This is a genomic window from Sphaerochaeta pleomorpha str. Grapes (genome assembly GCF_000236685.1).
GTDB classification, from domain to species: Bacteria; Spirochaetota; Spirochaetia; order Sphaerochaetales; family Sphaerochaetaceae; genus Sphaerochaeta; species Sphaerochaeta pleomorpha.
On the sequence record NC_016633.1, the window covers coordinates 1324626 to 1380662 of the forward strand.

Genomic DNA, 56037 nt, shown 5'->3' on the forward strand with positions numbered 1-56037 from the left:
TCAACCAGTTGCTTGTCGAAATGGATGGTTTCGACTCAAGGACAGGGGTCATTATCCTCGCGGCAACAAACAGGCCTGAAATACTTGACCCGGCTTTGCTTCGCCCCGGCCGTTTTGACCGTCAGGTTCTCATTGATAAACCGGATCTTGAAGGAAGGTTTGCCATTTTGAAAATCCACACGAAAAACATCAAGCTCGACAAGGATGTCAACCTGAAGAAGATCGCCCAGTCTGCAGCTGGTCTCGCCGGAGCCGACTTGGCCAACATAGCCAATGAGGCAGCCCTGCTTGCTGTCAGGCAAAAAAGAACAGCTGTCAAGCATGTTGATTTCGAGGAAGCAATTGAAAAATCAGTGGCAGGGCTAGAAAGAAAAAGCAGGATTCTCAACGTCAAGGAACGCGAACGGGTTGCCTTCCATGAAACAGGACATGCCCTGACAGCCTACCTGACCAAGGGAGCGGAACCAGTCAGCAAGATTTCCATCATCCCCCGTGGCCTGGGAGCTTTGGGCTATACCCTGCAATATCCCACCGAGGACAGGTTTCTGCTTTCCCAGAGTGAACTTCTGGGCAATATTGACACCCTGCTCGGGGGACGTGCCGCAGAAGAAGTGATGTTCAAGGAAATCTCGACCGGGGCCGGCAATGATATCAGCCGGGCAAGCGATCTCGTACGAAGAATGATCTGTGAGTTTGGCATGAGCGACCGATACAGAAACATCACCCTTCCGATGACCCAAAGCGGTATCGCAGGGGTTTCGGGATCCCGGGAATATTCGGAAAAAGCCCAGGAATACATCGATACCGAAACAGCAAGGATTGTGAACGAACAGTATGAAAAAGTCAGGTTGAACCTGGAAAAAAACAGAAAAGCCTTGGAAACCATAGCCAATAGATTGCTCGAGAATGAAGTAATCGACGGAACAGAGTTCCAAGCCCTTGCAAAAAGTGAAGTCATTGTCTAATCTGAACCAGTATGATCAAGAAGAAGATTGAAGACAAAGAATTACTGGACCATCTAGCCTCCTTGCCCGAAGATGTCAGGGAGGTGTTTCTTATGCAAAACGGTCAAATCCGCCTGACTGCGTTGCAAGCGACACAGATGCTTTGCCAGATGAAAGCCAACCATGAACTGGGTGTCCTCGAAACCTATGTACTGGGACAGGCATATCTCGCTGCGGGACTGCTGAGTGCCACTGTCAAAGGGAATGACCGTGTTCAGCTGAATATTGAGTGCGGAGGCCCCATCAAAGGGGTGCATGTAGAGGCCTGGGCCTGTGGTGCAGTGAGGGGTTATCTCAAGCAGGTACCCATTCCCATCACGAAGCCTATGGAGGATTTTAATCTCAATGAACTGTATGGGCCAGGCTTTCTGTCGATTTCAAAACTGATAGAAAAGAATAAAAGCCCATTTACCGGCCAGGTAATGATGCAGTACGGGGATCTTGCAAAAGATTTGGCACTGTATTACCTGCAATCAGAACAAACCCCCTCCCTGTTCTTCCTGTCGATTCAGTTTGACAAAACCGGTTCAGTGATTGGGGCAGGGGCCTTATTCTTACAGGCGATGCCCGGCTGTGATGAAAATTTACTTGATGTTCTTCAGGAAAAAGCTACTGCATTACCGAGTATAGGGAGTTTCCTTTCCAAGGGAGGCAGCATCCAGGAGTATGTCCAGAAAGAATTTTCTGATTTTTCCGTAGACCATCTGGCCCATCAGGGCCTTGGCTTCTCGTGTCCCTGCAACAGGGAAAACTTTGCTAACTATCTTGAAAGCCTCAGTAAAAAAGAGCAGCAGGATATCCTCACGAATGGACCGTTACCACTGCAGCTTGTATGTTTCAACTGCAATACAACCTATGAATTTGATAAAGATGAACTAGAACACTTGTTTTCTTAGCAAGTGGGGAGAAAGAATGATTTTTTTTGCAACATCAGCCCTATACATGAATGACATTGTCGAGCAAGAAGCCCTCAATGCAGGAGGGACTGATATCCGTACCGTTTCCGGGGGAGTAGAATTTGCCACAGACCTTGCAGGAGCCTACCGCTTCTGCCTTTGGTCCCGAACCTCGACCCGGCTTCTGCTCGGATTATTTGAAGATGAGGATATCCGTTCAGCCGATGAGCTCTATGAAGCTTCTGTTTTAATCCCCTGGGAAAACTGGATTACCCCAGAGCAAACCTTTGCTGTTTCCGAAACAGTCAAGAACTGCTCCTATCTGAGAAACTCTCATTTTGGAGCCATCAGGCTTAAAGATGCAATCGTTGACAGGATCCGGGAAAAATTTGACGACCAGAGACCCCAGGTAGATAAAGAAAACTGCGATGTAATGTTCCATCTGCATGTCGACGGGGACCATGTCAGCTGGTATGTCGATTTCTCAGGAAAAGGTCTCTACAAGAGGGGTTACCGTCTGGAACAGACCGATGCCGTCCTAAGTGAATACCTTGCTGCCTCGGTTCTTTTCAGGAGCGATTGGCGCAAGGCCATGGAAAGGGAAGAACAGGTCCCTGTCCTCCTCGACCCCTTCTGCGGAGCCGGGACCCTTGCCATCGAAGCTGCCTTGTGGGCAACCGACCAGGCCCCAGGTCTTGTCACAGCCCGCAGGTTTGCCTTCTTCGACCTGCCCATCCACGATCCCGATCTTTGGGAAGACCTTGTTGACGAAACCCTTGCAAAGGGCGTATTGGGACGACAGAAAAATGTAAAGATCCATGCTTGGGATATCGATCCAAGGGCAATCGAGATGGCAAAGGACAATGCAAAGACTGCCCAGGTTGACCAGTTTATCGATTTCCAGGTAAAGGATTTTACCAAGATTACAAAAGAAGATGTACCGGAGGGTATTGGCTATGTCGTGACCGATCCCCCCTATGGAGTACGGATGGCTTCTGAGGAACGCCCCCTTGAGATGCTCTACAGGGTAATCGGTCGTCAGTTCAATTCCCTCTTTGGAGGCTGGCATATTGCCATTCTGTGCGGACAGCAAGAACTTCTAAGCTTCGTCGATATGAAACCAGACCGGACCAATACCGTAAATAACGGGGGGATTCCCTGCCAGATCGCTCATTACTATGTATTTAGCGACGATGAACGACAGGCTATGATCGACAGGGCAATTCAGAAAAAAGCCGAACGGCTGGCCCAACCTTTGAGCGACGGCGCCCAGATGGCCTATAACCGCCTCAAGAAGAACCTCGACCGCATTGTCCCCATCATGGAAAAACAAGGGGTTACTTGTTATCGTATCTATGATGCCGATATGCCTGAATACAGTGCGGCTATCGACTTGTACGAGAACAAGTACATCAGCCTGCAGGAATATGCTGCTCCTTCCACCATTGATGTAGATGATGCCTTAAAAAGGCTCAACGAACTCATTGACGCTACCGAGCGGGCTACCGGCATCGAACGGGACATGATCTTCGTAAAGCAGAGAACACAGCAGCGAGGGGACAACCAGTACGAGAAACTCGGACAGGGAAGCAAGTTCTATCTGGTGAACGAGAACGGGTCACGGTACATGGTAAACTTCACCGATTACCTCGACACAGGGCTCTTTCTCGATCACAGACCTATCAGGGCCGAAATTGCCTCTATGGCAGAAGGCAAGCGGTTTTTGAACCTGTTCTGCTATACTGGTTCGGCTACCGTACAGGCAGCAAAGGGAAATGCATTGAGCACGGTCAGCGTAGATGCCTCGGCTACCTACCTTGACTGGGCAGTGAAGAACATGGAACTCAATGGGTACACCCAGATGAACCATTTCTTCTATAAAAGTGACTGTATCCAGTACCTCTACGATACCTATGACCGGTTCGATTTGATTTTCTGCGACCCCCCCACGTTCTCAAACAGCAAGGGAAGGGATAGTTTCGATGTAGACCGTGACCAAGTGAAGCTTATCAAGGCCTGCATGATGCACCTTGACCCGAAAGGCACTTTGATCTTCAGTTGCAACTATCGGAAATTCAAATTGGATGAGTCCTTGCTCGAGGAATATGATATCGAGAATATCACCCCGAGAACCATCGGTGAGGATTTTGAACGTGACCAAAAGATCCATTACTGCTTCCTCATCAAATTCAGGTCGATGGCCAAGAAAGCCCCTGTAAAGACAGGAAGGAAGTTGGTTCTGAAAAAGAGCGAGCAGAAATAAGCAATCATTACAGAAAACATGGGAGCAGGGCAAAACCCCGCTCCCTGTTTTTATACCCCTGTTATTGCTTTCTTTATCGCTTTTCTGCTCTGAACCGCAACCGCACATAGTCGATTATCCAGTCTTGGCCGTCGAACAGTTGTTCTTTCAAAGCCTCTTCCGCTTCCCCTCGTATTTGTTCCTGCATTTCCTCTGAAAGCGTTGCAAAAGGAGCGGTAACAAACATGTCAATCCAGTTTCTCAGCCCTTTTGTCCCTTCCATTTTGGTAGGTCTATCAAATAAAGAGGCATAGGTCACGAGCAGACCTGCTTGTTCAAGTAGTGCCGAATACTCCCCAATCGAAGGAAAATAATGGGGATGGACATATAAAAGGCCACGTTTTGCAAAGGCATTTGCCAATGCAGAATGCACAGCCTGGGCACATCCAAGCCCTCCCATCTCTGCAACCAGGATCCCCCCTTTCTTAAGGGCACGGGCAATATTTCCCAGTAACACAGGTTGTTTGCTTTTCTCAATCCAATGAAAGACCGCATTGGAAAAGGCTGCATCGAATTCTTCTGTGAAATTCAGCTCCAAGGCATCCAGGTTGCGGATATCCAAATGGGGAAACTGGCTCTTCGCCTTCGCTACCATGTCATTCGATCCATCAATTCCGGTAACCAAAGCCCCTGCAAGGGAGAGAGCATCGGTAAGGACGGCACTCCCACATCCAATGTCGATAATCTTTTTGCCACGTACCGGGCCAAGAAGAGTTACAAGGTCTTTTCCATACCCGTACACAAAACTGCATTGCTCTTGATAGCTATTGGGGTTCCATTGTTTATTCATGGGGATACTGTATCATCACTGCAAACAATTGTTCCAGCTGTAAAGAGTGTGGTACAGTACTCAAATGGGAACCTATACAATGAAACAGCAATCAGTAACGATATTGTGTCCTTTCTGCAACAAGGAACAGGAAACCAACTTGTACCCTATCATTGATCTGGCTGCAAAACCAACCTTGAAACTGGGAATCCTCACAGGCTCCCTGTTTTCGGCAACCTGTGAATCCTGCCAGGGCCAATTCGAAGTAATGCATGAGGCACTTATACTCAATGGCGAGGCTTTCTATGCCTTTTTGCTTGCCCCGGATTACCAGGGAGCCGAGCTGGACAGAGGTGAAGCATCCCTTGGTGAATTATCAGGGTATCAGCTTCGGCTGGTTTCCACACTTGACACCTTGAAAGAAAAAATCTTGCTGTTTGACAGTGGCCTTGATGACAGGGCAATCGAATTATGTAAACTTTACTTGCTCATGCAGATGCAGGACAAGGATGTCGATATGCTATTTGCAGAGCACCAGGTCTCGCAGGGAAAGCTGATGTTCTCCGTCTTTGACCAGCAAGGGGTACTGCAAGAAAGCATAGAATGCGAGGATGCACTCTATAGCCAGCTTTATGCAAAAGCCCAGTCCTTTTCCCTGGAAGAGCAGGTATTCACCCGCATTGATGTAAACTGGGCCTATGGGAAGATTGCAAACGCCTAGAAACAACGCTGCCCTAAAACCCGTTTACAGGTATCGCAACGATAACAGATTTCATTATCCATAACTAAGCCTTCCCTGAACTGTTTGATATTCTCAAGGGTGGTATTAGCAATGTTATGCAATGCCTCATCGGTCAAGAAAGCCTGATGACTGGTAACCAGGACATTCGGCATCGAAATGAGCAGCATCAAGGTATCATCCTCAAGAATGGTGTTGCTCCGGTCTTCATAGAACAACTCCCCTTCTTCCTCATACACATCCAAGGCAGCTGCTCCGACTTTCTTGTTCCTGATCCCTTCCAGAAGCGCTTCACTGTCAACAAGCCCCCCACGGGAGGTATTGATAATGACTACCCCGTCTTTCATGGTTTCAAGGGCAGCCTTGTCTATAAGATGGTTTGACTCCGGGGTAAGGGGGCAATGGAGACTGATGATATCGGAACGTTTGCAAAGATCCTCAAACGAGCAGTACTCCCCATCGAAATCTGGGTGCGGAAACGGGTCGTAGGCAAGTATGTTCATCTTGAAACCTTTGCAAATATCGCTGAAAACCCTGCCAATCTTCCCGGTTCCGACAATGCCTATTGTCTTGTTGAACAAATCGAATCCGACCAAACCATTGAGACTGAAATTGAACTCACGGGTTCTGACATAGGAATGATGGGTGTGTCTCACCGAACTTAAAAGCAAGGCCATGGCATGTTCTGCAACGGCATAGGGAGAATAGGCAGGGACCCGTACCACATGGACTTTCCCAAAGGCGGCCTTAAAATCTACATTGTTGTAGCCTGCACAGCGCATCGCTATCAGAGGGACTCCATTCTCTGATAAGGCGTTTATAACTGTTTCATCCAGATGATCATTAACAAAGGCACAGACTGCATCGAAGCCTTTTGCAAGGGGAGCCGTATTCTCGTTGAGTTTCGATTCAAAATAATGGATATCAACGTCATAATCCTGTTTAAGCCTATCAAACCAGAATTTGTCGTAACTCTTCGTATCAAAAAAAGCCAATCTCGTCATCTTTGTTTTCCCTGTTTACTATTTCTGCCCTTTTCCAAGCATCAGTGTATAATCTTTGATTGGCCGACAAATACGGCCATTTGATCCTCTGAACCTTCCCTCAGCCGAGTAAAAACATCTTCTATCGGCTCGGGAAGGGGAAAGGTTAGGAAATATACATACATAGCCATGTTTTCCATTTCGTCCTTGACCCCTTGCTCGGCTGCCTCTTTCAGTGTAGAGGGTTTCTCAAAGTGTTCCATTGCCCTGTCAGATGGAGGGGTAAGTGCAAGCTGGGCATATAATTCCTTGAGTTTTTCAATATAAAATCCTTGAAGAGCCAGCAGATCTGAGTATATTTTCTGTTCACCGAATTTTTCGATGATGAAGGCACATTTTGCCTGGGCAAGGTATTCATCCTCTATAGCATACTGCAACATATCGGCAATCGTTATATGGGAATCAATAAGAGCCCCTTTTGCACCATAGCCTTCAGGGGAAAGGATCCTCTGCGCATAGGCAAGCGGCTGGGTTCCTCCAAACACTGGGGTAGCAGAACTCGCAAACACCAGGATCAGAAAGAAGGCAACAAGGAGGTGACATGGATAATATAATGCATGATACATCTTTGGCATACTTGGCACTCCTTTTTCCGAATCGTAGAATATGCCTATAGGATACACCATGATTCCACAGAAAAACAGGAAGCAACCTAGCTAGAGACTAAGAAACCGGAGAAGGAATCCCCGGTTTCTGCTATCCAATGCTTTAACGTATAACTTCTTCAAGGACATCGATCAGCAACTGATAATCACCATCGATGGCAGCGATGTCTGCTTCGAGCAAACGATCGGGGTCAACCATAGACCAATCAAGATCATACCCCGCATTCAAGACCAGCTGATAGAAGAAGAGCCTTGCAGCCCTTCCGTTTCCATCACGGAACGGATGCAGGGCTTCGACTTCACCCATATAGAATGCCAGGTCATTGATGAAATCTTCCCGTTCGAGATCTTTCAGGTACCGGTCTTTCCTCAGTCGGGAAAAGATATCTTCCGATGCCGATTCAATGAATTCAGGATTGCTGAAAACAGTGCGCTTTGCTGCCGTCATCGTACGGATTTGACCACTGGACGGATACAAGTCTCCAAACAGTCTTGCATGGATCGATTTCAAATATTCGAAATCAAATGTGTTTTTCGGATCCTCAGTGAGAATCTCCGCACTCCGAACATTGGCAAACAAGGCTTCGATTTTTCTCAGCTTTGTCCTTTCCTTGATTGAAAAGAAATTTACCAGACATGAAGTATGGGGATAAAAACCCCCTTCATTGGCAGGAGGGATATAGTTGGTATTAAGACCATTGCTATCGATTAATTCCTGAATGTATTCATCAGGAGTAAGATCCCCTTCCAAAATCCTCGTGATTGCACTTTCATCAATATCAGAGAAAACGAATCCTTCCGCTTCATGATTGAACCTGATATAGTCGATGCATGCTTGCATTCGGCCTGATTTCATAAAAAAGCTAACCATCCTTTTGCCTTGCAAGGGCTCATACTCAATGCTGCACTGCCATTGGCTTTGTGCTGATTCCCAATTACCACAGACTCGGGATACACATATCCGTGGTGCGGACAAGAAAGTTCCGCTGTTACCTGTACATATCCCTATGATAGCCATACCCAACTTATCAGGTCAAGGCAATAGCTTTGAAAAAGAGCCCAGATTATACCTGGGCCCCCAAAATCGAAATACATTTTCAAGTTAGAACGAGAACCCCATGAACAAAGCCCCGTTGATTATCTGTGGATTGGTCGTATCGTTGAGAACCCACAAATAACTTCCGCTGAGGCCAAGGGAGAACCAGCTGTTAAGCTTATAGCTGAGGGACATCTTTGCAAATGCCCCATACATATATTTCTGGGAAATCAAATTGTCAGACAAGGAATAGAAGAGGAATCCTCCACCACCCAAGGCAACGTCAACTTTTCCAAGGGCAATGTCAAGTTTTGGCATAACCGATATCGAACCAACCTGGGTCAACGTATTGAAGGTTGTCGAGAAGTCACTGAAAATATTCTTCAGGAACGTAGACCAGCTACCATTAAGGAACGGGTCATAGGAAACTACCATCTCAGCCCCAATACCAAAGCTCTTATTCAAGGTTATCAAATTGTTGAAATCCAAGCCCAGACTTATGACAGGTACATATTGCCCATAAGAACCGATACTATCGCGAGAGTACAAGGCACCTCCCCCGAGCGTGATAGTAGTGCTATACCTATTCTCTTTCATTTCCACAGGAGCAGCTTCTGCAACAACAGCAGTAGCGGCAACAGCCGGCTGAACCTCTGCGGCCTGCACCTCAGAGACAGGTTCCTCAATGACAGGAGCTATTTCTTCAACGACTGCAGGTGCTTGTTCAATAACAGGGACCTCTTCTGCAACAGGGGTGACGACCTCAGCGACAGCTGCAACCTCAACAACAGGTGTCTCAGGCACTTCTTCCAAAATTGGTTCAGAGGAAGACATCGAGCTGGCACTGAAATTCACTCCATCGTATGACTGCTGAAGATACAAAGTATGTGCTACCGACCCATCAACACCTTTGAGGGTAAAGCTTGTAACCGAGGAATCTACGACTATCCAGGCGGAAGCTTCTTCACCATCGACCTGATAGCGGAAGGTGGTAACCATCGGATCTTCGACCATCCATTCCCACGTAACTACAACAGGCATAGCAAATAATGTCGCAGGAATCAATACCACTGCTAACAACATGGCAATAAGTTTTCTGTTCATAAAACAACTCCTAATATTCAATTCTTGGACCACAAGAAACGAAAATTCGTCGGTTCAATGATACACTTACCAAGAAATAATAACAAGCAAAACATCGCTATACAACAAACAACCAGCCGCTTTATAGCCAAAATCCTTGCCCCATTGCACTATTTTCAGTATGCTCAGACCATGAATACGATACGAAATCTCGCTGTTTTCTGCGGAAGCAGCTTAGGACACAACCCAGCATACGGACAACAGGCTAAGAAATTGGCAGAATGCCTCTTTGCCAACAAGATCAGCTTGGTCTATGGTGGCGGCAGTAGGGGCCTCATGGGCGTGGTAGCCGAAACCCTGCATGATTTAGGGGGAAATGTAACCGGAGTGTTGCCAGAAGCCCTGAACAAAAGCAAAGTCCGTGCAAGGCCAGTCGAAACCACCGTGCATATCGTACCTACCATGCATGACAGGAAAGCGATGATGTACAACCTCTCCGATGCATTCGTGGCGTTGCCCGGGGGCATAGGCACCTTAGAAGAGATTTTTGAGATTTTCACCTGGCTTCAGCTAGGATACCATACGAAACCGGTAGCCTTGCTGAATATCAATGGATACTATGACCAGTTGATCACCTTCCTTCACCAGAGCAGCGACGAGGGATTCATCCATGCAGACCATCTCAAGGCACTTATCATCGAAAGCGAACCTGAACAACTGATACTGCGCCTGCAGGATTTTTCCCCTGTGCTCAGTGATAAACTCTCCTGAGCTTAATCAGGCCTCTATCCAGTGGCAAAGAATTGCTTTGCGTTGTATGCTATCCCCATGACAAAAAGGCAATATCAATTCAACGAGTTGTTCTATATCGTAACAGGTTCCTTTCTCACCGCAGTAGGAATAGCCCTCTTTTCTACCCCCGCAAGGATTGCCGGCGGGGGGGTAAGTGGCATAGCAACAATACTCTACCATACCAACGGTTTCGATACCGGTTTATCTATCCTTGTCCTGTCAGTACCCCTCTTTATTATCGGGGTCGCCATATTTGGCAAGCAGTTTGGGATTAAATCACTTTCAGGAACACTCTTGCTTTCGCTGTTCACCTCATTGTTGAACCGTATCTTCGGCTATGGCGGGGTTCTGGACTATTCCAATGTCCTTTCGGTATTGCTCTCTGCGATTTTCGGGGGAGTTGTCATTGGCGTGGGTTGCGGGCTTGTCCTCAAAAGTGGGGCAAACACGGGAGGGACTGATATAGTGGCCCAGATACTTGCCAGGTTCACCCCGCTTTCGATGGGCTCTTCCCTGTTCTTGGTTGACACAGTAATCATTGCTGCAAGCGGATTTGTATTCGGTCTTGAAAGCGCACTCTATGCCACTATCAACCTCTACATTACCGGAGCGGTTATCGATAATGTAGTGCTTTCCTTTGGAACCAGGTCTTCCAAAACCGTTTTCATAATCAGCGAAAAACGAGAAATCATACAGAAAGCTATTTTGGAGCAACTTGGCCATGGAGGAACAATTCTTTCAGGAAGCGGGATGTTTACCGGCTGCGACCGGCCGGTAATCATGACGGTGGTGTCCAACCATAAACTAGGCCAGCTTACCAACATCGTGCACCAAGCCGATAGCAGGGCCTTTATGGTCATCCAAGAGGCCTATCAGGTCCTCGGTGAAGGGTTCTCACCCATCGAGGAGGCTGCCTGGGCTGGCCTTTCGGATGTTACGCAACAGCAAGACAAGAAAAAGAAATAATTACTTCGTCCAGAGTTTTTCAGGATAGTATCCTGCTTCGGTTTTCTTGGAAAGTTCGGAGCGGACCAACTGTCGGTCTTCGCTATACGTCATGCCAAACCACTTTTCCTGGGTGGTATAGAATTTGATCTTGCCTTCGTTGTTCGTTACGATGCGGCTTGCACCGTTGGGAAGGAAACATTCGGTCTTCTCTGTCGTGATGTTATCCTTGATGAACTCTTCCCAGTAGGAGGAGAAGCTGTCAAAGGCAGTGGGGGAAAACCCAAAGAAATTCATGGAAACCCATTCTTTTCCGGTAAGTTCGACATCTTGGTCATCAATATGGCTTATTACCTTCTTTCCTACAAACTCAATCTTGGTATTTTCGCGCATGCTCTTGAGATAGCCATCCTCAACCGTACAGATTGCCCGGGAGACAGAACCGCTCAAGCTCATCGTATGGTCGAGTACATAGCCTACCATTGCATGCTCCCTACTTCCCTCTTCCAGGGAACCAAGGTGCTTTGAAAGGATTGCAAACGCTTCCCTGCCATAATAATCGTCTGCATTGATTACAGCAAAAGGCTCCTTTACCCTATCTTTCGCACAGAGAACCGCATGGATGGTCCCCCACGGTTTCTTGCGGTTTGCAGATAGTCTTTTCTGTTCTTCGGTCAAAAGGGTATCCATGCCCTGGAATACATAGTCGGCATCCATGTTTCGTGCAATACGATCAAACAATCGTTCGCGGAAATCTTTTTCGATATCTTTACGGATAATGAAAACAACCTTTCCAAAACCGCTTTTCATTGCATCATAGACTCCAAAGTCAAGAAGGGTTTCCCCATGGACTCCGACAGAGTCGATTTGTTTGACCCCGCCATAACGACTACCCATCCCAGCTGCCAAAACTACCAATGTAGGTTTCATATAACTCGTTCCCCCTTGCCTTTTTTACAGACAGGTAAGTCTACAACGGCCGTATAGGGGAAGTCAAATAGCATCATCGGCTGACAGATAAGAAAATACATGGAATAATTACCTGTGTTAGGCTATTATAGGCGGGAGGAGACTACGGTGAACAATCTGGAATGGTATTCAAAAATAAAGGAATTCTGCCTTCTTTCACAAACATGCGAACTCTGTCCGTATTTCTGCTTGCAAGAAAACCATGTACAAGGAAATAAAACTGCCCATTGTTTCAAGGACAGGGAAAGCCTGGAAGCATTGAGCGAATGGCTGGCACAGCCCTGCAACGAAACAGAGAGTGTGCAAGGGCAAGAATGCGATAACAACCAGTGGCTCAAAGATCTAATCAACAAACAATTTGAAGAAGATGAGACCGATGAGGACTTTTTCTTGGAAGAGATGCTGCATTAATGGGCCTCTATACTTAGCTGAATGGAAGCTGAGTACCACCCGTTGGCATAATCATCCAGGGAAAAATTGGGAATGTCTGCAATGATTTCCCCGGTTTCATAGGTTATCTCATCATTGGCGGCATAGATTCCCCTGACACCGATTTCCTTATCCATCGAGGTATCGCCAGCGATACTCACTGCACCACTTACACTGGAGGTGACCCTTACCAAAAAAGGAAGGACAGTTTTTTTGCCACCGTTGAAACCCCTTGCATTGTCCAGAAAAAAAGCAAACCGATCACCCATCCCGTCTTCTCCCGGTTTTATATACATGTGGAATAAAGCCATGTTATTGTTCGACAGAAGGGTGTAGGTCCCGACGACCAACTGGGTATTCCGGCTCTCTGCAAGGTTGAAATTCAGGGCATCAGGATTCTGGACTACGGTAAAACTCTCCGAGACGGGGACCACTCCCTGCACATTGATGTCTGTAACCGTAAGCGTACGGGCTCCCAGTACAGAAAACGATAGATATAGTATAATGAGGGTTAAAACCATTTTTCTCTGAACTCTCATGTATTTCTCCTATGGATGCAGAGCTTATAGCATACACCCAGAGTGTAATAATCGGGAAAACAAGTGTCAAGAGTTTCTTCTTTATATTACTATCCTTATAACACAAAACACCTAAAGCTATTTCAAATTATTATATAAAAAGAATTAACCCATTTTTATCAGATGACATAGGAAGCGCATTCTTTTTCACTTGACACGAGCTATCGCTTAGCCGTACCATTAAGCGATTTTGGGCCCGTAGCTCAGCTGGATAGAGCGTCTCCCTCCGGAGGAGAAGGCCGCGCGTTCGAATCGCACCGGGCTCAACCAAGCAAGGAATCCTTTGACAGGTTCCTTGCTTTTTTTTTGCTCATACAATGGCTTGCAAGCGAATATCGCGGCTACTCGAACCAATGCGCAAGGAAAAACTCCCGTTCCCCCTGACGAATTTCCACGCGTTGCTATCATAGTGACAGAAAGCATCTGCAGGGAGGAAAAGCTTCACCTCAGCAGAAGCTCCTGCACCAAGGAATACCTTTTCGAACTGCTTCAGTTCCTGCCGGGGTCGAAACACAGCAGGAAGCTCCTCATGGATATAGACCTGTACGGTTTCCTTTCCATCCACCTTACCCGTATTTGTAATAGTAAACGAAAGGGAAACAGAACCGTCCTGGTGTTTCTCCAGCTGTAGATTAGCATAGGAGAATGTACTGTAGGACAATCCATGACCGAACGGAAAAGCCACTTCGATTCCTTCGGTATCGAACAACCGATACCCAACCATGAGGTTTTCACGATACTCCATATCCCAAACAAAGCGCTTGTTTGGATTTCCCTGCCCTCCCTGGATCCTTCTGATACGAACCGAATCAAAATCATGCGGATAATTGGAAACCGAACGGTAATTTGAAAAATCCTTTGCCATGCTAAAGGGAAGCTTGCCACAGGGATTGCAGCGCCCAAACAGGATATCAGCAAGGGCCGGTGCAGTACTGGAACCAAGATAAAAGGCATACAAAACCGATTTTGCACAGGTAATCCACGAAGTAGTCTCCAGATCACCACCGCCATGGAGGATGACGATAAGGTTAGCATTCACGGAAGCGATACGATGCATCTCATCCGCTTCACCCGAGGGGAGTTGCCACCGCCTGTCATAGGATTCGCTTTCATAGAAGTGGTCGAATCCAGTGGAGAATATGATTGCGTCGCAGTTTTTCACCTTTTCCCGGTACGCTTTCTTCCTCCACCATCGTGCAGGCAACAGGACAACCTCCACGCCCTCTTTGAGCATTTGATCGGCAAGATTATCAGGTTGCTGTTGCAGCTGAACCATGGAGGATCCTCCTCCTGCAGGGATTTGAAAGGCATTGCGACCTCCGACGCAGACAACAAGGCCCTTTTTTTTCTGCAAGGGAAGCAAAGATCCTGTATTTTTAAGCAGGACAACCGATTCACTTGCAAGATGCTTTGCCAGGGCAAAATGCTCTGCTGTCCCCACATTATCCCCAGGGACTACCGGCTGTCGATTGAAAAGCCCAGCTTTTTCATAGGAGGTAAAAATATGGAGCAGTTTTGCATCGATATCGGCCATTGAGACCTTACCTGCAGCAATTTCCTTTTTCAGTTTTTTTGGGTCGAACCATTTCGGGCCTGGCATTTCCAGATCGACACCGTTGCAGGCAGCCCCGACTGTCGAATACAGGGAATTCCAGTCAGAGATTACCATTCCGTCATAGCCCCATTCATGGCGAAGGATTTCCCCAAGGAGGTAGGGATGCTCACTGCAATAGGTTCCGTTCACAGGGTTATAACTGGTCATCAAACCCAAGACACCTGCTTCAACGGCTTTCTTGAAAGGGGGAAGATAGATTTCCCTGAGCGTCCTTTCATCTACGACTGAATTGCATTTATGCCTGTCATATTCGCTGTTGTTGCAGGCAAAATGCTTTACGGTTGCAATGACCCCCTGGGACTGGACACCTTGGATATAGCTGGAGGCAACCTCACCTGTAAGGTAGGGGTCTTCCCCGCAATATTCAAAATTTCTCCCGCAGGTAGGTAATCGCGCGATATTTACACCAGGACCCAGGAGGACCCCTATTCCCAAAGATTTGCACTCTTGGGCAAGTACTTTTCCAACTTCTCTCAGCAAAGCCCTATCAAAAGAGGCAGCCATTGCAATGGTCGCAGGAAAATCTGTCACGTTCGTTTTCCACCCTCTCAGGGCCATGGTTGCATCGCTTGTCCAGACAGGTTTCACCCCAAGCCGCGGAATTCCACGGATACAGAACTCATCAACGCCGCTTATCAGGTTCAGTTTTTCATCCTCAGTCATTTCTGCAAGGATTCTCTGGGGCAACGGTACAGAAGGTCCAGGTTTCAATACAAGGGACATAGGTTCTGTATCGGTAGGGATATCCCGGGGAGAAAGCATGGCAATCATCTTTTTCTGAACCAGTTTCTGTAAAATTCTGTCAAACCAATGCATGCCAGGCTCCTTCAGGATTGTCTTTATATTATATCACGGGAACACTTGCCTCTCCATGGAAAAAATCGTTACTCTAGTACTATGAGCATACGAGTTCTTTTCCTTGGTGAAATTGTCGGGAAACCTGGCATCGCAACCGTTAAAAGTGCGCTGAGAAAATTGCGCGAAGACAAAAAGATTGACCTGGTCATTGCAAATGGCGAAGGAGCCACCGGAGGTTTTGGCCTCGGGCGCGCCCATTCCATGCAGCTTTTCAAGCTGGGCATTGACATCCTTACCGGCGGGGAAAAGATCTATTATAAAAAAGACATGGTGGAATTCATTGCCAAGAATCCCAATATACTGAGGCCAGCCAACTACCCCCAGCAAAATCCGGGACGGGGCGTAAAATACCTCACGGTGAATGAACAGAAAGTCTGTGTCATCAATCTTTTGGGGAACGCAGACTTTCCGAGAACCCATCTCGGCAACTCCTTCGCCCTGGCCCAGATGCTGGTGGACAAGGCAAGGGAAGACAACCAGATTGTCCTGATTCAATACCATGCCTCCACTACAGCAGAAAAAAGCACCATGGGCTATATGCTCGACGGCAAAGCCTCAGCGGTCATCGGTACCCATACGAAGATTTTGAGCGGGGATGCCAGGATACTCAAACACCATACGGCCTTTATTACCGATAACGGCCGGTGTGGCAGCCAGACGAGTGTCGGGGGATTTTCCAGCAGCACGGAGATTAACAAGTTCATCACCCAGATCCCTGTCCGTTCAAACGAATGCTGGGATGATTTGGAACTTGTAGGGGTTCTCGTTGACGTCGAGAACGATGGAAAGGCCACAGCCATCGAAACAGTCAGGGTTCAGGTGGAATCACCGGCACAACAAGAGGAAAACGAACATGTATGAAACGGTAACCGTTACCAAAGTCATCAATAAAGAAACCATTCAGGTTGCTTGTGCAAGCAGCGCCTGCAATGGTTGCAAGGGAGAGACCTTCTGCAACAAGAAAGGAAAGGATTTTGAGGCTAACAACAGAAAAGCCTTAGCCCTGGAACCGGGAATGCAGGTTGAACTGTTCCTCAAACCTTCCAGAACTATCGCGGGAACCCTGATTACCCTGATATTCCCCCTGATGTTGTTCCCCATCGGCTATTATATCGCTTCGGCATTGAGCAACTCAGAAATAGTGGGAATGTTTTCAGGATTGGCCGGGATAGGAATCGGTTTTCTCGCTGCCTGGGCATACTTCAGGGCAAAAAGACACCAGTACCTCCCCCAAGTCGACCATATCGTAGAGGAAGACGGAGAACAATAAGCCTTTTTACCAGGACAAATGTATGATTGCCCAATAGTGAAATGAAGTGGTATACTCAAATCTATGGTTAACCGAAGCATTCTTGGCATGGTTCTTGCGCTCCTTTTTCTAGTTTCCTGCTCAGCCGAGCAAGGAACTACAGCGTACGGGCAAATTGATGCAAAAGCGGATATCCAGCTCTCCAATGCAACATACATCCTGGGAAGGGCTAAAGAGTCCCCCATTACCATACAGGCGGCCTCCATTTCGATTTACCTGAAAACGGACCAGGCCTTGCTTGAGGGTATCACCTTCGAGCAAAAAGACAGCCAGGGGTCGGTGGACTTGACCGGTTCGGCCCAACGGGCAACTGTGAATACTAAAACCTATGATGCCCAGCTCCAGGGAGATATCAAGATCAGTAAAGTCGGGGAAGATTTTTCCATCGAGGCAGAGAACCTGGTATGGGAAAATGAAAGCCAGATTCTTAAAAGCGACATAGATTCTGCTGTTTTTATTTCCTTCGACAAAGGGAATTCCCTCTCAGGTAACGGTTTTACAGGAAACCTCAAGGAAGGGACCTACGAGTTCTCCTCCATAGAAGAAGGAGTTCTCAGGCAATGAAAAAATTCACCTTCCTGCTGACGATGTTAGTTCTCTCTGCCCTCCCGCTTTTCTGCGAGGATATCTCATTTTCCGGCGGGTATACCCGTATGAACATGCAAGAGGGAAAAGAGGTTATAACCCTGGGTAACAAGGCTTTGGTTACCGTAGGTTCCCTCACCCTCAAAGCCGACTCCATAGAGCTTTCAGGTGACAATTTCAAGTACGTCAATTGTACGGGCTCTGTTTCCGTAGAGGACCCAGAACGGGGGTTTTCCCTTGTTTCCAAGAACCTCTACTACGACCGCACAAAAAAATTAATCATTGTGAACAGCTGGGTCGAACTGCAAGATACCACCAACGAAGTTTCGGCCTCCGGGGCATGGCTTGAATTCGACATGGAAAACGGAACGATACGCATGCAGATCCATGTCAGGCTTTTCAACAATACCGATGATGGCCCTATGGTCTGTAAGGCAGAAACCGTAGAGTTCGACAGGTCCGGACAGACTCTGAGGCTTTTAGGCGATGCAACCATCGAATGGAAAGAAGATACCTACCAGGCCCAGGTAATCAGCGTTGACTTGGAAACCAAAGAAATCAAGATGGATGGTTCCATCAGGGGAACGGTCCATGGCTGATACGTATAAAAGCATCCTTGAAATTCAGCACCTTGCAAAATCCTATGGGAAAAAAGAGGTTGTCAAAGATATTTCCTTCTCCATGGAGGCTGGACAGATCATCGGTCTGCTCGGACCCAACGGGGCGGGAAAAACAACAACGTTCTTTATGATCGTCGGGTTTTTGAAATCCAAGAGGGGTAAGATTCTCCTTAACGGAGAGGATGTAACCGACCTGCCTATGTTCCTCCGTTCACAAAAGGGGCTTTCCTATCTCCCCCAGGAACCTTCCATCTTCAGAAAGCTCTCGGTAGAGGAAAACATCCGCCTTGTCGTGGAAACCCGTAAGGACCTTACCAAAGCCGAACAGGATCTACGCATTGAACAGCTGCTTGATGAGTTTGGAATCGAAGGTCTGAGAAAACAGAAAGGCTATACGCTCAGCGGCGGGGAAAGACGGAGAACAGAGATTGCCAGAGCCTTGGGCTGCAACCCCCGCTTCCTGCTTCTGGACGAACCGTTTGCCGGGATTGACCCGAAAGCTGTCTATGAAATAAAGCTGTTGATCAAAGCTCTGGCTGACAAGGGCATCGGAATCCTCCTCACCGACCATAATGTACGTGACACCCTTTCCATTACCTCCTGTGCACATATTATCAATGACGGTGCCATCCTCGTTTCCGGGGGAAGGCAGGAGCTCCTTGCAAACAAGATAGCCAGGGATATATATTTTGGTGAAGATTTTGGAGATGATTTCTGATGAATATATCCAACTCCCTATCCCTTGCCCAGAAACAACAGCTGAAACTCAGTCCCCAGCTTTTACAATCCTTTGAGTTGATGGCCCTTCCCTTGGCCGAACTCCAAGCACGGATTAAGGCGGAGATTGAGGCAAACCCAGCCCTTGAGCTTCCTGGCATGGGTGAAATTTCCTATGAGAACTATGCAGAGAATGCAAGGGTACGCGAGCAAAAAGGCCAGGACGATACCTATTCCGATTCCTCCAGTTATGGAAGCGATGAGGGGGGAAGTTATGATTTTGAAGCTTCGGATAGGCAACAGAAATTCATGGAAAATGCTCTCAGTACAGAAGAAACACTACAAGAACATCTTTTGAGCCAACTCGGATGTGAACAGTTGACTGACCAGGAATATGAGGTAGGGCTTGTCTTCATTACCAATTTCGATGCCAACGGTTTTTTCACACAGGATCCACAATCCCTACTGAAAACCGAACAATTGCCCTATAGTGAAAAAGTCTTGGATGTAATCCAGCGCTTCGAGCCTTTAGGGGTCGGGGCCAGAAACTGGAGGGAATCGTTGATCCTTCAGGCAAAAGCAAAGAAAATCACTGGAAACGACCTTGCAATCCTAACCAGCCTGGTCAACGACAAATTGGAACTGATGAGGGCAAACAAACAACAATTGGTTGCCAAACAACTGGGGATTGAGCTAGAGGAACTGGAGAGCATCTATTCGTTTCTCAAGACGTTGACGCCCTACCCGGGGCAGTCCTTCGCCAACGGACCCGAGGCTTTTGTCATTCCGGACCTCTCCATTCATCAGGTTGAAGGGAATCTGGTGATGAAAATGAATAACTCATCCCTTCCAGACCTTACCATCAATGCCGAATTCGAATCATTGGCCCAAGATCTTGGAAACAGCAGGGAAGCCAAGGAAACCCAATCGTATATCCAACACCATATCAAAAGTGCCAACGATTTGATTTTCCAAGTCCGTATCAGAAACCAGACGCTCTACAGGGTCGGGGAAATCCTGATGGATTACCAACGGGAATTCTTTTACAATGGACCGCAATATCTGAGGCCTTTGACCCAGAAAACAGTTGCTGACATCCTGGGAGTCCACGAGACTACCATCAGCCGGATATCCACGGCAAAATATATCGATACCGACTGGGGTATCATCGCCGTGAAAAAGCTATTCAGCAATGCAGTAGGCGATGAGGGTGAAGAGATTTCCAAAAATGCCGCAAAGGAAACTATCAGGCAGATTATCCAGGAGCACCAGGGCACGAAGGCCCTTTCAGACCAGAAAATCTCTGACCTGCTCAAGGAACGGGGAATATCAGTTGCAAGGCGAACCGTTGCCAAATACCGGAATGAGTTGAACATCGACCCTTCGTTTATCCGGGGGACAAACTAGAAAGAACTACTGGCAATGAACGTTTTTGATGGGTCTTTGAGCTGACTACACACTATTCACTATTAATGAAGAAGGGGTGCTTTCGCACCCCCGTTCTCATATTACAAATACAAATCAATGTTCTTTAATCTTCCCTTTCTCCTTTCGGGCAGTGGCTTCGATCTTATCCGCGATCAACTCGATTCCTTCAAACAATTCATAGCAATCGTAGCTGACCATCTTGATTGTCCCCCATGAAAAATGGAGCTTCGCATCCAAATGATACCCTTGGCCCAAAGGTTCCCTGGTGATTACAATATCCAAATCATGCAGATAATCCTCCGCGAAATGCAGTTTTTCCAATTTCTTGTCTAAAAATGCACGGGTCTCGTCACTAGGGTTGTAACGGATGCCTCTGACTGTCAAATTCATAAGCCCTCCTTTGACTATGGTCATATATAAAAGATAAGGCGTGAAACAGGATACGTCAATGGCCATTTGCATTTCGAAAGAGGGTTGCCGAACGACAGTAACAATTGTATAGTAAATCGTAAGATTCGGTATACTTTTTGAAGAGGAGCCAGTGATGTCAGATTTTACCGTCCTTGACCTTTTAGACTTGGACCTAAAGGAACACAACCACCTCAGCCTGAGCTGTATCGGGGGCAGGGCCGGACTTTCCAGAAAGATTACGACCAGTAAAATAAGCCGTCCCGGATTACCTCTCAGCGGGTTCTTTGATGAATTCAGTAATAATAGCATCCAGGTGTTCGGCCGTGGAGAACAGGTATATATATCCAAACTGGAACGCGAGAAAAACCTTTCAAGTCTGGAGAAACTCTTCAGCTATGACATTCCCTGCTGCGTATTCTGTGATGACGGAACCCCCAGTGACAGCCTGCTTGCCCTTGCCGAACAATCAGGGACTGCGGTTTTATCAACACCTTTGATTTCTTCCGATTTCTCAAGGAGGCTCTACCAGACCCTCGATGAGGTTTTTGCGCCGACGCAGACAATCCATGGCGTTTTGGTCGAAGTCTATGGAATCGGGGTACTCATCACCGGGGAAAGCGGAGTCGGGAAAAGTGAGACAGCCCTGGAATTGATTGAACGCGGACACCGGCTGATCAGTGACGATACCGTACGATTGAGAAATATCAGCGACAACTATCTTATCGGCATGGGTGAAAACCCGTTGCTTGCCCACCACATGGAAATCAGGGGACTGGGGATTATCAACCTCGCCAACCTTTTCGGGGTAGGTGCAATCCGGGATCGGAAACAGGTACAACTGTCCGTACACCTCGAGGAATGGGAAGCTGACAAGAACTATGACCGGGTCGGTGAAAGCAGCTTGAATGATACGTACCTTGGAATTTCCATCCCCATGGTGGTCATCCCGGTAAAGCCGGGAAGAAACATCCCTGTCATTATCGAAACCGCAGCCCGTAATGAAAGGCTGAAAAAATTAGGCTACTACTCTGCCAAGGAATTTGACCAAAGTGTACTCAAATGGCTGGAAAGTGAGTCTGCAAGAAAAATGTACTACATCAACGAGGAGACACTTTGATGGTTAATAGAGAACTTACCGTCTGCAACAGGGCCGGCATCCATGCCAGGCCGGCAGCAAATATTGTGAAATTGGCAAATAAATTCAAAAGCGAATTATTCCTAGAGAAAGAAACTATGAAAATCAACGGCAAATCCATCATGGGTATCATCACCCTCGGGGCTACCTACCAGAGTAAAATCAATATGATCTGCGAAGGCCCCGACGAACAGGAAATGGCCGACGCTATCCAGAATCTTTTTAAGAACAGGTTCGAGGAGTAAGACATGAGAGAACTTACGGAACGCCAGAAAGAAGTAGCCTCCTTTATCAGTAAATTCATCCAAAAAAAGAATTATGCACCTTCGGTAAGGGATATTGCAGAACACTTCAATTTTTCCGTAAAAGCCGCCCATGACCATCTCAAAGCCCTTGAGGCAAAAAACGTAATCAAGACTACCGATGGCATATCGCGGTCAATCGAAATCATTGGGGAAGACTATTCACCGCGGGCAGAGATGATCGATATCCCGGTAATCGGTACGATAGCCGCAGGGCTTCCCTTGATGAGCGAACAAAATACCGAATATTTGCTCAATTTACCCATCAGCATGCTCCCAAACACCCATTCCACCTATTTTGCCTTGAAGGTCAGGGGGGAAAGCATGATTGAAATCGGAATTTTCGATGGGGACATCGCCATTCTGAAAAAATGTGAGACAGCAAACAGCGGTGATATTGTAGCTGCCTCGGTAGGCGAGGACGAACAAGGTATTACACTCAAGGGTTACTACCCCTCCAATGGGAATATCGAACTCAGACCGGCCAATTCGTCGATGGGTTCCATCATTACCCGCTCTTGTCGTGTCTTTGGCAAACTCTCGCTTTTGATAAGAAATTACGCATGATCGGACCATCATACCTCCTGCTAGGGCCAGAAACAGGTGAGAAGGAACAACGGCTCAAGGAAATTCGCAACGAACTGAGAAAACAGATCGGCTCAGATCCTGAATTGCATCGTTTCTATCCGTTCGAGACGGAAAACGGGGAAATCTTTGCAGCGTTGGATAACAACTCGCTGTTCGCGGAGTACCGGCTTGTCTTGCTCAGCCAGGCAGAGTCTATGAGTGCCTCCCTGACAACCTCCATTGCCCAGTATCTGGCCCATCCGAGTACCTCGGCAACCCTGGTGATACTATCGAGTGATACTTCGGTCTCTGCAAAAATCATGAAAGCAGTGCCAAAGGAAAATACCAAAGTATTCTACGAGTTGTTCGACAACCAGAAAACAGACTGGGTGCGGAATTTTTTCCGTCGGTTCGGCCTTACCATCACCTCTGATGCTATCGACTTATTATTGGACCTGATAGAAAACAACACACAGGAATTGAGAACCGTTTGTACACAGCTTGCCATGTTCTGGCAGACCGGGGAGAAAAAGGTTGCCATCGGAGAGGATGATGTTGAAGCCTACATCCACCATAGCAGGCAGGAAGATGCCTTCACCCTTTTCCCTGAAATAGCTGCCGGTTCTTTCAAACAAAGCATTGATACCTTGCATAGCATTCTTGGCAGCGGGGACAGCGGGGCCCCAATCCTTTTGGTTTCCGGCCTTCTCTGGCAATTCAGGCGTCTGCTTTCCATTCAAGAGTCAATTGCTTCCGGGAAAAGCGAATACGAGGCTTTCAGCAGTGCAAGTGTACTGGGAAAAGCATCTTCGTTGCGAAATCCCAAGGACAAATCGACCTACCATACGGCACTAGCAACCTATAGCCTGGAACAATGCAGAGACATTATCACTGTTTTATCTGATGCGGATATTTCGAGCAAGGAAGCAGGAAATGATCTGGTTGAATTGGTACTGGAGCAGATGCTCTACCAAATCATCATAAAGAAAGGTAAAAAAACCCAGGGAATACCCTTTGCTTCGTTTTTACAGCGTAAGGGTCTTTAATATTCTCTGGGCAACCACCAGTGGTATATGAGCTTCCTGTGCCAGCTCCTTATCGGTTTTCTTGAGCATTTCTTCCATACTCCCAAACGTTTTCATCAGTGCCTGGCTTCGCGTTTTCCCTATGCCCTCCACAGATTCCAGAAGTTTGAAGGATGCCTCATGGCTACGCATTGCCTGGTTTGCACTGGTTGCGAATCGATGGCATTCGTCACGCACGGCAATGAGAAGCCTCAAGGCTTCGCTATGTTCAGGGAGAAGAAGCGATTCCCTTCCGTCATCAAATACGATTTCCTCCACATCCTTGGCCAATCCGACAACAGGAATATCGAACAGGGAAAGATCATCAAGCACCTCACGTACGGCATTTACCTGCCCTTTGCCCCCATCGATAACCAAAAGGTCGGGACGTTCAAGGTTCTCGTTGAGAATCTTCGTATAACGACGGGCAACAGCCTCCCTCATCGCTTCATAGTCGTCAATCTTGCCCCCAAGGGTACGCATGTTATACCTGCGGTAGTTTGGCTTATCAGGGTTGCCATCACGGAAGGATATCAAGGACGCAACGGTATATTTGCCCGATAACTGGGCAATATCGAACCCTTCTATCAACGAGGGAGGACTTTCGAGATCGAGGAATTTGGCAAGCAGTTCCAAGGCCGGGGTATTGTCCCGGCTTTTCAAACGCTTCTCCACATCGCGGGATGCATTCTCACTGGCCATTCGCAAAATCCTGAAGTGTTTCCCTTCGAGGGGAACCGAGACCTCAAGCCTCCCCTTCAACTGTTCAACGAAATATCTCCTGATCAATTCGACATCAATTTCATGCGAGACATAGAGAAACTGGGGAAGTTTCAGGCCATCGGCATAATACTGCACAAGGAAATTGAGCAGGGTCTCGGTTTCGTCGCCAAGCGTCTCCGCCCGGTAAAGCGCCCTTCCGATCAAGCGGCCGTCGCGCATCTGCATGAGAGAAATGGTACAGAGAGGCCCACGCATCTCGATGGCTGCGTAATCGCGACTTTCCTGGACAAAATCCTCAACCTGCTGTTCAGTGGAAATTACTTTTATTGCATTGAGCAGGTCCCGTTTGGTTGCTGCATCCTCGAATCGCAGGGCTTTGCTCGCCTCTTGCATATCCTTGGTCAAATCCTTTACCAATTGCTCGTTGTGCCCCTCAAGCATGTTTTTTACAGCCGTAATGGATTTACGATATTCCTCTTCGCTCACCATTGAGGCACAAGGCCCGGAACACAGTCCAATATGATAATAAAGACAGGGTTTTTCCCTTTTTTTCAAAGGAATGCTACATCTTCTGAGCGGAAAGAGCTTCTTGATCAGATCCAGACACATCTCCAGCTTCCCTGCATCGGGAAACGGCCCGTAGTAGGAGGAACCGTCATTGATAATCCGCCTTGTTTTGAATACCTTTGGAAAGGGTTCAGCGGTTATGCGGATCATTGGGTAGCTTTTCCCGTCTTTGAGAGAGATATTGTAGTGCGGAGAATATTTCTTTATAAGGTTATTCTCGAGAATAAGGGCTTCGTATTCGTTTCCCGTTATTATATGTTCTATGCGTACGATCTTCTTGACCAATGCAGCGGTCTTGGCATTTCGATTGGCCAAAAAGTAACTGGTAACGCGTTTGCGCAAGTCCTTGGCCTTACCAACATAAATAATCGCATCATCTTTATCACGCATGAGATAGACACCACTTACATGGGGCAATTCTTTTGCCTGTGTCGCAGGCTCACTTGCCTCCATCACTGCAGTACCGATACTTTCGACTTCGGCTTCGCTGCTATAGGGTATGGAATCTTTCTTTTTCATACTAAAGAGAATACCTATACTGCCTTGTTTTGGCAATCAAGAAACTATACACTGAGGCCATGGACCATCCTTTATTTCATAAGCTCCCGGAACCGGAACAGCAGTATATAGCAAATCTTGAAAAAACCTATCATTTCAGTTTCCAGGAACAACGACAATTGCTGGAAACCGCCTCTGATCTGATCCAGTGGCAGAAAGGGCCCTTGTCCTCCTGGATTGACGAAAACAAGGCAAACAAAGTACAGGGAAGCAGAAGAGCAAAACTCCTTGTATCCGACCTTTTGGCAAAAGTCCAAAAGGAAAGGCAAAAACCTACAGACTATAGTGATTTTTCACCGGAACAAAGGCTCCCTGACAAATACCAGAGCATTCTGGTAACCGCTGACAAACTCATGGGGCGTTGCCCCTGCCCTGTAGAGGGGGAAAAAACCAGATGTTGCAACCTAAAAACCCTCGATGCGGTACAACAGTGTGCTTTTGGGTGTTCCTATTGCTCAATCCAATCATTTTATAACAGCCACCAGATTCAGGTGGTTGGGAATCTCAAGGAACGTCTGGAGTCAATCGAATTGGATGAGGATACCTGGCATATAGGCACTGGGCAATCGAGTGATTCGCTACTCTGGGGGAACGATTACGGGACCCTTGATGCACTTTGCATCCTTGCGAAACGCTATCCTGGCACCATTATCGAATTGAAAACAAAAAGCCAGCGTACAGACTGGACCCAAATGCCGTCCCTACCAAAAAACATAGTTGCTACCTGGTCCTTGAATGCCCCCACCATCATTGAAAAAGAGGAACATCTCACCGCAAGTCTCGAAGGGCGGATCGAGGCAGCGAGAAAAGCAGCAGACAAAGGAATCCCTATAGGATTCCATCTCCACCCAATGGTTTATTTTGAAGGCTGGCAACAAGAATACAAAAAAGTTATAGATTTGGTGACTGCCACCTTCGACGCCAGTGAACTGGTACTGTTTTCATTCGGTACCCTCACGTTTACCAAAGCAGTACTGAAAGAACTCAGGGAACAGCACAGGGAAAGCAGAATCCTTGACATGGATCTGACAGCGGCAGCAGGCAAATATTCCTATCCTCTTGCGACGAAACGGGAAATGTTTTCCTTCGCCTATGCCCAGTTCCCTAGGATTTGGAAAGAAGAAGGCCCCTTCTTCTATCTCTGCATGGAAGATCCCTCGCTCTGGGAACCTACCTTTGGCTATAGCTACGAAAATGACCGTTTATTCGAGGCCGCTATGAAAAGTGCATATACGGCCACCATTGAATGTTTCAGAAAAGTAAATGACCCTGTTTCCTATCTGTAAATTTGCGAAATATCATTTGCGGAATATCATTTCTTTTTTTCTTGCTCGCCTCCGTCATAGGAGCTACACTTATACAGATTTTATCATTGCAATAAGGATCTTTTATGAATAAACGCAACGACGCAGTACGCGTATATGATATTCTCCCGTACAAGCAGATTTTTCCATTTATCATGAAAAAACGAAGTGAGGCCTTGGTTTTCCAAAGTATGATCATAGATTTGACAAAGACTGTCGAGTTTATCAAGACAAACAAAGCCCCTGACGGAAGATCATACCGGGTTTTTGAGGTATTCATTGCAGCAATTCTTAGGACAATAGCCCTCAGACCAGAATTGAATCGCTTTCTGGCAAACAATAAATATTGGCAAAGAAATGAATTGTCCGTAAATTTTGTGGTCAAGGAAGATTATACAGACGATGCCCCTGAACACAGTATGCCGCTGTATTTCAAGGAAGAGATGACCCTTCCCGAAATTGCCGATATTATCAATAAGGCTATCCTCGAGCAAAGGAACCCTTCAAACGATTCTTCAACCGATGCCTTGATACGATTCTTTCTCCGTTTTCCCCAGTGGTTCATTAAAGCCTTTGTTATCTTTGCAAGCAATCTGGACAAACACGGGAGAGCCCCCAGGGCACTGAGGGAAGCCGATGGCCTGCATACCACTATTTTTATCAGCAATATGGGAAGCATCGGCCTGGGAGGCGGAAGCCCCCATCACCATCTGTATGAATGGGGTACCACGAGTCTGTTCGCTACCATGGGAATAATGCGGAGAACCCGAAAGAAAGTCGGGGACAAGACAATAATCACAGACTCGATGGAAGTGGGGTTTACCGTTGACGAACGGATCACCGATGGATTCTATTTCACCAAGTCGATCAAGATAATGCAGGACCTGCTCAACAACCCTGCCTCCTTGATGGAACGGCCGGTGCTCCCACCAAAGCCGTTGACCAAGAAAGAATTCTCGAAAAAATTGAAAGAAAAGAAATTGCAGGATAAGATGGCTACTTCAGTTTAGCCTCGAATAGTTCCCTGTTTCTGCCAGTAAGCGGGTTTTCCATTCCAGATAGCATTGATTTTAGCGCAGCCAATTCGCTTGCGCTGAAATTCGTGCCGCCCACTTTATATTCTTCAAAAGCCTCTGTGGCGATAGGACAGACAGTCTTGACCATTTCCAGGATTGTCTGTGCATACACGCGAATTTCATATTGTGCATGGGCATCGAGACGCAACTGCAAAAAATGAAAAAGGTTATGTAGGTCCATCTGCCAGTACCATTCGGTATACATGCTCAAAGGAAGGTCTATCCTTGACAATTCCCGGGCTATTCCAAGGTTGAGGAGTTTCTCGTAGTTCTCATAGCTTCTCTTCTGGTCTTCTTCGAGGATGGAGAGGACCTGGTTGGCCAAAGCATCGTCAACACATTCGTTTCTTCGTCCCTGTTTGTTATCGTCGCTCTGCAAATTGATGTGTTCCTTGTCAGGGCGGTAACACTCATCGGTCATGACGCTATAGCGACCGCTTATTTCGTTTACACGGCCTGTCCTGTGACGGATCCACTGCCTTGCCACGAATATGGGCATCTTGATATGGAAGGTGAAATTGACCTGTTCAAACGGTGAGGTATGGTCGTTGCGAAGCAGATAGGTTATCAAACCCTTGTCCTGCCGATAGGATTTCGTACCGCTGCCATAGGAAACCCGGGCACTTTGGACGATACGCTCATCACTACCGAGATAATCCACAAGACGAACAAAACCATGGTCGAGGACAGCGAATTCCTTGTCTAATATTTCTTCTGCAGCACTTACAATGCAATGGGCCATACGTATCTCCTAATTCTTAATCAAGGGCATTATGCTAAAAAAAAGCCAGAGAAACAAGGCTTCAAAGCAATCCCATCCTGCCTAGCAATACGCCAAGCCCGGCAGAACAGGCTGTCTCCGTACGCAAGATCCTGGCACCTAAGGTTGCCGGGACAAAACCCGAGGACATCATCACATCCCGTTCCCTGTCACTGAATCCCCTCTCGGGTCCTATGGCCAGTACCACAGGCACGTCAGAACCTATCTCCATGCTTGAAAGAGGTTTGCTTTCCAGCACATTATCAAGGAGAATCCTTTTTGTATTGGCAAGGAGCAGATGCATCGCATGGTCGACCGAACGGGCAAAAAGTACTTCACTGACGCCGGTTTCCCCACTTTGCATCGCACCGTCGAGCAGGATGGATTTATACTCTCCCGACTTGTAGAGATTTGCATTCGCATAGGATTTCTCGGTGGTGTCGCACCCGGTGAGCAAAATTCTTTCAACCCCAAGGCTCACAGCCTCCCTGAGGATCCTTTTCATACAGATGGGCCGTACCTGCGCCAGCAGCAACGTAACAGGATAGAGGTGGGAAGAATTGTCATGTTGTGCGACAAACCTGAAATGGACGCCAGTCTCATCGATCGAGGTAATCGTGGCTAGGCCTTTCTGCTTGTTTGTAACACCGGCAAGAAACTGGTCACCTTCTTTCAAATGAAGTATTTTCTGGATATGTTCACCCCGATAATCAGAAAAAGGGAGGAAATTTTCAGCTGAAAGTTCGTCAAAGAGGATGATATTCATGGGCGAAAGTATAGCATAGCCGAAAACATGGGGATAGAGTGTTTCCATGGACAATGCAATCTATATCGCAACAACACATAACTGCGCTGCCAATCTGGCAGGCGAGGCCTACCTGCTTGGTCAAGAATATGACCATATCCTCTATCTGTGGGTAAATGACCCGTGTATCGTCATCGGACGATTCCAGAATCCGTTTTCCGAATGCAATCTCGAGGCAATGGAAAAAGACCATGTACAGCTGGTACGCCGGCAAAGTGGAGGCGGGGCTGTCTACCATGACCAAGGGAATCTCTGTTTTACGTTCGTGGGGAAAAAAGACGTTTCCTCGAAAGAAGAGAACTTCAAGATAGTCCTTGATGCCCTTCGTTCTCTCGGTATTGAAGGCGAACTCTCAGGACGGAATGATATAGTCATGCAAGGCAAGAAGATATCGGGAAATGCTTTCCAGACCACCAAGGATAAGTTCTGCCACCATGGCACGCTACTGGTCAACAGCGATTTGTCGGTGATGGGAAACTACCTCACCCCGAGTAGTTCCAAACTTGCTTCCAAAGCAGTGAAATCAGTTGCCTCAAGGGTGGGAAACCTGCAACAGGCAAAAGGTGACATTGAGATGAAAATGGTTGAGGACGCCCTTATCGTTGCATTCTGCAAAGCGTATGGACCTACCGAGATAGAGGAAATAGATTTTTTAAATTTTCCTGAATCCCAACGGGATTTCCATCTCTTCGGGGACAAGGAAACCATTCTCAGCAAAACCCCGCAGTTTTCCCATGCAATCTCGCACAGATATTCCTGGGGTGAAGCAACCGTGCATCTGGATATTATCAAGGGAGTGATCGAGACAGCACGCGTGTATACCGATTGTCTCGACACCAACCTTGTCCCCCAGATAGAGAAATGCCTGAACAGCGTACCTTACAGGAAGGAAGCTCTCCAGGCAGTTGTGGACATTGAACAGGATGAAAGAGTGCTGGAATTGGTATCTTTCCTTATCAGTCAGCTCTAAGCCCCTATTCTCCCGTAAATTTCGATGAGGCCTCGCAGTCGGTCAATTCGCCACATATCGATATCGAGGGAATGTAGCTGCCAGCTCCAGTTGTTTTGCCCACAGGTGGAAGGGACATTCATGCGCCCCTCACTCCCAAGGCCAAGAAGGTCCTGCATGGGCAGGATTGCATACTGGGAAGCACTCATCATCAGGACCCTGATCATTTGCCAGAGTACCTGGTCATCGGGGGCCTCAAGGTAACGCCTGACTTTGTCCTTGGTCACTCCATCAAGTTCGTTATACCAGCCTTGGGTTGTATTGTTGTCATGCGTACCGGTATATATGACGCTGTTATACTGGCAGTTATGGGGAAGATAGGCATTGGTGGTGTCAAGTTTCCCATTTTCCAGGTTGAAGGCAAACTGAAGGATTTTCATTCCCGGTAGGTTGTTGCTGTCTCTCAACTGCTCTACATCCTCGGTTATCACCCCGAGATCCTCGGCAATAAGGGGAATCTGGTCCCCAAGGGCTTGTTTCAAGGCTGCCATGAGTTTCTCGCCGGGAGCCGGAACCCAGGTCCCCTTGACCGCCGTGGTCTCGCCCTGGGGGACTTCCCAATAGGCAGCGAACCCACGGAAGTGGTCGATCCTGATAATATCACAGAGCTTAAGTGTCTGTTCAATCCTTTTGATCCACCAGGCAAAGTTTTCTTTCTCATGCTCTTTCCAGTTATAGACAGGATTTCCCCAAAGCTGGCCATCCGAGGAGAAAGCATCTGGGGGAACGCCGCTGGAAGCAGTCTGCATTCCATCTTTGTCCATTTTCAGAAGTCTGGTGTTTGTCCAGGCATCAACGCTGTCCGGTGCTACAAATATGGGAATATCACCGATTATGGAGACGCCATTGGCATTTGCATAATCCTTTACCGCCTTATACTGGGTGAAGAAAAAGTATTGCTGTACTTTGACCCGCTCTATTTCCATTTTATGGGTATCTGTTGCTTTCTTCAGGGCTGCAGGCTTTCTCAAGGTCAGGTCTTTCGGCCACATGCTATTCCATCGGGAGTCATTATATTCAGAACAAAGCACTTGATAGAGGGCGTAGTCGTCAAGCCACCAGGCATTTTCCTTGCAAAAAGAAGCATAGGCCTCTTTGTGCTTACTGTCGGCAAGGGCGAGGAAAGCGTCGGAGGCCTTTTTCAAAAGGGGTTCCTTGAATGAACGTACCATCGAGTAATCGATTCGGTTACGGGGGAATGAAGGGTGGACCAGCACATCCCCTATTTCCAAAAACCCTTCATAGGCGAGGGTTTTTAAATCAATGAGTAATTCATTCCCTGCAAAGGTAGACCTGGCGGCATAGGGAGAATCGCCATAGCCGGTTGGTCCTAGTGGAAGAATCTGCCAAAGTGTTACTTTAGCTTGTTTTAATAAGTCAATAAAAGCCATGGCTTCATCACCAAGGCTACCGATACCCAGATTAGAAGGAAGGGAAGTGGGATGCAAAAGCAATCCGCACTGTCGTTGAAGGTGTTGCATGGTTGTTACTATAATACATTTCCGTTGTTTTTGCCTATTGGGGTATCTCATGCAATTAATTTGCCCTTGCTTGTTTTAAGTCAAAAAATAGTATATAATCATGCTATGAATTCAGTGCGGAATAATGTTCAGTTTACGGTCGGAGACCATGTGGTTTACCCTCTTCAGGGAGTTGGTATAATCAAACGTGTCGAGGAACGCTCTTTCAGAGGTACCAAGACTCTCTATTATGTAATCTATCTGGATATCTCTGATATGACAGTAATGATTCCTGTAGAAAAATCAGAGGAATTGGGGATAAGGGGTATCGTGGAACAGAAAGAAGCCCAGGCTGCTATCGATTCCATTTCCAGTAGATACGAACCAATGCCTGTTGATTGGAAAGCCCGTTACCAGATGAATGTCGACTTGCTCAAGCAAGGTTCCATTGCATCCATTGCAAAGGTCGTGCAGGCTCTGTATCACCGAAGCAAGATCAAGGAACTTCCAGTCCAGGAACGCAAGCTCTATGATAATGCCCTCAGGCTTTTGATTGATGAGACTGCATTCTCCTTGGACAAGGACAAGAAGGAAATCGAAATGTTGGTTTTCTCCAGACTGGAGAAGTAACATGGGATTCCCTCTACATGCGGTCATTGTCACGGCTGCCGGACGTAGCGATAGATTCAATATAACCAAAAACGAAGGTGTAAAAAAGGAATACCTATCGATAGAGGGTCATACTGTCCTCTATCGTTCTGTCGTACCTTTTTTACAGATTCCAAATTGCCAGGCAATTGTTGTTACCTGTCCCAAAGGGATGGAAGACCAGTGCGCCGTGGCCCTTGAAGATCTCTTCGAGCAGAATCAAGTGCCGGTTGTCATTGCCAACGGAGGAGAGAGTCGTCAGGCTTCCGTGTATAATGCACTGAAAATGATCCATGACATGGCTCTTCCCATCGATTATGTTGCTATCCATGACGGAGCCCGTTGCTATATTAGTCCTTCCTTGATAATCCGTACGCTGGCAACTGCGACGGTATTCAAAGGAGCTGTCCCTGCCTTACCTCCTACCGATGCCTTGAAAACCATCGATGAGAACGGGGTTTTGTGCGGACATATCGACAGAAGCAGGACAGTCGCTGTCCAGACTCCCCAGATTTTCCATTTCCCTGAGATTTTCTATGCCCACCAGGTGGCGAACACCAACGAGAAAACCTATGTGGATGACACTGAGATTTTCTCTGATTTTGGGCAAAGCGTAGGGATTTGCGAAGGCGAACGGGAAAATAAGAAAATTACCTATATTGAAGATATTCCCGATGCCGAGCAGCAGATTGCCCAGTACCTGATCGACCTTGAGAAGGGCAGACAGAGTGCCCAGGCTGCACGGGCTCTCCATGAAGCGATGCAGAGTGTGAAGCAAGAGCAGGGAACGGTATGAGAATCGGGACCGGATGGGATATCCACCCTTTGGTGGAGGACCGCAAGCTTATCCTTGGGGGATGTCTCATTCCCCATGACAAAGGCGAGGCAGCCCACAGTGACGGTGATGTGCTTATCCATGCAATTATCGACGCTATCCTCGGTGCCTTGGCCAAAGGGGACATTGGTTCCCACTTCCCTGACAATGATTCCAGATTCAAAAATGCTGACAGCCTTCTCCTTTTACAACAGATTCGGAAAGAAGAGCTGGATGGCAAATGCACTATTTCAAATATCGACTGCACGGTTATCCTGCAAAAACCGAAGCTCAGACCGTATATCGACATGATACGGGACAACCTTTCCCAGGTACTGAACCTGCAACTGGATCAGATTTCCGTCAAGGCAAAGACAGCAGAAGGCATGCTCAACGAAGTTGGGACCGGCGACGCGATAATTGCCCAGGCAGTAGTGCTTCTCTCCCCTATTTCCTGTTGACACACTTATAAATAATATTCTATAGTTGGTCCTGCGCCCAGGTGGCGGAATTGGTAGACGCACTAGGTTCAGGTCCTAGCGGGGTCACACCTGTGAAAGTTCGAGTCTTTTCCTGGGCACTTAAGGCAAACCTTTCTATGCAAGTAAATTGCAAGGGGTTTGCCTTTCTTTTTGTCTCAATACTCCTTTCAATTTTTCGCCTCGATTTGAGTACTGTACTCAGTTGTGTACTCAATAAATAGGAGTATGAAAGAAAATGAGAGCAAAGGAACCGTTTACGCTGACAAAGAGAAATACGGGGAAAAGGGTTGTTTATTACTATTTTGTCTATGATGAAATCGGCAGGCGAAGAAAGTTCTCGACGGGGTGCACGACAAAAACCCAGGCGCTCGCTCATGTTATGGCTCTATTCAAAAGGAATGCCCTTATACCGGTGAAACAAGAACCGATCGTAGTCCTGACTTTCGGCGAATATGCCAAAGATTGGTGGACCCCTGGCTGTGATTATGTCAAGGATGAATCCGGACGGGGAAGGGATCTCACCTAGCAATACATCAAAACCAACAGGCAATTGATGGTGAAATACATCCTCCCGACGTTCAAGTCTTCTCCCCTCTCTGATATCACCGCGGCCAAGATCGAAGCCTGGCAGCGGTACCTTACTGGCAAGAAGAACCTTGCCCCGAAATCTGCAAATAATATTCTCTCGATTTTTTCTGTCATCCTGGAAGAAGCCAGGAGACAGGGCCACATCAAAACCAATCCGATCAAGGAAGTGAGAACGTTGGCTAACAAGAGCAAGCAACGTGGAATATTATCAGTCGAAGAAGCCCGAGACCTCCTCACCAATCTTTCATATTGGGATAATCCTCTGGCCTATACCGCATCCTTACTGGCAGCGTGTACAGGGATGCGTTTGAGCGAAATTCGCGCCCTACAGCATTCAGATATCAGGGATGGGTATATTCATGTCGAACACAGTGTTGATCTTCATGGCAAGCTCAAGAGTACGAAGACTGGGGATAAAAGAAACCTTCCTCTACCTGCAAGTCTGATGGACGCCTTAAAGAAGCTATCAAAGCTTTCGGGTGATTGTGATCGCATTTTTTCCGTCGCAGGGATACCTTTGGGACCGAATGCCATCAGAGATAGTCTGTACAGGGCATTGGCAGCAAAGGGAATAAAAGAAGAGGAGCGAGCAAAGAGGAACATAACTTTCCATTCATGGCGCCACTTTCTGAACTCACAACTTCTTTCACATGGTATAACCGGAGAGAAAACACGCAAGATCGCCGGCCATTCTACTGAAGAAATGACAAAACGTTATGCTCATTTCTTGGTGAATGACTTTGCCGATGTACTACAAATAACTGAGAACATTCTTCATACATAAGCTTAAAGACTATGTTTGATACAACCCCTTCCTGAAAAGGCTACAAAAGACTAAAATATATATGGTAAAAACTGATATTAACTATATGTATATTAACAATATATAAGAAACATCGTGATATCTAATAATAATGAATAATACATGGTTTTGGTGTCACAATTAGTGTCACTTTTTTTCGAAGAATACTTATCGCATGTAAATATGTAAAAAAACTCTTCGTACAGGGAAGTGGCTGAAAGACGATGTGTGATATTGGATGCTACCCTGAAAGGAAAGGGTTGGGACTTGTTTTATATGGGCTTTCAGGGAGGAAATAACTTCCGTTGATTTGGGTTCATGTTAAGATTTGACTTGTAACGAGTCCAGATAGCTCTGTATTCGATGTAGGCTATCAAACTATGGGGGGTATTGGTGTAATCTATAGGCCTCAGGATCCTAAGGCGTCGATCATGCAAGTAGGGAAGGGCTTTGTCTAGTTCACAAAGACAATATCAACTATAAAGCTCAAAAAATAGCTACTATTAGAATATTTATCCTTGAATTCTATAGATATCGAATTATAATATCCTTGTTATCAGGAGTTTCAATGCTTAAAGCGAATGCAATTAAATTTCCTAGTCCAATCAAAATGCAAATTACAAATTTTACCTTGTATAAACAAGATATTAATTATGATTTTGTGAAAGGAATAAACTTAATTATAGGAGGAAATGGGACTGGGAAAACAACCTTCATCAATATTCTTAAATTTGCCTTGATCGGGCTTTACAAAAGTGAATTTATAATACGAACTTATAAAACTGCAAAAATCGAAAGACGAGACCATTATCCGTACGATTATTTCTCTAGCAGGATGCGAAAAGATAAAGTTTGTTCAGATGCGAAGGTATTGTTAGAGTTTGCTGTAGGAGACACAATATTCACAATAGTGAGGAATCTTTCTAGTATAACTCTTGAAAAAGTTATGATAAGAAGAAATGGTGATATCACAACTTTAGATGGAAAAATCATTGATCAAAAACAATATGATAAACTAATTAATAATGATGAACGTATCGGCACTTTACAATACCAATATGAACAAATTCTTGTTGCTGAAACCGAATTATCAAGTTTTGAGGATTTGATACTATTTGTCAACGACTTGCTTATGTTTGATGAACGTCGAAAGACTGTGTTATGGAATTCACACTTTCAGACAATGCTGCTGAGTCGATATTTTAACGATCCAATATTAAGCCGACGTTTTGATGAGCTTCAACGCGATGCAAAATATAATGATAGCTTGTCAAGACATAAATCTGAAGATGCGAGAGCTGTAAAAAAAATTCTCGATAGCTATTCGCTGGATGCGTTATCTTTATCGGAATCCGCTTCTTTGGAATTAAGAACTTCAATATATAATCTTATAGAAAAAGTGAAGGATTTGAACGATGAAGAAAAAAAAATCCTTTACTCCCTGAAATCCTTTTATGGAGATCAAGCTAGGATAAGACAGGACATTGATGAAAAGGAATTCATATCAAGAAGGTTGTCAAATACACTTTCACAAGAATTCTGGCAGAAATTGAATTTAAAATATGAAGACTATTCACGGATGATTGATGAACTAAAAACATGTCCTATGTGCAACAATCCACTCCCTGATGATTTTGAAAAATCTGTCAATCACTGCTTCCTTTGTGGTAGAAAGTTAATAGATGATGATGAAGAACTGTCAACAGAGAGTTTGATAACTGAAAACGCAAAATTGGACGCACTAAGGTCAGAACTCATTAATATTGAAAAAGCTATTGTCCAAGCCGAAAACAAACAAGATCAAAATAAAAAAGAGTTGCTCAATCAAAAAGTATTACTTAATAAGCAACAAATCCAACTCTACAGTATTGAAAATAGTAGAAAAGAAACAAGAAACGAATCCCAGCTTGAGTACGTGAAAAAACAATATGATTCTTTGCTTCTTGAACGAGATAGATTTAAGGATATTGCTATTCGAAAGGACAAAGAAGCAACTATTATTGCATTGACGATCGACGAGCAAAGGATACAGATTACTAAAGAGCTATCAAGGTATTTCGAATCTTACGCTTCACGATTTACAGGAATCGCTTCTTGCTATTTAAAATATGGAAAAGATGAAGATGATATTAAAAGATATATTCCAGTAATTGGGAATATTGACAGGCTTTTTGAAGAATCGCTTTCTGAGTCACAAAGATTTTTCATCGATCATTCATTCAGAATGAGTGTTCTAGAATATTTTTACTTTGCTCCAAGTTTTTTTATCTGCGAAACTCCTGAAAGTAGCTTAGACCTTTCCTATGAAGAAAATGCAGCGCGAATTTTTTTGCAGTATGTAAATCGACCTAATGTATTAATTTTGACTTTAAACCTTAATAACAATCAATTTCTACGACATATTATCAAAGATAGGTCACATAAGATAAATTACCTAAATCTGTTGAAATTGGGATATTGTTCATCTGTTCAAGAAAGTAATCTTGAATTGTCACAGATTGCGATCGAAATCGAGGAATCTATAAATGGCAAGCAATAGTCTTCAACCTAATGGGAAAATACTCGAAGACATTTTCTCGGTATTGTCCCTTGGCAATGAAGTAGGTTGGACAACAATATCATTGATGAGTACGATTAGAATTATTTATCTCGCATCTGTGTCATATACATTCACACATGGGGTAGGGAAAAGTAGTCCATTTTCGATTGACTATAAGTTTTCCTTAAGTCTACGAGGTCCTTATTGTTCAGATATTGATAAAGCATATATTTTTCTGGCTGCAAATGAATATATTGCAAGAGACTCGGAAAAGAAGGATAATTTTTTAATTCTTGATAAGAATTTCTTTCCAAAACAAAAGAAAATTGAATCCTCCCCAGGATATGATAAAAAACGAAAAGAGTGGCTGAAAGTAATAGTTTATATCCTTGCTTTATATGGTGAAGATAAAGTTTACGATTTTATTTTTAGAGACCCAGAATATTATGAAAAAGCTGCTTCTAATCAATTCAATCGATTATTAGATTTAGATATTAGCAATAAGACCATACAAATACTAAATGAATTTAAAGAAGCATTTGAATCAACCCTTGACGTTAAAATACTAGCTCAAATCTCTGACCAGCGTTATCTAGAGCTCTATTTTGAGTATGTTTTTGGCAAGATACTGAAAGGGGAGTCATATAAATGAGTTCTTCAAGCTTTTTAGATGATATTGGTCAAGCGCCTCTTAGTGAAATTTCTGTCTCTGAGACAAAAAAAATTGATATAATCGTGAACAAATTAAATAGTTTCTGGAATAATAATTCATCTAGAAGAATCTTATATTCAATTCTTTTGCCAGATGAAATTGAGAGTCTAGACCTAAGTTCAATATTTTCTAATTTGCCCATTGTCGAGAATCAACTTGGTACATCTAATTGGTTTGAATTTTCTTGTGATGGACGGTATCAAAAATCTGAAGAAGATTTTACCAACGACAAAGAATGTGAATTTGCTGAATATTCAAAGGGTCATAATATGTGTCTTTTCTTTTTTGGTTTTGAGGGTGTTGACTTTTGGATGAATGGAATTAAGAAAAAGAAAAAAAATAGACTATATTCATACAATGACCTTAAACTATATAATAAAAAATTCATGATAAATGACATTGAAAAGGTATTTGGAGATTACAATCAATTTTATCTTTCACAGAAGACAAACGTCACGAAATTTTTTGAATCAAAACGGTTTCATGATGAAATTAAAGATACAACATATTCAATCTTGAAAAATAGGCCGGAAAACCTGATGAGAGATGATCTTAAAAATTATCTGAATGAACATGTCCAAGGTACATTTAGTATTGAGTATAAATTGAATTCAGGCAATTTGGTAGATATTTATACTGAACAGGGTGGCAATGAATTATATATTCTTGAAGTCAAATGGCTAGGAAAATCGATTTGCAATGGAGCAAAATCTGAGTATACAATCTATGAGGGAAAAAGAATTAAAGAGGGAATAATTCAAACCCTACAGTATGCACAAGAGATCGTTGATACAATGAATCCCGAATCATTAAGACAAGCCTACTTAGTGGTTTTTGATGCACGTGCAGACCTGCGTCGAAATCAAATCGATATTAGTCAATATTCAAATGATAAAGAAGAGTTAAAAGGATATGAAAAAATGTTTTCGATACTTCCTATTCTAAAACTAATCAATTCACATCCTGCATAAATTATTTTTTTTGCATTACTATAACACTTTCTACAAGATGGGTAACACTATTTTTCTGCTGACCACTCGATTTCATATTTCTGGCAATACGTATTTCGCTTATTGCAAAACCTGATAATTCAGCTAATTCAGCAATTATTTCATCAACGGGAATTACAATACCAAAATATGCCGAATTCCCGATATTTAAAAAAACCTGTCCACCTGGTTTCATTTTTAAAAAGAGATTATCAAGTAAAATTTTCAAATCTGAAAAATACCCATTAATCATCTTGAGAATATTTTTATTCCAGAACTCTGCTTCATGAATTTCAATACTATGATAAATTCTTTTAAAGGTTGGAACGGAAATTAACTCCAAATCTTCCCACGAAACCTGTACATGGGATTTTAACGTTGTCGCTCTGAAAGCTCGTTCAGCTTTAAGGTTCGTAAAGTAACCAAGAACGCGCAATTCATCTATATAACTATCTGTGTAATCTCTAGAATTCAAGTATGGAGGTGAAGTAATGACCAAATCAATTGATTCGTCTGGAAGTGTGGTTATTAAATTTAGTGCACTGCCTTTAAGGCAATACTCCCGATTTGACACAATTAGATTTTCATTATTTTGCTTCTCAAGTTGGATGATATCAGGTACGAATATAGTTTGTATTTTTTCAGTAAAAAGTTGGTGGACCTCTTGTCTATCAACGACAGGTATATCCTTCCAGTTTTTTTTATAGGAAAGGCATTTTCCATTTCGATACATATTACTAATGGGGATTAGAATTGATGCAAGGGCAATCCTAAATAATCTTTGGTTGTTCAGATTGTCAATTTTAGAAAAAGCATAAATCAAATCCGCGATACCTGTCATAGTAGGTAAATTATAATGCCACCTGTTAATTTCCTCTGATTGAACATAGTATTTTGATTTTGGAAACGTAATATAATTATCAATATCCTCAGGTGTTGCTATCAATAATTCATTCAATTTATCGAGATCATTTAAAAGACTCTTACTCTTATAGGTAGTCGTTAGCTTTGCGTAAGATAATTCATGCATAAAGGGTGATACTTCAAAGCTATAGCATTTCATTTTCTTGTTCTGAAGAACCAATGGAGTGGTTCCGCTTCCAGAAAAAGGATCAAGACTACATTGGACTCTATTCAAATCAACTTCTTCAAGGATTGAATCGATGAACTCTTTTGAATATCCTTCCACGAAAGGATACCACCTATGAATTGGTTCATGTTTGTTGGTATTAAATTGCATTACGGCACCATAATTCTCTGAATAATCTGTATGTTTAAACATGATCCCATCCAATATGCGTAATAAAAGCTTTAATATAAACTAATCGGCCCAATCTTACCACCATTTTGTCTGATGATATAGAATATTTAAAAAACGATAGAAAGTTGTTGAGCGAAATTATTCAATTGGATTGAAATCTATACTGATTATATCTTGTGGCGGAATTGCTTTACCCCTTCCATTGTAGCAATAAAGGTTAATAAATTCTCTTCTCCTTCTGTAATAAATATATTGGAGTACATTGTTTATATAATCATCATTGTCTAGATCGCTTAGTTTGGCTCTAAAAGTAACAATACATGGAACAAGAAGTCTAGATATCAGTGGCATTATATCTTGCTTATAGAGTTTCGAATACTGCAGGCAAGCATCCTGAATGAATTCTGGTTCTTGTAGATAATTGTGGATATGTGCTTCTGTTGAGTGAAAACCATTTTCACGTACTAGCATACCACACGGGCCTTCGTTATAAAGACCCACATATGTATGAATACAATGTTCTAGATTTTCACTGATGGATTTATCGATACTTGCAATTGCCTTAAGGATACATTCCCAAATTGTTGATTCAGCTTTAGATCTATGAAGTAGCCCCTGGCTATATGAGTTCTCGGGAAAGGTCCTTGTGAAATGGAACCAATTAATCTGTTCAAAAGGAATCGAATCAATTCCTTCCATGAACTCGTCAAAAAGTGAATCTTCAAAGGGTTGTTCAATGTCATTTTTCGAAATGCCATATGTGTCTATGTTGGCAATTCTCTTAATAATTTCTTCTGGTGTTTTTTGTATTGAAACTGAAAGAGAATGAAGCGCACTTTCATATGAAGAACAGTCAAGCACAATAGTTTTCATATTTTTCCTCATAATTATTCAGAAGACATAGTTAATATTTCGATTGTATTCACCGACTAATTGATCAAGCAGTATTATGAAATGTACTTTTTGCCCAGTACTCAAAACTTTTATTGCCCTTCAAGCGTTATGAAGGGCTTTCGCTAATATGGATGGCAATGTACCCATCCTACTACCTTCCCTAAGATCATCAGGTTCTCATTAGTCATCAATATTTCTTCGGTTGAGTAACGGGAGTTTTCACTATGAATGAATATCTTCTGTTCCCCGGATCTGAATTCCAGGCGTTTGACTTTCAGATCACCGTACAGGGAAATAACATATATCCCATTCTCACTGATATGATGCTGCGCAAAGAGAACCATGTCACCTTCGAAAATCTGCACCCCGGTCATAGAATCACCTTTGACCGATACCGCAACCAATGAAGTAGGATCTATACCCCTTGCCATTCTCTCCAGAATGCGCACGTAGCCGATATATTCGGAAGGTGGTAGGAATTCTTGTCCTGGGCCAGCGGAAACTCTCTGGGGGGCAATAGGGACTAGAAGGGTTGGCTCTTCATTGTAATGGGGGATAAAGGTTCTTCCATTCGGAGACTGAATCGGTTCAACTGGTTTTTCTTTTGCAAAATCATCATCAGGAAGAGTAATTTCTTCTCCCGTGATTAAAAACTCTGTTGTTGTCAAAAAAAGCTGTGCAATCAAGAGACAAATATCACCGGTTGGGATGTATTTCCTTCTCTTCCAATCCTCAACAGTTCTAAGACTCTTACCGATTTTTTCGGCAAATCTATTTTGAGAAATTCCCTGTAATTCCCGTAAGGAGTCCACACGATCCCAGAACTTATTCATGTGCATAAAATATTCCTGTTTTTTCCTATACCACGATTATACAGTTATGATTTTATGATTATCAAATAAATTGTTGATAAACCACGTAAAAACAGTGTATTTTGGAATTAGAATACCACAACAAACGGTAAGTGAAGCAAAGAAGTACGTTGCAGAACGTCCGGTGTTAACTCTTTCTCGCCTATACGAGCAAGCGGTACTCGAATTCATTCAGACTCACAAAGAAATAACTAATGCTCATAACAATAGCTGACATAGCCGAGTGCAATCAAGATAAAGTATGCAAAAATGGATTTTCCAAACCGCCTTACAACAGTCAAAGAAACAGCTGAATTACTTTCGATTTCAGATTGCAAGGTAAGGGATCTTATTGCCCGCCCCAAGACCAGTCATGACTACCTTCCTTCTCATCACATTGGGGCAAAGGTAGTTCTTGATCCTGCGGAAATCAAGGAGTGGCTTTCACAACGGTAGAGGTCCGGCTTAGCCGGTTGATTTTTCACATATATAAAGGTTTGCAATTTGAGTGGTGCGGGAAACCGCACCATCCATTCACAAGAGACGGAGGGCTAATGCTCATAACAACTGCTGATGCAGCCAAGCGCCTTGGAGTAAATCGCAGGACGGTACTCCTCTGGATCCAAACAAGAGGAATACCTGCTTACAGGTTCTCTGGATGCTGGCGGATTGATAATAACAATCTAGAGAAATAGATTGGAGGAAGCAATGTAATATTGTTTTATGAGAAAACCTGAAGGTCTTTCACTTAAAAAGTCTTGGTTGACTTGAGAATTTTGCAATCACCATCCCAGAAATCAAAGAAAAACCATCCCCTGAATTGCCTGGTTTTCTCAGGCCCTTTTCCATTACTTATAAGCATGGAGATTCTGCCAAAAATAACAATCCCGGTCATTTGGCCTTTGTCCCCCATTACCAGATTGTAAATCAGATTTGTAAGTTACTTACGATCTTCACCCTTCTTGACTGTACTTGCCCCGGTTGTCTTTACAGTCACCTTGGGTTCGCCCCAGTAGACCAACTTCCCTGCCCCAATAACAGAAGCATTCAGTTTCTCTTTCGCCTCAATCTCAATCCTACCGGAACCATTCATTTTGACCGAACATCGCTCGGCAACAAGGTGCCTTCCTTCAAACCGCGCAGCGCCAGTGCTGACTATTCGTAATTTGGAAACATTACCTTGCAGGGTAATGGATGAAGCTCCATGCAAAGCAACCTCCAATGATTCTGCGGTCAAGGGATCTGAAAGAACAGTTCCTTTCCCATTGACATTGACTGCTTCGATTTCGGGAAGCGTGATGTCAATACGACCCTTATCGGTTTGAAACAGGAACCAGAGGCTTCTCAATAGACTCCAATGGGAAAATCCCATATGCAAAACCCTGCCTTTGACTTCGGTAACAAAGAGATCGAAAAGCCTCTCATCCATGGTTATTACAACTTCTTGGGGTCCCTGATGCAAATGGACCGTACCAAGCCCATTGAGCGTGACAGAAGAGAACCTCGGCAACGTACGGACCTGTCTCTTTCTCTTATTTGAACCAAAGTCACCTGTAGCAAGAGCCAGAAGCATAGCAACACGTTTCATGGATAGACTCTCCTTACCTTACAAGAAAAGTACCTGTCTCCCTTTTTAGAATCCATCAGGAAACACATCTTGTCTACCCTCAAAGAATTGGAAAACAAAAAAATGCAGAAGACAGGCTATCCATTTCTCTTATTCACTGGGAAAAAACGTGGCATCTGTACTCAAAGAACAAGAAATGCCACTGCTGTTTTTTTGATGGTACGAGATGCTACCAACACAAACCCCTTTGCTTTTCGTTAGTCAAGCAAAGGGGTTCTCTCAGATATTCGAATTAGGATCTGTCTGTTTTAGGGAGTATACCTGACAACCAGTGTATACACACCTTGGTAACCAGAAGCTACCGTGTAGGAAAGATCCAGCACATTAGGCGCATTTGTTTTGCCAGAGGTAACTACCTGTCCGTTCGCATTCTGCAAGGCAAGGCTATATGTCCCTGTATCTTCTGCAGGAGTGTGCAAAGACAGGGAGATGCTCCCTGGAGCGGCAGAGAAGTTCCAAGCAGCTGCAAGGACACTGGTATCGGCGAAGGAAGAGGAAACAGAGTCTGACACCTGATATACAGCAGGCTCAGGATCTGGCTCAGGTACTGGATCTGGATCTGGCACTGGATCTGGAACTACATCCCCTGCTATGGCCTTCATTGGCTGGATAACACCATATTTCCCGAGACCATAATCAGAACGACTTGTCTCAGCCGTATCACATATCCGGTTGTAGAGTTCCGTTGCCGAGAATGAAGGATTCACCGATTTAAGCAGAGCAGCCAAGCCCGCAACATGAGGCGAAGCCATGGAAGTGCCAACATAGAAATAATACCCAGCCTGTCCGTTGACAATCGTCTGCTGGATGATACCATCGGTGGTAACTATCCCGTTGGGAAGCGTTATGGAGGGCATAGAATTGTTAGCATTCAGGCTACCGCCATAGGCCATCACATCCACCCAGTCGCCATAGTTGGAGTAGCTGGAACGATTGGACAGGTTGGAATAGCCAACTGCCCCTACCGAAAGAACTGAATCGATGGCAGCCGGATAGTTCTTTGTAGTAACCCCTTCATTCCCCGCAGAAGCCACTATGAGAACCCCATGTTGCTGGGCATACGCACAAGCATCGATTTCAGCCTGGGAAACCTCAGAACCGCCAAGTGAAAGGTTTATAATCGAGGCTCCATTGTCTACCGCATAGCGAATCCCTGCGACCAGAGCCGAAACAGAACCGCTTCCATCCGAGGCCAAAACCTTTATAGGCATGATAGAGACCCCAGGGGCAATGCCACTGACACCCTTCCCGTTGTTGGTCGACTGTGCAATGGTACCAGTCACATGGGTACCATGGCCTCCATCATCTGTTGGATCATTGTCATTATTTACAAAATCATACCCACTCACAAAATGAGTAAGGGCAAGGTCATCCAGGCTCTGGTCCACCCCAGTATCGATAACGGCAACAATGACTGAGGAACTTCCAGTGGTTATGGAACGCATCTGGGGAAGATCGATAAACCCTGTCTGCATGTTCCACTGGCTGGTGTAATACGTGTCGTTCGGAGCCGCAAACGCTTTCCTACGATAATCGGGTTCTACGTAGGCAATTGCATCAGAAGACAGAGACGCATTCAAGTCATCCTTGATGGATTTTAGGTTATAGGAGGAACCTTCCTTATATTGCTCCAAAAGATTGGCAGGAATCTGGACCTTGTCAAAAGGAAGATTCTGGACAACCGAGGATGCCCTTTGGTCCAGGAACTTCCAGCCAAGGCTTTCCCCAGGTCTCTGGTCCCTTGCCGTTGCTCTCTTCGCATTGGAAGAAACCTCAGAGGAATCCTGTACGTACCCTATGATAAAAGAATCCACAGGCTCATCAGGGGTAGAAGATCCTGTAACAAAGGAAGTGACTTCTCCTAGGACCTCTAATAAGGGCGAAGAAGCTACCGAACGGGAGGACAAAGAATCAGAGGATACGGCAGCTGCCTGTAAGGAGGCAGAGGCAACGTAGGAAGACCAAGTACCTGAAAGAGAAAAACTCGTCGGGGTTGTCGGACCACCATCACCAGGGAGAGTCCCTCCATCGGAGGGGAGAGACACCCCGTCTGCACATCCTACAAGAGAGGAAAACATAAATACAGCGGAAAGTAAAAGAACCGAAAATATAAGAAAAGATCGGACTTTTTTATTCGATTTGGTTATTGATTTTTTTTGCATAAAAGGAGGTTAACAAAAGTTTTCAGAAAAGTTAATCCCTTTGCCCAAATAAAATTAAATGTCACCTACAGCCAGATTTTCCTAAGAGAAATACCACCTTAAGCAAAACAGAAACTTAATAAATCGCTCTCGGGTTCCTTACGATAGTATTAACTCTACTCTCAGCAAAGATTGGCAAGAAAGGACCTGCCTTGCTCTGCTTACCCCTGCGGATTAACCTTGCAGAACTGTGGATATACCACACCATCTGTCTGTTGGATTTTTCGTTTCCCCTTGCTGTTGCCCCATAGCCATAGTGCTGGAGGAAGCTCCCAGAGACTCCCGTAAAGACCAAGTATACAATCTTTCCCATACTGTTCCCTTGTCTATATAGGTATGTCCTAGAGGCCCCTGTTTTAGCCATACTCACGAAAGCAGGTTCATCTTCCCCGTGGTTACATAAATCATTGATGAGTACTTGCTATCCCAATGCAAGAAACATCCAGGCGTATTAAAACTTCCCTGGCGGAAACAGGAAAACCCATGGAATGGGATTACCTATTTTTCCGGACTACCCTGCTTCCCGTTCGTGAGCGGCAATAGCTTCCAGAGTCTTTACTTTTGGCTGCGTCACGTGGTTTTCATCAGGAACCAATGGAAACCAATGATTGCGAGAAAAAGAATGAAGGGAATTATTAGTAATGCGATAGCCATTATGGGGCTATACCTATAGACTATCCTAGCTGCTGATAGTACAAAGGGTAATAGAAATAGGGTCATAAAACCCATTTGTTTCATCTGGGACACAAAAGCCTACACCATATATCGAGAAAACAACTTTTTTCAAAATCCTATTAAATCACTTTGTATTTATCTTGATTCAATCGATAAATACATATACATTTAATCATCTGTTCATATATTTCAGTTTAGGAGTTTAGTAATGAAGAAAAGCATCAACGTATTACTTCTTGTTTCAATTGTGCTTGCACTTTCCTTTTCGATCATGGGATGTTCGAAACCAGCCCCTGTCGCACAGGCTCCTGCAGCCCCTGCCGCAAAAGCCCCAGTTTCCGACGGCTCAGAAGATTTGAAAATCGCTTATCAGGTTAACCTTGCAAAAGAAGACATGGACAACTATTTCTCCTTCACCGGTAACATCCGTTACATGGCTGTAGAGAAAGACCATGCTGATGCCGTAACCGGTGCTTCAGCCCTTGGTTCAACGCATCTTTTCCAGGCTTACCTCTATGATGTAGAAGGCAAGAACACTTTGTCCAGCGGACTTCGTGGCTTGTTCCTTTTCGGTGTTAATCCTTTCTCCCAGCTCACTGGTGACGCACTCAATGCCTCCAAGGCTAGCGATGGCACAATTACCATCCAGTATGCCCACCGTGGAACCGCTTACCGCATTGTCACTGACAAGACCGGCAAGCTCTCCTTCCCCAACGGGACTTTTGAGCAGAGAGCAATCGGCTACATTGCAGGTAGCGCACCCCAGGTCATCAGCAAAGATTTCTCTGCTGACGGAACCACCGCAACCATCGACTGGGCCAAAGTATGGGACAGCAAAGTTGCAAGCGGTACCTTGGTAGACGACAAGTCAACCAAAAAGACCGGCGATATCACCAGAAGTGCTGATAGTGCCGATTCAATGTACTATTTCGATGGATCTTTGATGGTAACCCTCGAAAACGACATTCTCGGAATCAACGGTTCCTTGACTGCTGTCGGTCGTTAAGTTCTCAGAACAGAAAATACCATGGAGGTCTTCCCAAATCGGGAAGGCCTCTTTTATATTCTCCGATAAAGAACATTTTTCCCGGAAATGTGATCGTACGACTCTCTAGCTCTCTGGATTTACCAAAGCTTGCCATTCTATACTTGTGGGAAATTGCCAGGGGGAACGAAACAGTGAAAATTGCAATATATGGGGCCGGGTCTCTGGGGATTATCCTTGGGGCCTATCTCACAAAGGGTGGGATCCCTGTGGACCTCATCAACAGAAATGCGCTCCAAGTAGAGGCATTGCGTCAGCAAGGTGCCCAGGTTGTAGGATCAGCGCAATTCACTGTTCCTGTCTCAGCCCTATTGCCAAGCGAGATGAAAGAACGCTATGACCTCATTTTCCTCATGACCAAGCAATTGGACAATGAACGGGTCGTAAGAAACCTTATCCCGTTTTTACAGGATGACGGGGTTCTGTGTACCATGCAAAATGGATTGCCTGAGCTGGGTATTGCAAAAATTCTTGGAGAAAGCCGTGTCTTGGGCTGTACGATTGCATGGGGTGCCACCCTCGAAGGGCCTGGGGTTTCACGACTCACCTCCGAACTCGATACGCTTACGTTCAGCCTTGGCAGCCTGACCAGGAAAAAAGACGATGCATTGCTCCTCGAGGTTAAGGACATTTTGGAAAAAATGGGTCCAGTACACATAGAAGAAAACTTTCTGGGGGCTAGGTGGGTAAAACTGCTGGTCAACTCAGCGTTCAGCGGAATGGCTACGGTTCTTGGCTGTACCTTCGGGGAAGTTTCCCAAAACAAGAAGGCCAGGTTGTGTGCCCAGAGGATTATCAAGGAATGCATCGATGTAGCAAGGCAAGCAAACATCACAATTGAACCAATCCAGGGAAAGGATGCAGTAAAGCTATTTGACTATGCATCAAAGCTCAAACAAAAACTATCCTTTTTCCTCATTCCCTTTGCCATGAAAAAGCATAAGAATCTTAAACCAAGCATGCTCCAGGACCTGGAGGCAGGCAAACCCTGTGAGGTAGACGCTATAAACGGAATAGTCTGCATGTATGGTAAAAACGTACAGGTCCCAACCCCCTATAATGACTTGGTAGTAGAAACTATCCATGCGTTTGAGCAGGGGAAGGGAAAACCTGGGTTCGAGAATCTTCAAAGCTTTGAAAAGCTACAACACTAAGTCAGGGGAAGCGGTCATCTTCTGGGCCTTCCTGAAGAAATCGACCTCCCCGAAGTTGCCAGATTTCAGCACAAGCTGGAAGGCTTTGTCCAGTGACCTGACCCAGGGTACCCCAGGGTCTATCTTTGGCCCGATCTCAAAGCCTTCCACGGCAAGTGCAGCTACAACCACAGCGGAAGTCTCTCCCCCTGCAACAATGAAGTTCTGTATGCCTTGCTTGGCAAGAAGCTTGGTTAATGCACTGAAGGTTGCCTCAATTGCAGGCCCTGCGTTCCCTGCTTTATCCGGTTGCTCAGTTGTAGCATAAACGAGGGGAGATAGCTCCCCTGCACTCTGGGATAGCACCCAAGAGGCAACTTCTCTGGCATACTGGCTGTTATGCAGGCACTCGTGACTATCCAGAAAGAAGGAAGGTGCATACTTTTTATACTCAGCTACCTGCTGGAGGGTGCACACAGAACAGGAGCCTGCAATAACCACACCCTTTCTTCTCTCAGGGATAAAAGGAGAAAAGCCCTTGGAGGAGGCTATCTGACAGGCAAGGGGAACAGCAAGCCCCGACCCTCCGGTCAATAAAAGGAAATCGTTTGTTGCCTCAGCTATTGAGAAAAGGTCCTGCTCATTCAGGGCATCAACGATAAGGTAGTTCGCCCCTGCTCTTCGCTCTTCTTCAATCCGTTCTCGTATCCTTCTTGGACCCTGAGCAATATCCTGATAGAAAATATGCGAGCAAACCCCTTTGCTTTGGCCTTCCATCAAACGGGACAGCTTTGCATCGGCCATGGGGGTGACCGGATGGTTTTTCATCCCCGATTCATGTAGCAACTGATCATGGACAAACAAATACCCTTGGTAAACCGTTCTCCCATTCACTGGAAGCGAGGGACAGATAACGGTCTGGGAAATCTGCAGATATTCCAGCAAAGCATCGATTACCGGCCCGATATTTCCTTCATGGGTAGAGTCGAAAGTAGAACAATATTTATAGTAAAAACGGGTACATCCAGAACCAATAAGGAATCTGAGAGCCTCGAGGGCTTGGTGTTTGGCCTCTTCCACAGGGCAAGAGCGAATCTTCAAGCTGACTACGATTGCCTCGTGTCCTTCCCTGGCTTGCCTTGCAGGGACTCCATTGAACATTACTGTGGCCATTCCGTTATCTGCCAAAAACCCTGCCATATCGGTAGCACCTGTAAAATCATCAGCAATTACCCCTAAACGCATAACAACCCCTTTTAGCGATAGTAGCCTTCTGCAAAGGAAAAAGACAATCCCCAGTATTCACTTCATTTGCTATATATATACAGACACCAGGAGACTCCTGAGGGAAGGACAAGACACAGCACCCAGGTTAGGCTTGAGCTTTGCCGCTTTGAGGCCCAAGCATCAACGATTTTTGAAAGTCTTTACCATTGCAGGGACTACCGGCGAACAAAGCTCACGATAACTAAGAAGCTTTTTGACAACCTCTGCATTCCCCCTTCGGCTGTCCAACGCGTCTGTTACCTCACTATCCATTACCACCCCTACCTGCAGGGAAGTTCAGTTGGCTAATAATTCATTATATAGAATGATTTTTGATTAAAAATCATGAAAACAGCATGGCTTTTAAAACAACCAGAACCTAGGGAAAAACATACAAACCAACAGCAGGAACAAAATTCCTCCAGGCCCTGATGTATTTCGATTGACAGCAATACAGTTGACCAACTTCTGAGCAAACAAACCCCTGTAATGTTTTCAGAATTTTCAAAACGGTAGACAGTTCAAATCCCACATGGTATAGTTTTCTTACGGAAGAGGGCAAAGTGTCGAAAACACCACTATTTATCAAAATCGCTCGCCCAACCTATGGGGCTTATTTATTGCGCCGAAATCATGTTGAAACGGTAGGAATGGAACTGCTTTCCCAATTGAAAGGCCCATTTCTGGTTCTTGGAAACCATACCCATACCTTGGATGCCTTTTTTATTTCGGCAGCATCGCCTGTACATATCCGTTGGGTAGCAGGTGCCTATCTGTTCAAACTCCGTTTCGTCAAGACTATGGTAAGCAGATGGATCGGGGGAATCTCGAAGCAACAGGGAAGAAGTGATTTCCAGACCATCAGGGATATCTCAGCTGCCCTAAAAAACGGAGAAGTCGTCGGCTTGTTTCCCGAAGGGACTAGGACTTGGGACGGAGAGCCGGTAGGCTTTGACGAAGCAACGGCAAAGCTTGTAAGAATGTTCAAAGTACCGGTAGTTATCGTAAACCTCGAAGGCGGATATCTTTTGAAACCCAGATGGTCCGATACAAGTCGCAAGGGAACGGTTACCCTACGGGTACTCCCTCCCCTGATGCCAGAGACTATCAAAACCATGAAACTTGCTGAGTTAATGGCCTATTTGCAACAACATATCGGGTTCTCACACCAAGAATGGCAAAAGAAAACCCATAGGCCTTTCAAAAACAAAGCCAAGGCAAAGGGATTGGAACGGGTCCTGTACATCTGTCCCGACTGTGGCGCCAAAAGCAGCATAAAGACTGAGAAAAACCTCATTACCTGTACCCATTGCAATATGACAGTACAACTCGACGAATTCGAACAGTTTGTTTCAATAAAAGGAAACAATACCTTTAAGAACCTCCCCCAATGGCATACGTGGGAGATCGGCCAGTTGCATAACCTGGTTTTGACAGCAAAAAAAGAAACCCTGCTATTCCCTCCCGACAGAGGGGTCTTACTTCAAATAGGATTAGGACAAACCTTAGTGACCCTTAGCAAAGATTTTGAAGTTACCCTGACCAAAGATGCAATAACCATCCACAGGCAGGATCGCAATGATTCCAAGATCATGGGCAATGAGGAAACCATCGTTTTCCCGTTTGACAATATCCAGTCCATGATTATCAATGCGAAATCAACCATCGAGCTTTATCGTGGCGAAGAACTTTACAGGATCCGAATAGAAAAAGGCTCTTCCATCTTAAAATACACAGAAACCTATGCAGCAATAAAAAAACAAATCCAATCTTTAAAATCAGGGGTGTGCACATGAACTGGAACTACATAATACATATTGGCATCATTTCCTTTGCCTTGCTTTTTGCAGCCCTGCTGCGTTCACGTATTCGTTTTTTCCAACGCTTCCTTATGCCCGCACCCATCATCGCAGGGTTGATCCTGCTTATTTTCTACAACTTCATTACCCCCTATTGGGGCCTTAGCAATGCCTTCCTCGGAGAAATGGTCTACCACTTGCTGAACCTCTCCTTCATAGCCATGCTGCTACGGGTAACCCCAAGCGAGAAAAACAGGGTAAAAGGGAAACGAATGTTAGCCGAGAACGTAACGGCCGTCATGGGCCAATATGGGCTACAATGTACCCTTGGCCTCTCCGTTACCGCTTTATTGATAGCAACGGTGAAACCCGACCTGTTCCCCGCAATAGGGTATTCCCTTCCCATGGGCTTTGAACTTGGACCTGGACAGGCTTACTCAATCGGGACAACCTGGGAGAAAATGGGATTCGTAGGAGGTTCTTCGGTAGGGTTGTCCTTGGCTGCCATCGGCTTTTTACTCGGTAGCTTCGGTGGGGTTATCCTCATAAACCAAGGTTTGAAACGGGGATGGATTGGAAAAGAATACCGGGACAAGATCAACAGCAAAAGCGTCAGGACCGGATTCTTCAGCAGGGACCAGAAAGAGAGACCCATCGGCTCGTATCTCTCTACCGATGGGGAATCTTTGGATACCCTCAGCTATCATATCGCCTTGGTTATGCTCACCTACCTTATTAGCTGGGGTTTTCTCACCGGCCTAAGCGCTTTGCTCTCCCTCATCGGCCCTATCGGCACAGAATTGGCAGACAGCCTCTGGGGAATCAACTTCATATTCAGTGCCCTTTGTGCAATCGCTGTAAAACTCACCATGCGTTTCTTCAAGGTCGATACCACCATTGACAACGCTACTTGTAACAGGATAAGCGGGCTCTCGGTAGACCTTACCGTCGCTTCGTCCCTTGGTGCCATTTCCATCGTTGCGGTGCAGGGCTACTGGCTGCCTATTTTGGCCTTGGTCCTTGCAGGCGTATTGGCAACCGTTTTCATCCTACCCTGGTATTGTTCCCGGCTTTATGACGATCACCAGTTCTACCGGATGCTCCTCATCTACGGGACAGCAACGGGAACACTCCCGACCGGCCTTGCCCTGTTGAGGGTAGTAGATCCCGATTTCGAGACTCCGGTGGCTACCGACTATCTGTATTCGGTTGGAATCGTATTCATGCTGGCAATCCCTATCATTCTCACCATCAACCTTCCGGCTTTCAGCGTTACTAAAGGAAAACCAAGCCTTTTTTGGCTTGCACTAGGAATCTCTGCTATATATCTGCTTGTTTCCTTTGTTTCCTATGTGTTCCTTGCAAAGAAAAAAGCCTTTGCAAATGCCAAAAAGTTGTTCTACATGGATAACCGGGAATAGGCAAACAGTAAAAACTTTTAAAAATATTGTGGATTCCCTTTGTATAGCAGGGGAAGATACTTCTGGAGGCAAGGTTTTATTTGACCTTGCCTCTGATTATCTAAAGGCAGGGGAAAGCAGGGAACAAATTATATGCCATGATTTTCAAAAGAAAATCCATGTGGAAATACAATGAAACCCTACATTTGAGTGAGGCTGAAATAGCTGAAATCGAAGCAGCGACAAAACGCATCGTACCGCTTATTGAAACTATTTCCGTTCGGTTTACCATAGTAGAAAGGAGTAAGACTACTGCCAGACAGGGCAAATACTGCCTTCTGCTGTATAGCGATATCTCCTCAATGCAGGCTACCTCTTGGCGCAAATGGACCTCTTTCTCGCTTCGCACAACCTAGGATCGCTTTGGTACGCCCTTGCAAAACCTGACCAAATGCAAGTCGGTGGACTTGCGTATGTCATCATGCTAGCTTTTGGCAAAAGCCAGGAACAAGACTTCCGAAAGAACCTGTCCGATTTCAAGCGAAAACAACAGCATCACTGTCTATCGCAGCACAAGTGTCAAATCCTTCATTCCAGCGAGCAAACCACCCTACTACAATTCCATCGATAGGGGAATATGCTTATGTTTTCTGGAAATTTCCTTGGCAAAAACAGGATATACATTTACGAGACATCTTTCTGACAATGAAAAAACTGACGGACAATTGGTTGAGATTGCGAACTACAAGATTGGCAAAACAAAAACTTTTTAAGAAGAATATACAAACTGAATCGCGGAGGGCTCTGGACAAACTTTTGTTTTTAGTGTATTAGTTAACTAGTGCACTAGATTTGACAAGGAGACACTACATGACCAATAAGGTACTATCAGAATCTGCAGGCCTGGGACAAGGTCCTCTGGTTTCAATGCAGAACCTTAGTTTCAACTATGGGAAAAAATCTGTTTTCTCCCATCTGGACCTGACTATAGAAAGTGGAAACATCTATGGGTTACTCGGAAAGAACGGTGCGGGAAAGACAACGCTGTTAAAGTTACTCTCCGGACAGCTGTTCCCCTCTGAGGGGACAATAACCTCGCTCTCATTCGACCCCACCAAAAGAAATCCAGACATGCTCAAGGAAATCTTTTATCTACCGGAGGAATTCCCCCTGCCCAAAATGAAGCTGAAGGAATACCTGGCAATGAGGACCCCTTTTTACCCTCGTTTCGACCATGCCCAGTTCGAGACCTATTATAAAAACTTCGAACTTGACGTAGACCAGAACATTAACGAACTTTCCTTCGGACAAAAGAAAAAGTTGTTGCTTTCCTTCGGTCTAGCATCGAATACGGCTCTACTCATTCTTGACGAGCCTACCAATGGACTGGACATTCCCTCAAAGAAACAGTTCAGGCAGACCGTTGCCTCGGCTATGACCGAAAATAGAACCTTCATTATCTCCACCCACCAGGTGAGAGACATGGAAAACCTGATCGACCCTATTATCGTGTTGCATAACGGAGTGGTCATCTTCAAAAACTCAGTCGATTCGGTTACCGATAAGTATGCACTCCACCTTTGCCAGAAAGAACCTACTCCAGGAGAAGCTGTCTACTCGGAAAAAGTATTGGGTGGCTGGATGGTCATGCAGGAACGTACAGATGAAGACAGCCAAATCCCTATCGATTTGGAAACCCTTTTCAACGCAGTAATAGAAAACCCCAAGACCTTTGGGTCTAATCTATCGGGAGGTGTCCAATGAGATTCCTATATGTAGCGAACCGTGAAATCCAGACACGGAAAAAAGAACTGGCAATCTATGCCATTACCGTTATCCTTATCATGCTCGTCAATGAAACAGCAAGCGCCATCTATTCCCGCTATACGGGAAACCTGACCCATGAGACCATCTATTCAGGGTTTTTCCCTGGGCTTTTATTCGTTGGTGGCTTTATCCTTACGAGTCTGGTCTTTGTAAACGATATGTTCAGCAAAGAACACCAGAATGAATGGCTTATGTTGCCTGCCACTTCCCTGGAGAAATTCCTCGCAAAAGGAATACTGACTGCATTTGCCTACCCTGTCGCACTTATACTGGTAATGACCATTGCTTCAGTCTTCATCGAGGCACTCATGCTGCTTTTCTTTGGAAGCCCGTTTACGATGTTCAACCCGTTAGTATCTGAGGTGGGTTCCCAGCTTGCCATGTATTTTGTCTGGCAATCGGTGTTCCTCCTTGGGGCAAC

General features: G+C 45.2%; 59 protein-coding genes and 2 tRNA genes (2 of these 61 running past the window's edge). 40 read left to right on the forward strand and 21 right to left on the reverse strand.

Annotation, left to right across the window (positions count from 1 at the left end; translation table 11 throughout):
• The 3 genes in view from ftsH to rlmKL are tightly spaced (at most 16 nt apart) and all read left to right on the forward strand, a layout consistent with a single transcriptional unit that may run on beyond the window.
• On the forward strand, positions 1 to 965 hold the 3' portion of the coding sequence (ftsH, locus tag SPIGRAPES_RS05990) for an ATP-dependent zinc metalloprotease FtsH (protein ID WP_014269874.1). It extends 1024 nt beyond the left edge of the window; only the last 965 of its 1989 coding nucleotides appear in the window; the start codon falls outside the window, past its left edge; the stop codon is at positions 963 to 965.
• 11 nt (positions 966 to 976) lie between these two features.
• Positions 977 to 1900 (forward strand): Hsp33 family molecular chaperone HslO, encoded by a 924-nt coding sequence (locus tag SPIGRAPES_RS05995; protein WP_014269875.1) that lies wholly within the window; start codon positions 977 to 979, stop codon positions 1898 to 1900.
• A gap of 16 nt (positions 1901 to 1916) precedes the next feature.
• A complete protein-coding gene (gene rlmKL / locus SPIGRAPES_RS06000) occupies positions 1917 to 4163 on the forward strand; it encodes a bifunctional 23S rRNA (guanine(2069)-N(7))-methyltransferase RlmK/23S rRNA (guanine(2445)-N(2))-methyltransferase RlmL (protein WP_014269876.1) in 2247 nt (748 codons plus the stop codon).
• Between the two features lie 73 nt (positions 4164 to 4236).
• On the opposite strand, the gene SPIGRAPES_RS06005 is transcribed toward rlmKL, so the two are convergent.
• On the reverse strand, positions 4237 to 4992 hold the full coding sequence (locus tag SPIGRAPES_RS06005; RefSeq protein ID WP_014269877.1) for a class I SAM-dependent methyltransferase: 756 nt from the start codon (positions 4990 to 4992) through the stop codon (positions 4237 to 4239).
• A gap of 79 nt (positions 4993 to 5071) precedes the next feature.
• Between SPIGRAPES_RS06005 and SPIGRAPES_RS06010 the strand changes: the two genes are divergently transcribed.
• Positions 5072 to 5692, forward strand: a complete 621-nt coding sequence (locus tag SPIGRAPES_RS06010; protein WP_014269878.1) for a CpXC domain-containing protein — start codon at positions 5072 to 5074, stop codon at positions 5690 to 5692.
• Here SPIGRAPES_RS06010 and SPIGRAPES_RS06015 read toward each other — a convergent pair.
• The 4 genes from SPIGRAPES_RS06015 to SPIGRAPES_RS06030 all read right to left on the reverse strand — a co-directional run bounded on the left by SPIGRAPES_RS06015 (position 5689) and on the right by SPIGRAPES_RS06030 (position 9498).
• Positions 5689 to 6714 (reverse strand): 2-hydroxyacid dehydrogenase, encoded by a 1026-nt coding sequence (locus SPIGRAPES_RS06015; RefSeq protein WP_014269879.1) that lies wholly within the window; start codon positions 6712 to 6714, stop codon positions 5689 to 5691. The genes SPIGRAPES_RS06010 and SPIGRAPES_RS06015 overlap by 4 nt on opposite strands.
• 41 nt (positions 6715 to 6755) lie before the next feature.
• On the reverse strand, positions 6756 to 7328 hold the full coding sequence (locus tag SPIGRAPES_RS06020) for a ferritin family protein (RefSeq protein WP_014269880.1): 573 nt from the start codon (positions 7326 to 7328) through the stop codon (positions 6756 to 6758).
• A gap of 133 nt (positions 7329 to 7461) precedes the next feature.
• A complete protein-coding gene (locus SPIGRAPES_RS06025; protein WP_245535471.1) occupies positions 7462 to 8214 on the reverse strand; it encodes a Fic/DOC family protein in 753 nt (250 codons plus the stop codon).
• Between the two features lie 246 nt (positions 8215 to 8460).
• Entirely contained in the window at positions 8461 to 9498 is a 1038-nt protein-coding gene (locus SPIGRAPES_RS06030; protein WP_014269882.1) for a hypothetical protein, read from the reverse strand.
• A gap of 171 nt (positions 9499 to 9669) precedes the next feature.
• Here SPIGRAPES_RS06030 and SPIGRAPES_RS06035 point away from each other — a divergent pair, with 171 nt between their 5' ends.
• A complete protein-coding gene (locus tag SPIGRAPES_RS06035; protein WP_215904771.1) occupies positions 9670 to 10248 on the forward strand; it encodes an LOG family protein in 579 nt (192 codons plus the stop codon).
• Between the two features lie 57 nt (positions 10249 to 10305).
• Positions 10306 to 11235 (forward strand): YitT family protein, encoded by a 930-nt coding sequence (locus SPIGRAPES_RS06040; RefSeq protein WP_041384482.1) that lies wholly within the window; start codon positions 10306 to 10308, stop codon positions 11233 to 11235.
• Here SPIGRAPES_RS06040 and SPIGRAPES_RS06045 read toward each other — a convergent pair whose 3' ends face one another.
• Positions 11236 to 12144, reverse strand: a complete 909-nt coding sequence (locus SPIGRAPES_RS06045) for a nucleotidyltransferase family protein (protein ID WP_014269885.1) — start codon at positions 12142 to 12144, stop codon at positions 11236 to 11238.
• Positions 12145 to 12291: 147 nt separating this feature from the next.
• On the opposite strand from SPIGRAPES_RS06045, the gene SPIGRAPES_RS06050 reads away from it, so the two are divergent.
• Positions 12292 to 12594: a hypothetical protein gene (locus tag SPIGRAPES_RS06050; protein ID WP_014269886.1), complete on the forward strand. Its 303-nt coding sequence runs from the start codon at positions 12292 to 12294 to the stop codon at positions 12592 to 12594.
• Here the strand turns inward: SPIGRAPES_RS06050 and SPIGRAPES_RS06055 are convergent.
• Positions 12591 to 13151 (reverse strand): hypothetical protein, encoded by a 561-nt coding sequence (locus SPIGRAPES_RS06055; RefSeq protein ID WP_014269887.1) that lies wholly within the window; start codon positions 13149 to 13151, stop codon positions 12591 to 12593. The genes SPIGRAPES_RS06050 and SPIGRAPES_RS06055 overlap by 4 nt on opposite strands.
• A gap of 231 nt (positions 13152 to 13382) precedes the next feature.
• On the opposite strand from SPIGRAPES_RS06055, the gene SPIGRAPES_RS06060 reads away from it, so the two are divergent.
• Positions 13383 to 13456: transfer RNA gene (locus SPIGRAPES_RS06060), tRNA-Arg, on the forward strand.
• Between the two features lie 44 nt (positions 13457 to 13500).
• On the opposite strand, the gene SPIGRAPES_RS06065 is transcribed toward SPIGRAPES_RS06060, so the two are convergent.
• A complete protein-coding gene (locus tag SPIGRAPES_RS06065) occupies positions 13501 to 15621 on the reverse strand; it encodes a beta-glucosidase (RefSeq protein WP_014269888.1) in 2121 nt (706 codons plus the stop codon).
• 81 nt (positions 15622 to 15702) lie between these two features.
• Between SPIGRAPES_RS06065 and SPIGRAPES_RS06070 the strand changes: the two genes are divergently transcribed.
• The 6 genes from SPIGRAPES_RS06070 (at position 15703) to rpoN (ending at position 20301) form a co-directional block, all read left to right on the forward strand.
• On the forward strand, positions 15703 to 16524 hold the full coding sequence (locus SPIGRAPES_RS06070) for a TIGR00282 family metallophosphoesterase (RefSeq protein ID WP_014269889.1): 822 nt from the start codon (positions 15703 to 15705) through the stop codon (positions 16522 to 16524).
• Positions 16517 to 16933, forward strand: coding sequence for a SoxR reducing system RseC family protein (locus tag SPIGRAPES_RS06075; RefSeq protein ID WP_014269890.1), 417 nt, complete (start codon positions 16517 to 16519; stop codon positions 16931 to 16933). Before SPIGRAPES_RS06070 ends, SPIGRAPES_RS06075 begins: the two co-directional genes overlap by 8 nt.
• Positions 16934 to 16996: 63 nt before the next feature.
• Complete coding sequence (lptC, locus tag SPIGRAPES_RS06080; RefSeq protein WP_014269891.1) at positions 16997 to 17536, forward strand: LPS export ABC transporter periplasmic protein LptC; 540 nt, start codon at positions 16997 to 16999, stop codon at positions 17534 to 17536.
• The gene (locus SPIGRAPES_RS06085; protein ID WP_014269892.1) at positions 17533 to 18156 is read left to right on the forward strand and encodes an LptA/OstA family protein; all 624 of its coding nucleotides are present in this window, start codon (positions 17533 to 17535) and stop codon (positions 18154 to 18156) included. Before lptC ends, SPIGRAPES_RS06085 begins: the two co-directional genes overlap by 4 nt.
• Positions 18149 to 18895 carry an LPS export ABC transporter ATP-binding protein gene (gene lptB / locus SPIGRAPES_RS06090; protein WP_014269893.1) on the forward strand — a complete coding sequence of 249 codons (747 nt, stop codon included), beginning with the start codon at positions 18149 to 18151 and terminating at the stop codon, positions 18893 to 18895. Before SPIGRAPES_RS06085 ends, lptB begins: the two co-directional genes overlap by 8 nt.
• Complete coding sequence (gene rpoN / locus SPIGRAPES_RS06095; RefSeq protein ID WP_014269894.1) at positions 18895 to 20301, forward strand: RNA polymerase factor sigma-54; 1407 nt, start codon at positions 18895 to 18897, stop codon at positions 20299 to 20301. Before lptB ends, rpoN begins: the two co-directional genes overlap by 1 nt.
• 114 nt (positions 20302 to 20415) lie before the next feature.
• Here rpoN and SPIGRAPES_RS06100 read toward each other — a convergent pair whose 3' ends face one another.
• Positions 20416 to 20736 (reverse strand): HPF/RaiA family ribosome-associated protein, encoded by a 321-nt coding sequence (locus tag SPIGRAPES_RS06100; RefSeq protein ID WP_245535472.1) that lies wholly within the window; start codon positions 20734 to 20736, stop codon positions 20416 to 20418.
• A gap of 130 nt (positions 20737 to 20866) precedes the next feature.
• Here SPIGRAPES_RS06100 and hprK point away from each other — a divergent pair, with 130 nt between their 5' ends.
• The 4 genes from hprK to holA are packed head-to-tail and all read left to right on the forward strand — an operon-like array spanning position 20867 to position 23783.
• Positions 20867 to 21850, forward strand: coding sequence for an HPr(Ser) kinase/phosphatase (hprK, locus tag SPIGRAPES_RS06105; RefSeq protein WP_014269896.1), 984 nt, complete (start codon positions 20867 to 20869; stop codon positions 21848 to 21850).
• A complete protein-coding gene (locus SPIGRAPES_RS06110) occupies positions 21850 to 22113 on the forward strand; it encodes an HPr family phosphocarrier protein (RefSeq protein ID WP_014269897.1) in 264 nt (87 codons plus the stop codon). The genes hprK and SPIGRAPES_RS06110 overlap by 1 nt, the downstream gene beginning before the upstream one ends.
• Before the next feature lie 3 nt (positions 22114 to 22116).
• Positions 22117 to 22737: a transcriptional repressor LexA gene (gene lexA / locus SPIGRAPES_RS06115; protein ID WP_014269898.1), complete on the forward strand. Its 621-nt coding sequence runs from the start codon at positions 22117 to 22119 to the stop codon at positions 22735 to 22737.
• The gene (gene holA, locus SPIGRAPES_RS06120; protein ID WP_014269899.1) at positions 22734 to 23783 is read left to right on the forward strand and encodes a DNA polymerase III subunit delta; all 1050 of its coding nucleotides are present in this window, start codon (positions 22734 to 22736) and stop codon (positions 23781 to 23783) included. The genes lexA and holA overlap by 4 nt, the downstream gene beginning before the upstream one ends.
• Here holA and uvrC read toward each other — a convergent pair.
• Positions 23763 to 25610, reverse strand: a complete 1848-nt coding sequence (gene uvrC, locus SPIGRAPES_RS06125; RefSeq protein ID WP_014269900.1) for an excinuclease ABC subunit UvrC — start codon at positions 25608 to 25610, stop codon at positions 23763 to 23765. The genes holA and uvrC overlap by 21 nt on opposite strands.
• Positions 25611 to 25639: 29 nt before the next feature.
• On the opposite strand from uvrC, the gene SPIGRAPES_RS06130 reads away from it, so the two are divergent.
• Together SPIGRAPES_RS06130 and SPIGRAPES_RS06135 are read left to right on the forward strand one after the other, a co-directional pair.
• The gene (locus SPIGRAPES_RS06130; RefSeq protein WP_245535473.1) at positions 25640 to 26935 is read left to right on the forward strand and encodes an SPL family radical SAM protein; all 1296 of its coding nucleotides are present in this window, start codon (positions 25640 to 25642) and stop codon (positions 26933 to 26935) included.
• A 104-nt stretch (positions 26936 to 27039) separates the two neighbouring features.
• A complete protein-coding gene (locus tag SPIGRAPES_RS06135) occupies positions 27040 to 27963 on the forward strand; it encodes a 2-oxo acid dehydrogenase subunit E2 (protein ID WP_014269902.1) in 924 nt (307 codons plus the stop codon).
• Here the strand turns inward: SPIGRAPES_RS06135 and thyX are convergent.
• A complete protein-coding gene (thyX, locus tag SPIGRAPES_RS06140) occupies positions 27950 to 28771 on the reverse strand; it encodes an FAD-dependent thymidylate synthase (RefSeq protein WP_014269903.1) in 822 nt (273 codons plus the stop codon). The two genes, SPIGRAPES_RS06135 and thyX, sit on opposite strands and share 14 nt — an antisense overlap.
• A 61-nt stretch (positions 28772 to 28832) precedes the next feature.
• A complete protein-coding gene (locus tag SPIGRAPES_RS06145) occupies positions 28833 to 29603 on the reverse strand; it encodes an RsmE family RNA methyltransferase (protein ID WP_245535474.1) in 771 nt (256 codons plus the stop codon).
• Here SPIGRAPES_RS06145 and lplA point away from each other — a divergent pair.
• Entirely contained in the window at positions 29602 to 30564 is a 963-nt protein-coding gene (lplA, locus tag SPIGRAPES_RS06150; protein WP_014269905.1) for a lipoate--protein ligase, read from the forward strand. The genes SPIGRAPES_RS06145 and lplA overlap by 2 nt on opposite strands.
• Here the strand turns inward: lplA and malQ are convergent.
• Entirely contained in the window at positions 30561 to 32084 is a 1524-nt protein-coding gene (malQ, locus tag SPIGRAPES_RS06155; protein WP_041384486.1) for a 4-alpha-glucanotransferase, read from the reverse strand. The two genes, lplA and malQ, sit on opposite strands and share 4 nt — an antisense overlap.
• Positions 32085 to 32189: 105 nt before the next feature.
• Between malQ and SPIGRAPES_RS06160 the strand changes: the two genes are divergently transcribed.
• The 9 genes from SPIGRAPES_RS06160 (at position 32190) to SPIGRAPES_RS06200 (ending at position 39619) form a co-directional block, all read left to right on the forward strand.
• Complete coding sequence (locus tag SPIGRAPES_RS06160; protein WP_014269907.1) at positions 32190 to 32693, forward strand: CarD family transcriptional regulator; 504 nt, start codon at positions 32190 to 32192, stop codon at positions 32691 to 32693.
• Position 32694: 1 nt separating this feature from the next.
• Positions 32695 to 33507, forward strand: coding sequence for an IspD/TarI family cytidylyltransferase (locus SPIGRAPES_RS06165; RefSeq protein WP_014269908.1), 813 nt, complete (start codon positions 32695 to 32697; stop codon positions 33505 to 33507).
• The gene (ispF, locus tag SPIGRAPES_RS06170) at positions 33504 to 33986 is read left to right on the forward strand and encodes a 2-C-methyl-D-erythritol 2,4-cyclodiphosphate synthase (RefSeq protein WP_014269909.1); all 483 of its coding nucleotides are present in this window, start codon (positions 33504 to 33506) and stop codon (positions 33984 to 33986) included. Before SPIGRAPES_RS06165 ends, ispF begins: the two co-directional genes overlap by 4 nt.
• A gap of 35 nt (positions 33987 to 34021) precedes the next feature.
• Positions 34022 to 34105: transfer RNA gene (locus SPIGRAPES_RS06175), tRNA-Leu, on the forward strand.
• Between the two features lie 137 nt (positions 34106 to 34242).
• Positions 34243 to 34533, forward strand: a complete 291-nt coding sequence (locus SPIGRAPES_RS06180) for a hypothetical protein (protein WP_041384488.1) — start codon at positions 34243 to 34245, stop codon at positions 34531 to 34533.
• Positions 34534 to 34560: 27 nt separating this feature from the next.
• Entirely contained in the window at positions 34561 to 35379 is an 819-nt protein-coding gene (locus SPIGRAPES_RS06185) for a tyrosine-type recombinase/integrase (protein WP_041384489.1), read from the forward strand.
• Between the two features lie 586 nt (positions 35380 to 35965).
• Positions 35966 to 37936, forward strand: a complete 1971-nt coding sequence (locus SPIGRAPES_RS06190; RefSeq protein WP_014269910.1) for an AAA family ATPase — start codon at positions 35966 to 35968, stop codon at positions 37934 to 37936.
• Positions 37923 to 38588 (forward strand): hypothetical protein, encoded by a 666-nt coding sequence (locus SPIGRAPES_RS06195; RefSeq protein WP_014269911.1) that lies wholly within the window; start codon positions 37923 to 37925, stop codon positions 38586 to 38588. Before SPIGRAPES_RS06190 ends, SPIGRAPES_RS06195 begins: the two co-directional genes overlap by 14 nt.
• The gene (locus SPIGRAPES_RS06200; protein ID WP_014269912.1) at positions 38585 to 39619 is read left to right on the forward strand and encodes a hypothetical protein; all 1035 of its coding nucleotides are present in this window, start codon (positions 38585 to 38587) and stop codon (positions 39617 to 39619) included. The genes SPIGRAPES_RS06195 and SPIGRAPES_RS06200 overlap by 4 nt, the downstream gene beginning before the upstream one ends.
• Before the next feature lies 1 nt (position 39620).
• Here the strand turns inward: SPIGRAPES_RS06200 and SPIGRAPES_RS06205 are convergent, their stop codons facing one another.
• The 3 genes from SPIGRAPES_RS06205 to SPIGRAPES_RS16490 all read right to left on the reverse strand — a co-directional run bounded on the left by SPIGRAPES_RS06205 (position 39621) and on the right by SPIGRAPES_RS16490 (position 42625).
• On the reverse strand, positions 39621 to 40919 hold the full coding sequence (locus SPIGRAPES_RS06205) for a DNA methyltransferase (protein ID WP_014269913.1): 1299 nt from the start codon (positions 40917 to 40919) through the stop codon (positions 39621 to 39623).
• 117 nt (positions 40920 to 41036) lie between these two features.
• Positions 41037 to 41771 (reverse strand): hypothetical protein, encoded by a 735-nt coding sequence (locus tag SPIGRAPES_RS16485; protein WP_014269914.1) that lies wholly within the window; start codon positions 41769 to 41771, stop codon positions 41037 to 41039.
• A 143-nt stretch (positions 41772 to 41914) separates the two neighbouring features.
• Positions 41915 to 42625 carry a LexA family transcriptional regulator gene (locus SPIGRAPES_RS16490; RefSeq protein WP_172635066.1) on the reverse strand — a complete coding sequence of 237 codons (711 nt, stop codon included), beginning with the start codon at positions 42623 to 42625 and terminating at the stop codon, positions 41915 to 41917.
• 288 nt (positions 42626 to 42913) lie between these two features.
• Here SPIGRAPES_RS16490 and SPIGRAPES_RS06220 point away from each other — a divergent pair, with 288 nt between their 5' ends.
• Positions 42914 to 43099, forward strand: a complete 186-nt coding sequence (locus SPIGRAPES_RS06220; protein WP_041384490.1) for a helix-turn-helix domain-containing protein — start codon at positions 42914 to 42916, stop codon at positions 43097 to 43099.
• Between the two features lie 98 nt (positions 43100 to 43197).
• Positions 43198 to 43338: a helix-turn-helix domain-containing protein gene (locus tag SPIGRAPES_RS17565; protein ID WP_081468754.1), complete on the forward strand. Its 141-nt coding sequence runs from the start codon at positions 43198 to 43200 to the stop codon at positions 43336 to 43338.
• Positions 43339 to 43583: 245 nt separating this feature from the next.
• On the opposite strand, the gene SPIGRAPES_RS06225 is transcribed toward SPIGRAPES_RS17565, so the two are convergent.
• The 3 genes from SPIGRAPES_RS06225 to SPIGRAPES_RS06235 all read right to left on the reverse strand — a co-directional run bounded on the left by SPIGRAPES_RS06225 (position 43584) and on the right by SPIGRAPES_RS06235 (position 46784).
• Complete coding sequence (locus SPIGRAPES_RS06225; protein ID WP_014269916.1) at positions 43584 to 44231, reverse strand: head GIN domain-containing protein; 648 nt, start codon at positions 44229 to 44231, stop codon at positions 43584 to 43586.
• A gap of 287 nt (positions 44232 to 44518) precedes the next feature.
• Positions 44519 to 46348, reverse strand: coding sequence for a S8 family peptidase (locus SPIGRAPES_RS16495; protein ID WP_172635067.1), 1830 nt, complete (start codon positions 46346 to 46348; stop codon positions 44519 to 44521).
• Positions 46349 to 46547: 199 nt separating this feature from the next.
• The gene (locus SPIGRAPES_RS06235) at positions 46548 to 46784 is read right to left on the reverse strand and encodes a hypothetical protein (protein WP_014269918.1); all 237 of its coding nucleotides are present in this window, start codon (positions 46782 to 46784) and stop codon (positions 46548 to 46550) included.
• A gap of 570 nt (positions 46785 to 47354) precedes the next feature.
• Here SPIGRAPES_RS06235 and SPIGRAPES_RS06240 point away from each other — a divergent pair.
• Together SPIGRAPES_RS06240 and SPIGRAPES_RS06245 are read left to right on the forward strand one after the other, a co-directional pair.
• Entirely contained in the window at positions 47355 to 48152 is a 798-nt protein-coding gene (locus SPIGRAPES_RS06240; RefSeq protein WP_014269919.1) for a hypothetical protein, read from the forward strand.
• Between the two features lie 173 nt (positions 48153 to 48325).
• Positions 48326 to 49345 carry a ketopantoate reductase family protein gene (locus tag SPIGRAPES_RS06245; protein ID WP_014269920.1) on the forward strand — a complete coding sequence of 340 codons (1020 nt, stop codon included), beginning with the start codon at positions 48326 to 48328 and terminating at the stop codon, positions 49343 to 49345.
• Here SPIGRAPES_RS06245 and otnK read toward each other — a convergent pair.
• Complete coding sequence (gene otnK, locus SPIGRAPES_RS06250) at positions 49334 to 50569, reverse strand: 3-oxo-tetronate kinase (RefSeq protein WP_014269921.1); 1236 nt, start codon at positions 50567 to 50569, stop codon at positions 49334 to 49336. The two genes, SPIGRAPES_RS06245 and otnK, sit on opposite strands and share 12 nt — an antisense overlap.
• Positions 50570 to 50731: 162 nt before the next feature.
• Positions 50732 to 50863 (reverse strand): hypothetical protein, encoded by a 132-nt coding sequence (locus SPIGRAPES_RS17430; protein WP_281047910.1) that lies wholly within the window; start codon positions 50861 to 50863, stop codon positions 50732 to 50734.
• A gap of 290 nt (positions 50864 to 51153) precedes the next feature.
• Here SPIGRAPES_RS17430 and SPIGRAPES_RS06255 point away from each other — a divergent pair, with 290 nt between their 5' ends.
• The 6 genes from SPIGRAPES_RS06255 to SPIGRAPES_RS06280 all read left to right on the forward strand — a co-directional run.
• Positions 51154 to 52386 (forward strand): lysophospholipid acyltransferase family protein, encoded by a 1233-nt coding sequence (locus SPIGRAPES_RS06255; protein WP_014269922.1) that lies wholly within the window; start codon positions 51154 to 51156, stop codon positions 52384 to 52386.
• Entirely contained in the window at positions 52383 to 53810 is a 1428-nt protein-coding gene (locus SPIGRAPES_RS06260) for a sodium/glutamate symporter family protein (protein WP_014269923.1), read from the forward strand. The genes SPIGRAPES_RS06255 and SPIGRAPES_RS06260 overlap by 4 nt, the downstream gene beginning before the upstream one ends.
• A 137-nt stretch (positions 53811 to 53947) precedes the next feature.
• Positions 53948 to 54205: a hypothetical protein gene (locus SPIGRAPES_RS16985; protein WP_041384492.1), complete on the forward strand. Its 258-nt coding sequence runs from the start codon at positions 53948 to 53950 to the stop codon at positions 54203 to 54205.
• Positions 54175 to 54420 carry a hypothetical protein gene (locus SPIGRAPES_RS17570; RefSeq protein WP_081468756.1) on the forward strand — a complete coding sequence of 82 codons (246 nt, stop codon included), beginning with the start codon at positions 54175 to 54177 and terminating at the stop codon, positions 54418 to 54420. The genes SPIGRAPES_RS16985 and SPIGRAPES_RS17570 overlap by 31 nt, the downstream gene beginning before the upstream one ends.
• Before the next feature lie 239 nt (positions 54421 to 54659).
• A complete protein-coding gene (locus tag SPIGRAPES_RS06275; RefSeq protein WP_014269924.1) occupies positions 54660 to 55553 on the forward strand; it encodes an ABC transporter ATP-binding protein in 894 nt (297 codons plus the stop codon).
• A protein-coding gene (locus SPIGRAPES_RS06280) for a hypothetical protein (protein WP_014269925.1) crosses the window boundary here: on the forward strand, positions 55550 to 56037 show its 5' portion. The gene runs 298 nt beyond the window's last position; the window shows 488 of its 786 coding nt (coding positions 1-488); the start codon lies at positions 55550 to 55552; the stop codon falls past the right edge of the window. The genes SPIGRAPES_RS06275 and SPIGRAPES_RS06280 overlap by 4 nt, the downstream gene beginning before the upstream one ends.

Excerpts from the sequence above, each read along its gene's own strand:
- SPIGRAPES_RS05995 (WP_014269875.1), top strand. The coding sequence starts at position 977 with ATGATCAAGAAGAAGATTGAAGACAAAGAATTACTGGACCATCTAGCC.
- rlmKL (WP_014269876.1), top strand. The coding sequence starts at position 1,917 with ATGATTTTTTTTGCAACATCAGCCCTATACATGAATGACATTGTCGAG.
- SPIGRAPES_RS06005 (WP_014269877.1), bottom strand. The coding sequence starts at position 4,992 with ATGAATAAACAATGGAACCCCAATAGCTATCAAGAGCAATGCAGTTTT.
- SPIGRAPES_RS06010 (WP_014269878.1), top strand. The coding sequence starts at position 5,072 with ATGAAACAGCAATCAGTAACGATATTGTGTCCTTTCTGCAACAAGGAA.
- SPIGRAPES_RS06015 (WP_014269879.1), bottom strand. The coding sequence starts at position 6,714 with ATGACGAGATTGGCTTTTTTTGATACGAAGAGTTACGACAAATTCTGG.
- SPIGRAPES_RS06020 (WP_014269880.1), bottom strand. The coding sequence starts at position 7,328 with ATGCCAAAGATGTATCATGCATTATATTATCCATGTCACCTCCTTGTT.
- SPIGRAPES_RS06025 (WP_245535471.1), bottom strand. The coding sequence starts at position 8,214 with ATGAAATCAGGCCGAATGCAAGCATGCATCGACTATATCAGGTTCAAT.
- SPIGRAPES_RS06030 (WP_014269882.1), bottom strand. The coding sequence starts at position 9,498 with ATGAACAGAAAACTTATTGCCATGTTGTTAGCAGTGGTATTGATTCCT.
- SPIGRAPES_RS06035 (WP_215904771.1), top strand. The coding sequence starts at position 9,670 with ATGAATACGATACGAAATCTCGCTGTTTTCTGCGGAAGCAGCTTAGGA.
- SPIGRAPES_RS06040 (WP_041384482.1), top strand. The coding sequence starts at position 10,306 with ATGACAAAAAGGCAATATCAATTCAACGAGTTGTTCTATATCGTAACA.
- SPIGRAPES_RS06045 (WP_014269885.1), bottom strand. The coding sequence starts at position 12,144 with ATGAAACCTACATTGGTAGTTTTGGCAGCTGGGATGGGTAGTCGTTAT.
- SPIGRAPES_RS06055 (WP_014269887.1), bottom strand. The coding sequence starts at position 13,151 with ATGAGAGTTCAGAGAAAAATGGTTTTAACCCTCATTATACTATATCTA.
- SPIGRAPES_RS06065 (WP_014269888.1), bottom strand. The coding sequence starts at position 15,621 with ATGCATTGGTTTGACAGAATTTTACAGAAACTGGTTCAGAAAAAGATG.
- SPIGRAPES_RS06070 (WP_014269889.1), top strand. The coding sequence starts at position 15,703 with ATGAGCATACGAGTTCTTTTCCTTGGTGAAATTGTCGGGAAACCTGGC.
- SPIGRAPES_RS06075 (WP_014269890.1), top strand. The coding sequence starts at position 16,517 with ATGTATGAAACGGTAACCGTTACCAAAGTCATCAATAAAGAAACCATT.
- lptC (WP_014269891.1), top strand. The coding sequence starts at position 16,997 with ATGGTTAACCGAAGCATTCTTGGCATGGTTCTTGCGCTCCTTTTTCTA.
- SPIGRAPES_RS06085 (WP_014269892.1), top strand. The coding sequence starts at position 17,533 with ATGAAAAAATTCACCTTCCTGCTGACGATGTTAGTTCTCTCTGCCCTC.
- lptB (WP_014269893.1), top strand. The coding sequence starts at position 18,149 with ATGGCTGATACGTATAAAAGCATCCTTGAAATTCAGCACCTTGCAAAA.
- rpoN (WP_014269894.1), top strand. The coding sequence starts at position 18,895 with ATGAATATATCCAACTCCCTATCCCTTGCCCAGAAACAACAGCTGAAA.
- SPIGRAPES_RS06100 (WP_245535472.1), bottom strand. The coding sequence starts at position 20,736 with ATGACCATAGTCAAAGGAGGGCTTATGAATTTGACAGTCAGAGGCATC.
- hprK (WP_014269896.1), top strand. The coding sequence starts at position 20,867 with ATGTCAGATTTTACCGTCCTTGACCTTTTAGACTTGGACCTAAAGGAA.
- SPIGRAPES_RS06110 (WP_014269897.1), top strand. The coding sequence starts at position 21,850 with ATGGTTAATAGAGAACTTACCGTCTGCAACAGGGCCGGCATCCATGCC.
- lexA (WP_014269898.1), top strand. The coding sequence starts at position 22,117 with ATGAGAGAACTTACGGAACGCCAGAAAGAAGTAGCCTCCTTTATCAGT.
- holA (WP_014269899.1), top strand. The coding sequence starts at position 22,734 with ATGATCGGACCATCATACCTCCTGCTAGGGCCAGAAACAGGTGAGAAG.
- uvrC (WP_014269900.1), bottom strand. The coding sequence starts at position 25,610 with ATGAAAAAGAAAGATTCCATACCCTATAGCAGCGAAGCCGAAGTCGAA.
- SPIGRAPES_RS06135 (WP_014269902.1), top strand. The coding sequence starts at position 27,040 with ATGAATAAACGCAACGACGCAGTACGCGTATATGATATTCTCCCGTAC.
- thyX (WP_014269903.1), bottom strand. The coding sequence starts at position 28,771 with ATGGCCCATTGCATTGTAAGTGCTGCAGAAGAAATATTAGACAAGGAA.
- lplA (WP_014269905.1), top strand. The coding sequence starts at position 29,602 with ATGGACAATGCAATCTATATCGCAACAACACATAACTGCGCTGCCAAT.
- SPIGRAPES_RS06145 (WP_245535474.1), bottom strand. The coding sequence starts at position 29,603 with ATGGAAACACTCTATCCCCATGTTTTCGGCTATGCTATACTTTCGCCC.
- malQ (WP_041384486.1), bottom strand. The coding sequence starts at position 32,084 with ATGCAACACCTTCAACGACAGTGCGGATTGCTTTTGCATCCCACTTCC.
- SPIGRAPES_RS06160 (WP_014269907.1), top strand. The coding sequence starts at position 32,190 with ATGAATTCAGTGCGGAATAATGTTCAGTTTACGGTCGGAGACCATGTG.
- SPIGRAPES_RS06165 (WP_014269908.1), top strand. The coding sequence starts at position 32,695 with ATGGGATTCCCTCTACATGCGGTCATTGTCACGGCTGCCGGACGTAGC.
- ispF (WP_014269909.1), top strand. The coding sequence starts at position 33,504 with ATGAGAATCGGGACCGGATGGGATATCCACCCTTTGGTGGAGGACCGC.
- SPIGRAPES_RS06180 (WP_041384488.1), top strand. The coding sequence starts at position 34,243 with ATGAGAGCAAAGGAACCGTTTACGCTGACAAAGAGAAATACGGGGAAA.
- SPIGRAPES_RS06185 (WP_041384489.1), top strand. The coding sequence starts at position 34,561 with ATGGTGAAATACATCCTCCCGACGTTCAAGTCTTCTCCCCTCTCTGAT.
- SPIGRAPES_RS06190 (WP_014269910.1), top strand. The coding sequence starts at position 35,966 with ATGCTTAAAGCGAATGCAATTAAATTTCCTAGTCCAATCAAAATGCAA.
- SPIGRAPES_RS06195 (WP_014269911.1), top strand. The coding sequence starts at position 37,923 with ATGGCAAGCAATAGTCTTCAACCTAATGGGAAAATACTCGAAGACATT.
- SPIGRAPES_RS06200 (WP_014269912.1), top strand. The coding sequence starts at position 38,585 with ATGAGTTCTTCAAGCTTTTTAGATGATATTGGTCAAGCGCCTCTTAGT.
- SPIGRAPES_RS06205 (WP_014269913.1), bottom strand. The coding sequence starts at position 40,919 with ATGTTTAAACATACAGATTATTCAGAGAATTATGGTGCCGTAATGCAA.
- SPIGRAPES_RS16485 (WP_014269914.1), bottom strand. The coding sequence starts at position 41,771 with ATGAAAACTATTGTGCTTGACTGTTCTTCATATGAAAGTGCGCTTCAT.
- SPIGRAPES_RS16490 (WP_172635066.1), bottom strand. The coding sequence starts at position 42,625 with ATGAATAAGTTCTGGGATCGTGTGGACTCCTTACGGGAATTACAGGGA.
- SPIGRAPES_RS06220 (WP_041384490.1), top strand. The coding sequence starts at position 42,914 with ATGGATTTTCCAAACCGCCTTACAACAGTCAAAGAAACAGCTGAATTA.
- SPIGRAPES_RS17565 (WP_081468754.1), top strand. The coding sequence starts at position 43,198 with ATGCTCATAACAACTGCTGATGCAGCCAAGCGCCTTGGAGTAAATCGC.
- SPIGRAPES_RS06225 (WP_014269916.1), bottom strand. The coding sequence starts at position 44,231 with ATGAAACGTGTTGCTATGCTTCTGGCTCTTGCTACAGGTGACTTTGGT.
- SPIGRAPES_RS16495 (WP_172635067.1), bottom strand. The coding sequence starts at position 46,348 with ATGTTTTCCTCTCTTGTAGGATGTGCAGACGGGGTGTCTCTCCCCTCC.
- SPIGRAPES_RS06235 (WP_014269918.1), bottom strand. The coding sequence starts at position 46,784 with ATGGGAAAGATTGTATACTTGGTCTTTACGGGAGTCTCTGGGAGCTTC.
- SPIGRAPES_RS06240 (WP_014269919.1), top strand. The coding sequence starts at position 47,355 with ATGAAGAAAAGCATCAACGTATTACTTCTTGTTTCAATTGTGCTTGCA.
- otnK (WP_014269921.1), bottom strand. The coding sequence starts at position 50,569 with ATGCGTTTAGGGGTAATTGCTGATGATTTTACAGGTGCTACCGATATG.
- SPIGRAPES_RS17430 (WP_281047910.1), bottom strand. The coding sequence starts at position 50,863 with ATGGATAGTGAGGTAACAGACGCGTTGGACAGCCGAAGGGGGAATGCA.
- SPIGRAPES_RS06260 (WP_014269923.1), top strand. The coding sequence starts at position 52,383 with ATGAACTGGAACTACATAATACATATTGGCATCATTTCCTTTGCCTTG.
- SPIGRAPES_RS16985 (WP_041384492.1), top strand. The coding sequence starts at position 53,948 with ATGATTTTCAAAAGAAAATCCATGTGGAAATACAATGAAACCCTACAT.
- SPIGRAPES_RS17570 (WP_081468756.1), top strand. The coding sequence starts at position 54,175 with ATGGACCTCTTTCTCGCTTCGCACAACCTAGGATCGCTTTGGTACGCC.
- SPIGRAPES_RS06275 (WP_014269924.1), top strand. The coding sequence starts at position 54,660 with ATGACCAATAAGGTACTATCAGAATCTGCAGGCCTGGGACAAGGTCCT.